This window comes from Castellaniella defragrans (assembly GCF_014203015.1).
GTDB lineage: Bacteria > Pseudomonadota > Gammaproteobacteria > Burkholderiales > Burkholderiaceae_B > Castellaniella > Castellaniella defragrans.
Genome location: NZ_JACHIB010000010.1, coordinates 1 through 56,757, shown reverse-complemented (window position 1 = coordinate 56,757; position 56,757 = coordinate 1). Strand labels below are relative to the sequence as shown.

Annotated in this window: 51 protein-coding genes and 1 pseudogene (1 of these 52 only partly in view); 46 read left to right on the top strand and 6 right to left on the bottom strand. The window is 69.9% G+C overall.

Translation table 11 applies throughout. The features are described 5' to 3' along the window. From ndk to rpoD, 19 genes are all read left to right on the top strand, one after another. Positions 1 to 9: the end of a nucleoside-diphosphate kinase gene (gene ndk / locus HNR28_RS09590; protein ID WP_151024696.1), read on the top strand. The gene continues 417 nt to the left of window position 1, outside the view; 9 of the gene's 426 nt are visible here — the last part of the coding sequence; its start codon lies off the left edge, out of view; it ends in the stop codon at positions 7 to 9. A gap of 71 nt (positions 10 to 80) precedes the next feature. Continuing rightward, a complete protein-coding gene (gene rlmN / locus HNR28_RS09585; RefSeq protein ID WP_043681911.1) occupies positions 81 to 1,232 on the top strand; it encodes a 23S rRNA (adenine(2503)-C(2))-methyltransferase RlmN in 1,152 nt (383 codons plus the stop codon). Beyond that, positions 1,229 to 1,732: a helix-turn-helix domain-containing protein gene (locus HNR28_RS09580; RefSeq protein WP_043681913.1), complete on the top strand. Its 504-nt coding sequence runs from the start codon at positions 1,229 to 1,231 to the stop codon at positions 1,730 to 1,732. Before rlmN ends, HNR28_RS09580 begins: the two co-directional genes overlap by 4 nt. Further along, the gene (ispG, locus tag HNR28_RS09575; protein ID WP_151024695.1) at positions 1,729 to 3,039 is read left to right on the top strand and encodes a flavodoxin-dependent (E)-4-hydroxy-3-methylbut-2-enyl-diphosphate synthase; all 1,311 of its coding nucleotides are present in this window, start codon (positions 1,729 to 1,731) and stop codon (positions 3,037 to 3,039) included. The genes HNR28_RS09580 and ispG overlap by 4 nt, the downstream gene beginning before the upstream one ends. A gap of 4 nt (positions 3,040 to 3,043) precedes the next feature. Continuing rightward, the gene (gene hisS, locus HNR28_RS09570) at positions 3,044 to 4,327 is read left to right on the top strand and encodes a histidine--tRNA ligase (protein WP_043681916.1); all 1,284 of its coding nucleotides are present in this window, start codon (positions 3,044 to 3,046) and stop codon (positions 4,325 to 4,327) included. A gap of 8 nt (positions 4,328 to 4,335) precedes the next feature. Beyond that, positions 4,336 to 4,974: a YfgM family protein gene (locus HNR28_RS09565; RefSeq protein ID WP_043681918.1), complete on the top strand. Its 639-nt coding sequence runs from the start codon at positions 4,336 to 4,338 to the stop codon at positions 4,972 to 4,974. Positions 4,975 to 4,978: 4 nt separating this feature from the next. Continuing rightward, complete coding sequence (gene bamB / locus HNR28_RS09560) at positions 4,979 to 6,130, top strand: outer membrane protein assembly factor BamB (protein WP_043681920.1); 1,152 nt, start codon at positions 4,979 to 4,981, stop codon at positions 6,128 to 6,130. Further along, complete coding sequence (gene der, locus HNR28_RS09555) at positions 6,123 to 7,529, top strand: ribosome biogenesis GTPase Der (protein ID WP_043686398.1); 1,407 nt, start codon at positions 6,123 to 6,125, stop codon at positions 7,527 to 7,529. The genes bamB and der overlap by 8 nt, the downstream gene beginning before the upstream one ends. After that, on the top strand, positions 7,526 to 8,608 hold the full coding sequence (hisC, locus tag HNR28_RS09550; RefSeq protein WP_043681923.1) for a histidinol-phosphate transaminase: 1,083 nt from the start codon (positions 7,526 to 7,528) through the stop codon (positions 8,606 to 8,608). Before der ends, hisC begins: the two co-directional genes overlap by 4 nt. 90 nt (positions 8,609 to 8,698) lie before the next feature. Next, positions 8,699 to 8,935: an RNA chaperone Hfq gene (gene hfq, locus HNR28_RS09545; RefSeq protein ID WP_043681925.1), complete on the top strand. Its 237-nt coding sequence runs from the start codon at positions 8,699 to 8,701 to the stop codon at positions 8,933 to 8,935. A 72-nt stretch (positions 8,936 to 9,007) separates the two neighbouring features. Next, positions 9,008 to 10,114, top strand: a complete 1,107-nt coding sequence (gene hflX, locus HNR28_RS09540) for a GTPase HflX (protein ID WP_043681928.1) — start codon at positions 9,008 to 9,010, stop codon at positions 10,112 to 10,114. Continuing rightward, positions 10,083 to 11,399, top strand: coding sequence for an FtsH protease activity modulator HflK (hflK, locus tag HNR28_RS09535; RefSeq protein WP_043681931.1), 1,317 nt, complete (start codon positions 10,083 to 10,085; stop codon positions 11,397 to 11,399). The genes hflX and hflK overlap by 32 nt, the downstream gene beginning before the upstream one ends. Before the next feature lie 9 nt (positions 11,400 to 11,408). Beyond that, positions 11,409 to 12,308, top strand: a complete 900-nt coding sequence (gene hflC / locus HNR28_RS09530; protein ID WP_151024694.1) for a protease modulator HflC — start codon at positions 11,409 to 11,411, stop codon at positions 12,306 to 12,308. 20 nt (positions 12,309 to 12,328) lie between these two features. After that, a complete protein-coding gene (locus HNR28_RS09525) occupies positions 12,329 to 13,498 on the top strand; it encodes an ATP phosphoribosyltransferase regulatory subunit (protein WP_151024700.1) in 1,170 nt (389 codons plus the stop codon). An 85-nt stretch (positions 13,499 to 13,583) separates the two neighbouring features. After that, on the top strand, positions 13,584 to 14,879 hold the full coding sequence (locus HNR28_RS09520; RefSeq protein WP_151024693.1) for an adenylosuccinate synthase: 1,296 nt from the start codon (positions 13,584 to 13,586) through the stop codon (positions 14,877 to 14,879). An 89-nt stretch (positions 14,880 to 14,968) separates the two neighbouring features. After that, entirely contained in the window at positions 14,969 to 15,532 is a 564-nt protein-coding gene (locus tag HNR28_RS09515; protein ID WP_043681940.1) for a phosphoribosyltransferase, read from the top strand. Positions 15,533 to 15,921: 389 nt separating this feature from the next. Further along, positions 15,922 to 16,134, top strand: a complete 213-nt coding sequence (gene rpsU / locus HNR28_RS09510) for a 30S ribosomal protein S21 (RefSeq protein ID WP_043681943.1) — start codon at positions 15,922 to 15,924, stop codon at positions 16,132 to 16,134. After that, positions 16,135 to 18,135: a DNA primase gene (dnaG, locus tag HNR28_RS09505; protein ID WP_184142807.1), complete on the top strand. Its 2,001-nt coding sequence runs from the start codon at positions 16,135 to 16,137 to the stop codon at positions 18,133 to 18,135. Between the two features lie 256 nt (positions 18,136 to 18,391). Then, entirely contained in the window at positions 18,392 to 20,587 is a 2,196-nt protein-coding gene (gene rpoD / locus HNR28_RS09500; protein WP_043681948.1) for an RNA polymerase sigma factor RpoD, read from the top strand. Positions 20,588 to 20,738: 151 nt separating this feature from the next. On the opposite strand, the gene HNR28_RS09495 is transcribed toward rpoD, so the two are convergent. Continuing rightward, complete coding sequence (locus tag HNR28_RS09495) at positions 20,739 to 22,727, bottom strand: sigma-54-dependent Fis family transcriptional regulator (protein WP_184142804.1); 1,989 nt, start codon at positions 22,725 to 22,727, stop codon at positions 20,739 to 20,741. 361 nt (positions 22,728 to 23,088) lie between these two features. Here HNR28_RS09495 and exaC point away from each other — a divergent pair, with 361 nt between their 5' ends. Both exaC and adhP read left to right on the top strand, forming a co-directional pair. After that, entirely contained in the window at positions 23,089 to 24,615 is a 1,527-nt protein-coding gene (exaC, locus tag HNR28_RS09490) for an acetaldehyde dehydrogenase ExaC (RefSeq protein WP_151025365.1), read from the top strand. 141 nt (positions 24,616 to 24,756) lie between these two features. After that, on the top strand, positions 24,757 to 25,785 hold the full coding sequence (gene adhP / locus HNR28_RS09485; protein WP_151025366.1) for an alcohol dehydrogenase AdhP: 1,029 nt from the start codon (positions 24,757 to 24,759) through the stop codon (positions 25,783 to 25,785). Positions 25,786 to 25,896: 111 nt separating this feature from the next. On the opposite strand, the gene HNR28_RS09480 is transcribed toward adhP, so the two are convergent. Further along, complete coding sequence (locus HNR28_RS09480) at positions 25,897 to 27,273, bottom strand: dicarboxylate/amino acid:cation symporter (RefSeq protein WP_151025367.1); 1,377 nt, start codon at positions 27,271 to 27,273, stop codon at positions 25,897 to 25,899. A 287-nt stretch (positions 27,274 to 27,560) separates the two neighbouring features. On the opposite strand from HNR28_RS09480, the gene HNR28_RS09475 reads away from it, so the two are divergent. Beyond that, positions 27,561 to 29,432 carry an ATP-binding protein gene (locus tag HNR28_RS09475; protein WP_151025368.1) on the top strand — a complete coding sequence of 624 codons (1,872 nt, stop codon included), beginning with the start codon at positions 27,561 to 27,563 and terminating at the stop codon, positions 29,430 to 29,432. Then, entirely contained in the window at positions 29,429 to 30,826 is a 1,398-nt protein-coding gene (locus HNR28_RS09470; RefSeq protein WP_151025369.1) for a sigma-54-dependent transcriptional regulator, read from the top strand. The genes HNR28_RS09475 and HNR28_RS09470 overlap by 4 nt, the downstream gene beginning before the upstream one ends. Here the strand turns inward: HNR28_RS09470 and HNR28_RS09465 are convergent. Continuing rightward, on the bottom strand, positions 30,763 to 31,725 hold the full coding sequence (locus HNR28_RS09465; RefSeq protein WP_184142801.1) for a helix-turn-helix domain-containing protein: 963 nt from the start codon (positions 31,723 to 31,725) through the stop codon (positions 30,763 to 30,765). The genes HNR28_RS09470 and HNR28_RS09465 overlap by 64 nt on opposite strands. 191 nt (positions 31,726 to 31,916) lie before the next feature. On the opposite strand from HNR28_RS09465, the gene pobA reads away from it, so the two are divergent. Continuing rightward, positions 31,917 to 33,095: a 4-hydroxybenzoate 3-monooxygenase gene (pobA, locus tag HNR28_RS09460; RefSeq protein WP_151025220.1), complete on the top strand. Its 1,179-nt coding sequence runs from the start codon at positions 31,917 to 31,919 to the stop codon at positions 33,093 to 33,095. On the opposite strand, the gene HNR28_RS09455 is transcribed toward pobA, so the two are convergent. Further along, the gene (locus tag HNR28_RS09455; protein WP_170288510.1) at positions 33,077 to 34,036 is read right to left on the bottom strand and encodes a helix-turn-helix domain-containing protein; all 960 of its coding nucleotides are present in this window, start codon (positions 34,034 to 34,036) and stop codon (positions 33,077 to 33,079) included. The two genes, pobA and HNR28_RS09455, sit on opposite strands and share 19 nt — an antisense overlap. Before the next feature lie 160 nt (positions 34,037 to 34,196). On the opposite strand from HNR28_RS09455, the gene HNR28_RS09450 reads away from it, so the two are divergent. Together HNR28_RS09450 and HNR28_RS09445 are read left to right on the top strand one after the other, a co-directional pair. Continuing rightward, on the top strand, positions 34,197 to 34,556 hold the full coding sequence (locus HNR28_RS09450) for a protocatechuate 4,5-dioxygenase subunit alpha (protein WP_043681960.1): 360 nt from the start codon (positions 34,197 to 34,199) through the stop codon (positions 34,554 to 34,556). Between the two features lie 2 nt (positions 34,557 to 34,558). Continuing rightward, positions 34,559 to 35,410 (top strand): class III extradiol dioxygenase family protein, encoded by an 852-nt coding sequence (locus HNR28_RS09445; protein WP_043681963.1) that lies wholly within the window; start codon positions 34,559 to 34,561, stop codon positions 35,408 to 35,410. A gap of 107 nt (positions 35,411 to 35,517) precedes the next feature. On the opposite strand, the gene HNR28_RS09440 is transcribed toward HNR28_RS09445, so the two are convergent. Then, complete coding sequence (locus tag HNR28_RS09440) at positions 35,518 to 36,237, bottom strand: alpha/beta fold hydrolase (protein WP_151025218.1); 720 nt, start codon at positions 36,235 to 36,237, stop codon at positions 35,518 to 35,520. A 215-nt stretch (positions 36,238 to 36,452) separates the two neighbouring features. Between HNR28_RS09440 and HNR28_RS09435 the strand changes: the two genes are divergently transcribed. The 7 genes from HNR28_RS09435 (at position 36,453) to HNR28_RS09405 (ending at position 44,259) form a co-directional block, all read left to right on the top strand. Then, on the top strand, positions 36,453 to 36,971 hold the full coding sequence (locus tag HNR28_RS09435) for a MarR family winged helix-turn-helix transcriptional regulator (protein ID WP_043681971.1): 519 nt from the start codon (positions 36,453 to 36,455) through the stop codon (positions 36,969 to 36,971). Between the two features lie 128 nt (positions 36,972 to 37,099). Next, on the top strand, positions 37,100 to 38,143 hold the full coding sequence (locus HNR28_RS09430; RefSeq protein WP_043681974.1) for an aromatic ring-hydroxylating dioxygenase subunit alpha: 1,044 nt from the start codon (positions 37,100 to 37,102) through the stop codon (positions 38,141 to 38,143). A gap of 73 nt (positions 38,144 to 38,216) precedes the next feature. Next, positions 38,217 to 39,191 (top strand): PDR/VanB family oxidoreductase, encoded by a 975-nt coding sequence (locus HNR28_RS09425; RefSeq protein WP_043681977.1) that lies wholly within the window; start codon positions 38,217 to 38,219, stop codon positions 39,189 to 39,191. A 171-nt stretch (positions 39,192 to 39,362) separates the two neighbouring features. Further along, positions 39,363 to 40,508 (top strand): ABC transporter substrate-binding protein, encoded by a 1,146-nt coding sequence (locus HNR28_RS09420; protein ID WP_151025222.1) that lies wholly within the window; start codon positions 39,363 to 39,365, stop codon positions 40,506 to 40,508. Between the two features lie 99 nt (positions 40,509 to 40,607). Next, on the top strand, positions 40,608 to 41,606 hold the full coding sequence (locus HNR28_RS09415; protein WP_151025217.1) for an aldo/keto reductase: 999 nt from the start codon (positions 40,608 to 40,610) through the stop codon (positions 41,604 to 41,606). A gap of 85 nt (positions 41,607 to 41,691) precedes the next feature. Continuing rightward, positions 41,692 to 42,585, top strand: a complete 894-nt coding sequence (locus HNR28_RS09410; RefSeq protein WP_151025216.1) for an NAD(P)-dependent oxidoreductase — start codon at positions 41,692 to 41,694, stop codon at positions 42,583 to 42,585. Positions 42,586 to 42,648: 63 nt separating this feature from the next. After that, positions 42,649 to 44,259: a methyl-accepting chemotaxis protein gene (locus HNR28_RS09405; protein WP_184142797.1), complete on the top strand. Its 1,611-nt coding sequence runs from the start codon at positions 42,649 to 42,651 to the stop codon at positions 44,257 to 44,259. Here the strand turns inward: HNR28_RS09405 and HNR28_RS09400 are convergent. Continuing rightward, positions 44,171 to 45,085, bottom strand: coding sequence for a LysR family transcriptional regulator (locus HNR28_RS09400; RefSeq protein WP_043681992.1), 915 nt, complete (start codon positions 45,083 to 45,085; stop codon positions 44,171 to 44,173). The genes HNR28_RS09405 and HNR28_RS09400 overlap by 89 nt on opposite strands. A 162-nt stretch (positions 45,086 to 45,247) precedes the next feature. Between HNR28_RS09400 and HNR28_RS09395 the strand changes: the two genes are divergently transcribed. The 13 genes and pseudogenes from HNR28_RS09395 (at position 45,248) to HNR28_RS18445 (ending at position 56,666) form a co-directional block, all read left to right on the top strand. Beyond that, positions 45,248 to 46,384, top strand: a complete 1,137-nt coding sequence (locus HNR28_RS09395) for a 4-oxalomesaconate tautomerase (protein ID WP_151025139.1) — start codon at positions 45,248 to 45,250, stop codon at positions 46,382 to 46,384. Between the two features lie 58 nt (positions 46,385 to 46,442). Beyond that, complete coding sequence (locus tag HNR28_RS09390) at positions 46,443 to 47,471, top strand: amidohydrolase family protein (protein WP_151025143.1); 1,029 nt, start codon at positions 46,443 to 46,445, stop codon at positions 47,469 to 47,471. 21 nt (positions 47,472 to 47,492) lie between these two features. Beyond that, the gene (gene ligK, locus HNR28_RS09385) at positions 47,493 to 48,188 is read left to right on the top strand and encodes a 4-carboxy-4-hydroxy-2-oxoadipate aldolase/oxaloacetate decarboxylase (RefSeq protein ID WP_151025138.1); all 696 of its coding nucleotides are present in this window, start codon (positions 47,493 to 47,495) and stop codon (positions 48,186 to 48,188) included. A 37-nt stretch (positions 48,189 to 48,225) separates the two neighbouring features. Continuing rightward, positions 48,226 to 49,143: an amidohydrolase family protein gene (locus HNR28_RS09380; RefSeq protein WP_151025136.1), complete on the top strand. Its 918-nt coding sequence runs from the start codon at positions 48,226 to 48,228 to the stop codon at positions 49,141 to 49,143. 3 nt (positions 49,144 to 49,146) lie between these two features. Next, the gene (gene ligA / locus HNR28_RS09375) at positions 49,147 to 49,536 is read left to right on the top strand and encodes a protocatechuate 4,5-dioxygenase subunit alpha (protein ID WP_043682003.1); all 390 of its coding nucleotides are present in this window, start codon (positions 49,147 to 49,149) and stop codon (positions 49,534 to 49,536) included. Further along, on the top strand, positions 49,533 to 50,402 hold the full coding sequence (locus tag HNR28_RS09370; RefSeq protein WP_151025134.1) for a class III extradiol dioxygenase subunit beta: 870 nt from the start codon (positions 49,533 to 49,535) through the stop codon (positions 50,400 to 50,402). Before ligA ends, HNR28_RS09370 begins: the two co-directional genes overlap by 4 nt. Further along, positions 50,399 to 51,373: a Gfo/Idh/MocA family oxidoreductase gene (locus HNR28_RS09365; protein ID WP_151025132.1), complete on the top strand. Its 975-nt coding sequence runs from the start codon at positions 50,399 to 50,401 to the stop codon at positions 51,371 to 51,373. The genes HNR28_RS09370 and HNR28_RS09365 overlap by 4 nt, the downstream gene beginning before the upstream one ends. Positions 51,374 to 51,416: 43 nt before the next feature. After that, the gene (locus HNR28_RS09360) at positions 51,417 to 52,592 is read left to right on the top strand and encodes an ABC transporter substrate-binding protein (RefSeq protein ID WP_151025130.1); all 1,176 of its coding nucleotides are present in this window, start codon (positions 51,417 to 51,419) and stop codon (positions 52,590 to 52,592) included. A gap of 94 nt (positions 52,593 to 52,686) precedes the next feature. Next, a complete protein-coding gene (locus HNR28_RS09355; protein ID WP_043682015.1) occupies positions 52,687 to 53,541 on the top strand; it encodes a branched-chain amino acid ABC transporter permease in 855 nt (284 codons plus the stop codon). A gap of 8 nt (positions 53,542 to 53,549) precedes the next feature. Beyond that, positions 53,550 to 54,602: a branched-chain amino acid ABC transporter permease gene (locus tag HNR28_RS09350; RefSeq protein ID WP_151025129.1), complete on the top strand. Its 1,053-nt coding sequence runs from the start codon at positions 53,550 to 53,552 to the stop codon at positions 54,600 to 54,602. Beyond that, on the top strand, positions 54,599 to 55,348 hold the full coding sequence (locus HNR28_RS09345) for an ABC transporter ATP-binding protein (RefSeq protein ID WP_151025128.1): 750 nt from the start codon (positions 54,599 to 54,601) through the stop codon (positions 55,346 to 55,348). Before HNR28_RS09350 ends, HNR28_RS09345 begins: the two co-directional genes overlap by 4 nt. Beyond that, positions 55,341 to 56,024 (top strand): annotated as a pseudogene (locus HNR28_RS18450) (ABC transporter ATP-binding protein); the annotation flags it as partial. The gene HNR28_RS09345 and the pseudogene HNR28_RS18450, both read left to right, overlap by 8 nt. After that, positions 55,998 to 56,666: a hemerythrin domain-containing protein gene (locus tag HNR28_RS18445; RefSeq protein WP_409360359.1), complete on the top strand. Its 669-nt coding sequence runs from the start codon at positions 55,998 to 56,000 to the stop codon at positions 56,664 to 56,666. The pseudogene HNR28_RS18450 and the gene HNR28_RS18445, both read left to right, overlap by 27 nt. Positions 56,667 to 56,757: the final 91 nt, after the last annotated feature.

The following is a 56,757-nucleotide window of genomic DNA, read 5'->3' as shown; positions in this document are numbered from 1 at the left end:
AGCCGCTGATCGCGGCGCGGTCCCCGGCGATGCCGGGGACCGGCCCGCTTCGCCGCAGCCTTTCCTCACAAGCCTTCCCCATGTCTGGCGCCGAAACCATCAACGTCCTGGGTCTGGACCCGGCCTCCCTCGAAGCCCTCGTGGCGCAGTGGGGCGGCAAGCCCTTTCGCGCGCGCCAGCTGTCGCAGTGGGTGCACCAGCGCGGCGTCGACCGCTTCCAGGACATGAGCGACCTGGCCAAGGATTTCCGCGCCCGCCTGGAAGCCCACTGCGTCGTGCAGGCGCCGCCGCTCAACCTGGAAAAGCGCTCCGCCGACGGCACCCGCAAGTGGCTGTTCGACATGGGGCTGGGCAACGCCATCGAGACCGTCTTCATCCCCGAGGACGACCGCGGCACGCTGTGCATCTCCAGCCAGGCCGGCTGCACCGTGGCCTGTCCGTTCTGCTCCACGGGCTACCAGGGCTTCAGCCGCAACCTGAGCACCGCCGAGATCGTCGGCCAGCTGTGGTACGCCAACCGCGCGCTGCGCGAAGACCCCGCGGCCGCGCGCCTGGGCGCCCCGCCCGAGGAATCCCACCGCGCCGTCAGCAACGTCGTCATGATGGGCATGGGCGAGCCCCTGCTGAACTACGACCAGGTCCTGGGCGCCCTGCGCCTGATGCTCGACGACCACGCCTACGGCCTGTCGCGCCGCCGCGTGACCGTATCCACCTCCGGCGTGGTTCCCATGATCGACCGCCTGGCGCGCGACTGTCCGGTGGCGCTGGCGGTGTCGCTGCACGCGCCCAACGACGAACTGCGCGACCGGCTGGTGCCGCTGAACCGCAAGCACCCGCTCGACGAGCTGCTCGACGCCTGCAACCGCTACCTGGAACACGCGCCGCGCGACTTCATCACCTTTGAATATATTATGCTCGACGGGGTGAACGACGCCGACGAGCACGCGCGCCAGCTGATCGAGGTGGCCAGGCGGGTGCGCTGCAAGTTCAACCTGATTCCCTTCAACCCCTTTCCGCAGTCCGGCCTGCGGCGTTCCCCGGCGGCGCGCATCCGCCTGTTCTCCCAGCGGCTCGTCGACGCCGGCCTGGTGGTGACGGTGCGCAAGACGCGCGGCGACGACATCGACGCCGCCTGCGGCCAGCTGGCGGGAGAAGTCCGCGACCGGACGCGCATCACCGAACGGCTGCCCGACCGGGCGAAGATCGTCATACGCAAAAAGGAGCATGGATGAGCGAAACCCCCCTCGACGGGCTGCCGCGCCAGGAGACCTCCCCGGGCCAGGAGGCGCTGACGCTGGGCGATGCGCTGAAGGCCATGCGCGAGGCGCGCGGCCTGTCGCTGTCCGAAGTCTCCGCGCGCATCAAGTATTCCTCCGTGCAGCTCGGCTACCTGGAAGCGGGCGACTGGCCGCGCCTGCCCGACGGCGTGCCCCTGCGCGGCCTGGTGCGCAACTACGCGCGCTTCCTGGGCACCGACGTCGATGCCGCCCTGAAGCTGCTCGACGACGCCGTCGGCCCGACCGGCCCGCGGCCCGCCGTCACGACCCTGGGCGCCCGGCGCGTCCTGCAGCAGGCCGACATGACGCCCAAGGGCGAGCCGGCCCACCGCACCTGGGCCTGGCTGCTGCTGATCCTGGTGCTGTTCTGCGTGGTCGGCGTGTACGCGGTCAACCGCGGCTGGGTGCCCGACGAATGGCTGGTGTTCGATTGGCTGAGGGCGTTGCGTCGATGACCGCCGATTCCGTGAATCCCGAACCGGCCGCCGCGCCCCGGCGGCCGACCCGCGCCGTCGCCGTGCGCTGGGGCGGCCACGTGGTCCAGGTGGGCGGCGACGCCCCGGTCGTGGTGCAGTCCATGACCAACACCGACACGGCCGATCCCCGGGCCACCGCGCAGCAGGTGCGCGAGCTCTGGCGGGCCGGCTCCGAACTGGTGCGCGTCACCGTCAACACCCCCGAGGCCGCCGCCCAGGTCGCCGCCCTGCGCGACGAGCTGGACCGCATGAACGTGCCGGTCCCCCTGGTGGGGGACTTCCACTACAACGGCCACAAGCTGCTGACCCAGTTTCCGGACTGCGCCCAGGCGCTGTCCAAGTACCGCATCAATCCGGGCAACATGGGCGGCGGCAAGCGCCGCGACGACAACTTCGCGCAGATGATCGAGGTCGCCTGCCGCCACGACAAGCCGATCCGCATCGGCGTGAACTGGGGCAGCCTGGACCACGAACTGCTGGCGCGGATGATGGACGAGAACGCCGCCCGGCCCGTGCCCTGGTCGGCCAACGCGGTGATGCGCGAGGCCCTGGTGGTCTCGGCCATCAGCAACGCCGGGCGCGCCCAGGAACTGGGCCTGCGCGGCGACGCCATCGTGCTGTCCTGCAAGGTCAGCCACGTCCAGGACCTGATCGCCGTCTACCGCGACCTCTCGCGCCGCTGCGACTACCCGCTGCACCTGGGCCTGACCGAGGCCGGCATGGGCTCCAAGGGCATCGTCGCCTCCACGGCGGCCCTGGCGGTGCTGCTGCAGGAAGGCATCGGCGACACGATCCGCATCTCGCTCACCCCCGAGCCCGGCGGCGACCGCAGCCGCGAAGTCGTCGTCGCCCAGGAAATCCTCCAGACCATGGGCCTGCGCGCCTTCACGCCCATGGTGGTGGCCTGCCCGGGCTGCGGGCGCACCAGCAGCACGGTGTTCCAGGAACTGGCCGCCAGCATCCAGGCCTTCCTGCGCGCGCAGATGCCGGTCTGGAAGACCCGGTACCCCGGCGTCGAGAACATGCACGTTGCCGTCATGGGCTGCGTCGTCAACGGCCCCGGCGAAAGCCGCCACGCCGACATCGGCATCAGCCTGCCCGGCACGGGCGAAGTCCCGTCCGCGCCGGTGTACGTGGACGGCGAGCGCACCGTGACGCTCAAGGGCGACCACATCGCCCAGGAATTCCAGGCCATCGTCGAAAATTACGTGGCCCGGCGCTACGGACGGGAGCAGGGCGCCGAGCCCGCGCGCCGCCCGGGCGTCGTGGCGCGGCATACGAACTGAATCCATGTCCGAATTCAAGAAAGTCGCCGGCCTGACCGGCATGAAGGATGCCCTGCCGCCGGAAACCGCGCGCTGGGAACGGCTCGAAGCGCTCGTGCGCGACTGGCTGGCCGCCTACGGCTACCAGAACCTGCGCACGCCGGTGCTGGAGCACACCCGCCTGTTCGCGCGCGGCATCGGCGAGGTCACCGACATCGTCGAAAAGGAAATGTATTCCTTCATCGATCCCCTGAACGACGAGCGCCTGACGATGCGGCCCGAATTCACCGCCGGCATCGTGCGCTCGGCGATCGAGCACAATTTCCTCTACGACCGTCCGCGCCGCGTCTACGCGATGGGGCCGGTGTTCCGGCACGAACGCCCGCAGCGCGGCCGCTACCGCCAGTTCCACCAGATCGACGTCGAGGCCCTGGGCTTTCCCGGGCCGGACGTGGACGCGGAGCTGATCGTGATGCTGGCGCGCCTGTGGCGCCTGCTGGGCCTGAAGGACATCCGCCTGGAGCTCAATTCCCTGGGCCAGGCGGCCGAGCGCGCCGCGCACCGCGCGGCCCTGGTCGCGCACCTGGAAAAGCACCTCGACGTGCTCGACGAGGAAGCCCGCCGCCGCATGCACAGCAACCCGCTGCGCGTGCTCGACACCAAGAATCCCGCCATGCAGGACATGGCCAACGCCGCGCCGCGCCTGTTCGACTTCCTGGGCGCCGAGTCCCTGGCGCACTACCGGGGCCTGTGCGACCGGCTCGACGACGCCGGCATCGCCTACACGCTCAACCCGCGCCTGGTGCGCGGGCTGGATTACTACAATCTGACCGTCTTCGAGTGGGTCACCGACCGCCTGGGCGCCCAGGGCACGGTCTGCGGCGGCGGCCGCTACGACGGCCTGATCGAACTGCTGGGCGGCAAGCCCGCGCCGGCGGTGGGTTTCGCCATCGGCATGGAACGCCTGCTCGACCTCTGGCAGCAGGACGCGCCCGACCAGGATCCGGCCGAATGCCAGGTCTACCTGGTCCACCAGGGCGAGGCCGCCCAGCGGCGCGCGGCGCGGCTCGCCGAGTCCTTGCGCGATGCCGGGCTGCGGGCACTTGTCCATGCCGGTTCGACTGGGTTTAAATCACAGTTTCGCCGGGCCGACGCCAGCGGCGCCGTGGCCGCCGTCGTCCTCGGCGAGGACGAGCTGGCCGCGGGCATGGCGAGCGTGAAATGGCTGCGTACCGGCGCCGCCGGCGACGGGCAGCAGGAATCGGTCGCCTTCGACCGGCTGGCCGCGCACCTCCAACAAAGGATCTGAACACAGGCATGGCATACGATCTCGAAGAACAGGAAAAACTCGACGCGCTGAAGGCCTGGTGGGAACGCTACGGCACGCTTTCCATGGCCCTGGTCTTCGCCGTGCTGGCCGTGTTCGCCGGCTGGCGCGGCTGGCAGTGGTACCAGTCGCACCAGGCCAACCAGGCCATGGGCTACTACGAGGCCCTCGAAGCCGCCGCGGCCCAGCCGGGCGACGACGCCGTGGCCCGCATCAAGGCGGCCAGCACCGCCCTGCGCGACGACTACGCCAAATCCGGCTACGCCGCGCGCGGCGTGCTGGTGGCGGCCTGGGCCCTGCAGGAACGCAAGGACCTGGACGGCGCCCGCGAGCAGCTCGAATGGCTGGCGCGCAACGACACCGTCCCGGCGCTGCGCGCCGTGGCCCGCCTGCGCCTGGCCGGCGTGCTGCTGGCGCAGAAGCAATACGAGCCCGCCCTGGCCCAGCTCCAGGGCACGCCGCCCGCCGGCTTCGCCGGCCTGTATGCCGACCGCCGCGGCGACATCCTGGCCGCGCAGGGCGAGCCCGCCCAGGCCGTCCAGGCCTGGAAGGAAGCCCTCAAGTCCCTGGGCGCGGATCCCGCCGCCCAGATCGTCCAGCTGAAAATCGATGCCCTGAACGGAGCCTGACCCCATGCGATCCTCTTCCCGCCTGTTTCGTGCGGCGCTCGTCGGCCTGGTCGCCGCCGGGCTGTCCGGCTGCGGCCTGTTTTCCCAGTCCGACGCCCGCTTCGATCCCGCGCCGCTGACCGACTACGCGCCTTCGCTGGCGGTGTCGGCGCGCTGGTCGACTTCCATCGGCAGCGGCGGCGGCTACGGCTTCTCCCCCGAACTGGTGGGCGACACCCTGTACGCCGCCACCCCCTCGGGCGCCGTGGCGGCGCTGGACGCCGCTTCCGGCGCGCTGCGCTGGCGCGTCGAGGCCGGCGCGCTGTCGGCCGGGGCCGGCAGCGACGGGCGCGTGATCGCGGTGGCCACCCAGTCGGGCATGGTCCTGGCCTACGACGCGCAGGGCAAGGAGCTCTGGCGCAGCCAGGCCGCCAGCGCCGTCAACGTGCCGCCCGCCGTGGGCAACGGCATCGTCGCGGTGCGCACCACCGACTACCGCATCCAGGCCTTCGACGCGGCCACCGGCAAGCTGCGCTGGAACGTGCAGCGCCCCGGCCCCGCGCTGGCGCTGCGCACCAGCTTCCGCATGCTGCCGGTGCCCAACCTGCTGATCGCCGGCATGCCCAACGGCCGCCTGATGGTGATCGACGCCGCCTCCGGCGCCGTGCGCTGGGAAGGCGCGGTCTCTGCCTCGCGCGGGGCGTCGGATCTGGAACGCATCTCCGACGTGGTCGGCGAGCCCGTCGTCGTCGGCCCGCTGCTGTGCGGCGTCAGCTACCAGGGCCGCACGACCTGCTTCGACGTGTCCCAGGGCGGGCGCCCCGTCTGGTCCCGGGAAGTCTCTTCCGCCACCGGCATGAACACCGACGGCCAGCGCCTGTATCTGGCCGACGCGAGCGACACGGTGCATGCGCTCGACCTGAAGGACGGCCACGAGCTCTGGAAACAGGCGGCGCTGCTCAACCGCCGCCTGAGCGCCCCCGTGCCGGCGGGCTCCGCCGTGGCCGTGGGCGACTACGAAGGCTACCTGCATTTCCTGTCGCGCGCCGACGGCGCCCCGATGGCCCGCCTGCAGGTGGGCGGCGGGCCGGTCGTCTCGGCCCTGGTGCCGACCCCGCATGGCGTGGTGGTCCAGACGGGCGACGGCAAGCTGATCCTGGTGGGCGTTGGTGGCTGATACGCGCTTCAAGCCGGTCGTCGCCCTGGTCGGGCGCACGAACGTCGGCAAATCGACCCTGTTCAACCGCCTGACGCGTTCGCGCGCGGCGCTGGTGGCGAACATCTCCGGGCTCACCCGCGACCGCCACTACGGCGAGGGGCGGGTGGGCGAGCATCCCTACATCGTGGTCGACACCGGCGGTTTCGAGCCGGTCGCCACGCGCGGCATCCTGGTCGAGATGGCGCGCCAGACGACCCAGGCCATCGCCGAATCCGACGTGGTGATCTTCCTGGTGGACGGGCGCGAAGGCATCAATGCGCACGACCACGAAATCGCCCGCCTGCTGCGCAAGTCCGGGCAGCGCGTGCTGCTGGCCGTGAACAAGGCCGAGGGCATGCGCCATCACGCCGATCTGGCCCAGTTCCACGAACTGGGCCTGGGCGAGCCGCACCCGATCTCGGCGGCGCACGGCGACGGCGTGTCGGCCCTGGCCGACGAGGCGCTCGCCCCGCTGCTGGCCGAGCGGGCGGCCGAGCAGGCCGCCGAGGATGCCGCGCACCCGGACGCGGCGGACGAAGGCGCGGCGGGCGAGGGCGGCGCGCCCGACCACCGCATCAAGCTCGCCATCGCCGGCCGGCCGAACGTCGGCAAGTCCACCCTCATCAACACCCTGGTGGGCGAGGACCGCGTCATCGCCTACGACCTGCCCGGCACCACGCGCGACGCCATCGAGATCGAGTTCGAGCGCGGCGGCCGCCGCTACACGCTGATCGACACCGCCGGCCTGCGCCGCCGCGGCAAGGTCTTCGAGACCGTGGAAAAGTTCTCGGTCATCAAGACGCTGCAGGCGATCGAGGCCGCCAACGTCGTGCTGCTGCTGATCGATGCGCGCGAAGGCATTTCCGACCAGGACGCCCACATCGCCGGCTTCATCACAGAAGCCGGCCGCGCCCTGGTGGTGGGCCTGAACAAATGGGATGCGGTGAACCGCGAACAGCGCGAATGGGTGCAGCGCGAATACGACCGCAAGCTGCGCTTCCTGTCCTTCGCCCGCGTACTGAACCTCTCGGCCCTGAAAGGGCAGGGGGTCGGCCCCGTGCTCAAGGCCGTCGAAGCCGCGCACGCCGCCGCCTTCGCCAAGCTGTCCACGCCGAAGCTCACCCGCGTGCTGCGGGCGGCCGTGGAACAGCAGCCGCCTCCGCGCAAGGGCATCTTCCGGCCCAAGATGCGCTACGCCCACCAGGGCGGGCAGAATCCGCCGCGCATCATCATCCACGGCAACGCCCTGGACGCGGTGCCGGATTCCTACCGCCGCTACCTCGAAGGCCAGTTCCGCGACGCCTTCAAGCTGGCCGGCACGCCGCTGTCGGTCGAATTCAAATCCTCGCACAATCCCTATCTGAAGGACGAGTCGTGAGCACGCTCTGGAGCGATCACATCGCCGGCCTGGTTCCCTACGTGCCGGGCGAGCAGGCCCGCATTCCGAACCTGCTGAAGCTGAACACCAACGAAAATCCATACGGGCCCTCGCCCCGGGCGATCGAGGCCATGCGCGCCGCCCTGTCCGACGACATGCGCCTGTACCCCGACTACCAGGCGCTGGACCTGCGCCGCACGATCGCGGACCGCTTCGGCCTGGCGCCCGACCAGGTGTTCCTGGGCAACGGCTCCGACGAGATCCTGGCGCACGTCTTCAACGCGCTGTTCCTGCGCGGCGGCCGGCCGCTGTGGCTGCCCGACGTGACCTACAGCTTCTACAAGACCTACTGCCGCCTGTACGCCGTGCCGCACCGGCTGATCCCGCTGGACGAGGATTTCGTCCTGCGGGCGGCGGACTACACCGGCGCGGCCGATCCCGAGCCCGCCGGCGTCATCTTCGCCAATCCGAACGCGCCCACCGGCCGCGCCCTGTCCCTGGACGAGATCGCCGCCATCGCGCGCGCGCGCCCCGACAGCGCCGTGGTGGTGGACGAGGCCTACGTGGACTTCGGCGCGGAATCGGCGGCCGCGCTGATCGGCGAGTGCCCCAACGTCCTGGCGGTCCACACCCTGTCCAAGTCCCGTTCGCTGGCGGGCCTGCGGGTGGGCTACGCGCTGGGCGGCGCCGACCTGATCGCCGGGCTGACGCGCGTGAAGGACAGCTTCAATTCCTACCCCCTGGACCGCGTGGCCCTCGCCGGCGCCCAGGCGGCGATCGAGGACGAGGCCTGGTTCGACCGCACCCGGCACGCCGTGATCGAGGCCCGCGAGCAACTGGCACGGGACTTGCGCACCCTGGGCTTCGAGGTGCTGCCTTCGCAGGCGAATTTCGTCTTCGCGCGCCATCCGCAGCGCGACGCCGCCGCGATCGCCGCCGGCCTGCGCGAGACCGGCATCCTGGTGCGGCATTTCCGCGTGCCGCGCATCGACCAGCACCTGCGCATCACCGTGGGTACGCCGGAACAGTGCGCCCGCCTGTGCGCTGCGCTGCGCGCATGGCTGTCCGTGCCGGCCTGAACCGGGCCGGCGGCGAGGCCGCAAAGCACCGATGGCGAAACGCATTAAAATAGAACCTCCACCATAACTTCAATAACCGGAGCCTCGTCCATGAGCAACAAAGGGCAAATTCTTCAAGACCCATTCCTGAACGCCTTGCGCAAGGACCACGTGCCCGTCTCGATCTACCTGGTCAACGGGATCAAGCTGCAGGGCCAGGTCGAATCCTTCGACCAGTACGTCGTGCTGCTGCGCAACACGGTCACCCAAATGGTCTACAAGCACGCCATCTCCACCGTCGTGCCTGCCCGCCCCGTTTCCTTCCAGGTGGACGACTCTGCCGAATAATCCGCCGTCATCCACCCTTTCGCCCGCCGCGCGCCCCGGCCCGGCGGGCATTCGTTTTGTGATGGGCTGCACATGAAGTCGCTCGTCATTAGCGTCGACCTGGGCGAGCCCGACTACGCGGCCCATGCCGAGGAATTCCTCATGCTCGCCAGCGGGGCGGGGGCCGACATCGTCGAAGTCCTCACCGCGCGGCGCAGCCGGCCGGACGCCGCCGGCTTCATCGGCTCGGGCAAGATCGAGGAAGCCACCGCCCTGGTCAAGGCCACGAGGGCCGAGGTCGTGCTCTTCGACCAGGCCCTCACGCCCGCCCAGCAGCGCAACCTGGAACGCCACTTCGAGGTCCGCGTCGTCGATCGGGTGGCGCTCATCCTGGACATCTTCGCCCTGCGCGCCAAGAGCCACGAAGGCAAGCTCCAGGTCGAACTCGCCCAGCTGCAGCACCTGTCCACCCGGCTGACCCGGATGTGGACCCACCTGGAACGCCAGCGCGGCGGCATCGGCGTGCGCGGCCCCGGCGAATCGCAGCTGGAAACCGACCGACGCCTGATCGGCGTGCGCGTGCGCGCCCTGAAGGAACGCCTGGAGCGCGTCCAGCGCCAGCGGCTCACCCAGCGGCGCGCCCGGGTGCGCGGCAAGACCCTGTCGGTGTCCCTGGTCGGCTACACCAACGCCGGCAAGTCCACCCTGTTCAACGCCCTGACGCGGGCCGACGCCTACGCCGCCGACCAGCTCTTCGCCACCCTGGACACCACCACGCGCCGCGTCTGGATCGAAGGCGCCGGCCAGGTCGTCGTGTCCGACACCGTGGGCTTCATCCGGTCGCTGCCGCCGATGCTGATCGCCGCCTTCCGGGCGACCCTGGAAGAAACCGTCCATGCCGACCTGCTGCTGCACGTGATCGACGCGGCCAGCCCGCAGCGCGACGAGCAGGCCGCGGCGGTCAACCAGGTCCTGCGCGACATCGACGCCCACGAAATCCCGCAGATCCTGGTCTACAACAAAATCGACGTGGCGGGATACGAGCCGCGGGTCGAGCGAAACGAACATGGTACGATTGCGCGAGTCTTCGTCAGCGCCCTGCAGCGCAGCGGGCTGGACGGCTTGCGGCAGTCGATCGTTGAATTTGGTGGGGAGCCTACGGGAAACAATGCGTTTGATGAAACTGTTCAACCTGAATGATCCGGGCTGGGGGCGGGGCGGCCAGAACCAGAACGACGACTCCCGCGGCAAGCCCGACCCATCCTCCGGCCCGCCCGACCTCGACGAGGTCTGGCGCGATTTCAGCCGGCGCCTGAACAGCCTGTTCGGCCGCCGCGGCGGCGGACGCGGTCCCCGTCCGCCCTCGGGCGGCGGCCTGCCGTCCCTGCCCGGGCCCTCGCCCCGCTTCGTGCTGCTGCTGGTCGTCGCGGCCGTGCTGCTGTGGCTGGCGAGCGGCTTCATGATCGTCCAGGAAGGCCAGGTGTCCGTCGTCACCCGCTTCGGGCAGTATGTCAAGACGCTCAATCCAGGCCTGCAGTGGCGCCTGCCGTACCCCATCGAGGCCGCCCAGCCGGTCAACATCGCCCAGCTGCGCACCTTCGAGGTCGGCTTCCGCGGCTCGTCGCGCAACAAGGTCCTGTCCGAATCGCTGATGCTCACCAACGACGAGAACATCGTCGACGTGCAGTTCGTGGTGCAGTACCGGCTGCTGCCCGACGGCGCCCCGGCCTACCTGTTCAACACCAGCCAGCCCGACGAGTCCGTGCGCCAGGCGGCCGAGACCGCCATGCGCGAGATCGTCGGCCGCAAGCCCATGGACTTCGTCCTGTATTCGGGCCGCACCGAGGTCGCTTCCGAGGTCCAGGCCCTGGCGCAGTCCATCCTGGACCGCTACAAGACCGGCATCCAGATCTCCACCGTGGCCATCCAGAACGTCCAGCCGCCCGAGCAGGTCCAGGCCGCGTTCGACGACGCCGTCAAGGCCGGCCAGGACCGCGAGCGCCAGATCAACGAAGGCAACGCCTACGCCAGCAAGGTCATTCCCGAGTCCGAGGGCCAGGCGGCCCGCATGATCCAGGAATCCGAAGGCTACAGCGCCAAGGTCATCGGCCAGGCCCAGGGCGACACCTCGCGCTTCGACAGCATCGCCGCCGAATATGCCAAGGCGCCCGGCGTCACGCGCGAGCGCCTGTACCTGGAAACCATGCAGGACATCCTGAGCGACAGCGCCAAGATCATGATCGACGCGCCGGTGGGCAACAACATGCTCTACCTGCCGCTCGACAAGATCATGGGCCAGGCCGCGCGCACGGCCGGGGGCTCCTCCTCATCGGGTTCGCGCGACGCCGGCTCGTCCGGCGGATCGGCGCCGGCCGCCGCCGGCGGCGCCCAGGCCGCCCAGGGGCAGTCCGGCTCCGGCCGTGCGTCGCAGCGGGGCGTGCCCTCCGGCCTGGACGGCCTGATGACCAGCCCGTATTCCAACTAGGAGCCCAAGATGCAACGCTTTTTTCCCGCCCTGGTCGGTCTGGTCGTGCTGGTCGCGGTGCTGTCCTCGTGCATGTTCGTCGTGCGCGAGCGCGATTCCGCGCTGCTGTTCGCCCTGGGCGAAGTCCGCGAAACCATCACCAAGCCGGGGCTGTACTTCAAGTTCCCGCCGCCCTTCGAGAACGTCGTCTACCTGGACAAGCGCCTGCAGACCATCGAGACGCGCGATCCCGAACGCATCCAGACCGCCGAAAAGAAAAACCTGCTGATCGACTCCTTCGTCAAGTGGCGCATCGCCGATCCGCGCCAGTACTACGTCACCTTCGGCGCCAACAGCAATGCCGCGGTCGAACGCCTCCAGGCGCAGATCCGCGACGCCCTGAATGCCGCCGTCAACGTGCGCACCGTCAAGCAGGTCGTCTCCAGCGACCGCGACACCATCATGAAGGAAATCCAGACCGCCGTGGCGCGCCGCGCCCAGCCGCTGGGCGTGGACGTGGTCGACGTGCGCCTGCGGCGCATCGATTTCGCGCCGGAGATCTCCGAATCCGTCTACCGCCGCATGGAAGCCGAACGCAAGCAGGAAGCCAACCGCCTGCGCGCCAGCGGCGCGGCCGACAGCGAACGCATCCGCGCCGAGGCCGACCGCAAGCGCCAGGAAATCCTGGCCAGGGCCTACGCCGAAGCCCAGGCCAAGCGCGGCGAGGGCGATGCCACCGCGGCCGCCATCTACGCCAAGTCCTACGGCCAGGACCCCGAGTTCTACAGCTTCTACAAAAGCCTCGACGCGTACCGCTCGGCCTTCGCCGACCAGAACGGCACTCTGGTCCTGAGCCCGGATTCGGACTTCTTCCGCTTCTGGGACCGCGCCGCGGGCGGCCAGTCCGCCGCGCAGCCCGCCGTACGCTGAACGAGGACCGACCGACCATGATGTCAAGCTGGCTGCTGCCGGAAAACCTGTCGGACGTCCTGCCCGCCGAGGCGCGCCGCATCGAGGAATTGCGCCGCGAACTGCTGGACCTCTACCGCACCTACGGCTTCGAGCTCGTCGCCCCGCCGATGGTGGAATACCTCGACTCCCTGATGCCGGCCAACGACGAGGCCCTGCGCCTGCGCACCTGCAAGCTGGTGGACCAGCTCTCGGGCCTGACCATGGGCGTGCGCGCCGACATGACCATCCAGGTCTCGCGCATCGACGCCCATCTGCTCAACCGCGAGGGCGTCACCCGGCTGTGCTATTGCGGGCCGGTGGTGCATGCGCGCGCGGCCGGCCTGATGGCCGACCGCGAGCTGCTGCAGATCGGCGCCGAGATCTTCGGCCACGCCGGCGTGCAGGCCGACATCGAATCGATCCGCCTGGCGCTGGAATCCGTGCGCCGCGCCGGCGTGCGCCAGCCGCGCCTGGACCTGAACCATCCCGGCGTCGGACGCGCCCTGGTGGACGCCGATCCGGCCCTGGCCGAGGCCGGGGACGCGGTCTTCGACCTGCTCAGCGCCAAGGACGCGCCCGGCCTGGAAGCCCTGTGCGCCGAATGCGGCGCGCGCGCCGACAGCCTGGCCGCGCTGCGCACCCTGACCACCCTGTACGGCGGCCTGCCGGTGCTGGACCGCGCCCGCGAATGCCTGCCGGCCCTGCCGGCCCTGCGGGCCGCGCTGGACGACCTGCGGACCCTGTGCGCGGCCCTGCCGGACGCGCCCATCGCGCTGGACCTGGCGGACATGGGGGGGGGCTACGGCTACCACTCCGGCGTCATGTTCGCCATCTACGCGGCGGGCTGGCACGACGCCCTGGTGCGCGGCGGCCGCTACGACGGCATCGGCCGCAAGTTCGGCCGCGCCCGGCCGGCCACCGGTTTCAGCCTGGACCTGCGCAAGCTCTCCGCGGGCCTGCCCGACGCGCGGCCCATCCAGGCCATCCGCGCGCCCTGGTCCGACGATCCCGCCCTGACGGATGCCATCCGCGCGCTGCGCGCCCAGGGGCGCGTGGTGATCCAGGCGCTGCCGGGCGAATCCCAGCGTCCGGACGAATTCTTCGTCGATCAGGAATTGGCCGCCACCGGCGACGGCTGGGCGCTGCGCCCCCTGGACGGCGCCGCCTGAGCGGCGGCATCCGCCGGACATCGTCACCGATGGTATAAACTAACCCGTTTCCCATGGCGGCATTCCGTCGCCTTTTGAAAGACCTATGAGCAAGAACATCGTCGTGATCGGCACCCAGTGGGGTGACGAAGGCAAGGGCAAGATCGTCGACTGGCTGGCCGAGTCGGCTCAGGGCGTCGTGCGCTTCCAGGGCGGCCACAACGCCGGCCATACCCTGTGGATCAACGGCCGCAAGACCATCCTGCGCCTGATCCCCTCGGGCATCATGCATCCGCACGTCACCTGCTACATCGGCAACGGCGTGGTGCTCTCGCCCGAGGCCCTGCTGGCCGAGATCGGCGAACTCGAAGCCGCCGGCCTGGACGTGCGTTCGCGCCTGCAGATCTCCGCCGCCTGCCCGCTGATCCTGCCCTACCACGTGGCGCTGGACCAGGCCCGCGAGGCGCGCAAGGGCGAAGGCAAGATCGGCACCACGGGCCGCGGCATCGGCCCCGCGTACGAGGACAAGGTCGCGCGCCGCGCGCTGCGCGTGCAGGACCTGTACGATCCGGCCGTGTTCGACGAAAAGCTCGCCGAGGTCCTCGACTATCACAATTTCGTGCTGACCCGCTACCTGGACGCCAAGCCGGTAGACGCCGGCGAGGTGCGCGACCTGGTCATGGGCCTGGCGCCGCGGCTCGAGCCCATGGTGGCCGACGTCTCCAGCAACCTGCACATCGCGCGCCGCGCCGGGCACAACCTGCTCTTCGAGGGCGCGCAGGGCACGCTGCTGGACATCGACCACGGCACCTATCCCTTCGTCACCAGCAGCAACTGTGTGGCGGGCGCCGCGGCGGCCGGCGCGGGCGTCGGCCCGCAGGTCCTGGACTACGTCCTGGGCATCGCCAAGGCCTATACCACGCGCGTCGGCTCGGGCCCGTTCCCCACCGAGCTGCTGGACGACACCGGCCTGCGCCTGGCCACGGTGGGCAAGGAATTCGGCTCGGTCACGGGGCGTCCGCGCCGCTGCGGCTGGTTCGACGGCGCGGCCATGAAGCGCTCGGTCATGATCAATGGCCTGACGGGCCTGTGCATCACCAAGCTGGACGTGCTCGACGGCGTCGAGCAGCTCAAGATCGGCGTGGGCTACCGCTACAAGGGCAAGTTCCTCGACGTGCTGCCCTACGGCGCCCATGCCGCCGCCGAGGCCGAGCCCGTGCTGGAAGAAATGGCCGGCTGGTCCGAGTCCACGGTGGGCATCACCGAATACGACAAGCTGCCGGTCAACGCGCGCCGCTACCTCGAACGCATCGCCGAAGTCTGCGACGTGCCGATCGACATGGTCTCGACCGGCCCCGACCGGCTGGAAACCATCGTCCTGCGCAATCCCCTGCAGGGCTGACGCGCCGGAACACCCCGAAACCGCAAGCCTGCTTGCGGTTTTTTCATTCTTCTTTTTTTCATTCTTCTTCACTCGAACGGGAAACACCGATGAGCATGCCACCGAGCACGGAGCGCGACCTCTGGGTCAGCTGGGAACAGTACCATGGCCTGATCGAGCGCCTGGCGCTGCAGGTCCACGAATCGGGCTGGGCCTTCGACAAGATCCTCTGCCTGGCGCGCGGCGGCGTGCGGGTGGGCGACGTGCTGTCGCGCATCTTCGACCTGCCGCTGGGCATCCTGGCGACCAGCAGCTACCGCGAGGCGGCCGGCACGGTCCAGGGCCAGCTCGACATCGCCCAGTTCATCACCATCACGCGCGGCACGCTGGACGGCCGGGTGTTGCTGGTGGACGACATGGTGGATACCGGCCTGACCTTCACCCGGGTGCGCGACCACCTGGTCAGGCAGTTTCCCGGCATCACCGAACTGCGCACCGCCGTGCTGTGGCAAAAAGGCCATGCCAAGGTCCAGCCCGACTACTTCGTCGAGCACCTGCCGACCAACCCCTGGATCCACCAGCCTTTCGAGGACTACGACAGCCTGCGTCCGCACCAGCTGGAATCCTGGATCCGCAAGGGCGTGCGCACGGCGTATCCGGATTCGTCGAAGTAATCCTGTTTTTGGGCTCGGGCCCTGTTTTCCGGCTCGGGTCCCGTTTTCCGGGGGGCGCGCCGGTTTTCACTTGCGGCTGGACTCTTTCGCGGATTTTTCTGCATGCGCCCGGCCCGCCGGCCCCCGGGTTCCGGGACAGGCTGCGAACAGTCCCTCCGCCCAGAGGCCATCGGGCCTGGGGTCGGTGGCGTGCGGGGACTGGCGGGGGTTTGGTGTGCGGGGTGGGCCAATCGGCCGAGGTGCACCCTGGAAGAACGCGAACCATGGTTTCCCGCCTGGATTCGTGCTAGAATCTTTCGTCTAACCAGGAATTTTCCTTTAACTTCACCGTGGGCGCACCGGGATCGAATTTCCGACGTCCATGAATTTACAGGCTTTCAAGGATTTACATGCCGATTGTCCGCCTCAAAGAAAACGAGCCCTTCGAGGCTGCCCTGCGGCGCTTCAAGCGCACCATCGAAAAGACGGGGCTTCTCACCGAGCTGCGCTCGCGCGAGTTTTATGAAAAGCCCACGGCCGAGCGCAAGCGCAAGCGTGCCGCCGCCGTCAAGCGTCACTACAAGCGCATCCGCAGCCAACAACTGCCGCCGCGACTCTATTGATTGATTCCTGAATCCTTCATTCAGGAACTGCTTGCGCGCGTCGATATCGTCGACGTCGTCGGCCGGTACGTCAAGCTGCGCAAAGGGGGCGCAAACCTGCTGGGTTTGTGCCCTTTTCACAATGAAAAGACGCCCTCGTTCACCGTCAGCCCGACCAAGCAGTTCTACCATTGCTTCGGCTGCGGCGCGCACGGCACCGCGCTGCGGTTCCTGAGCGAGCACACCGGGGCGCCGTTCCCGGAGGCCGTGCGCAGCCTCGCGGCCAGCGTGGGCATGACCGTGCCCGAAGAACCCCGCAGCCCCCGCCAGCGCGCCGCCGACCGCGAACGCCGCGAGGAAGGCTCGCGCCAGCAGCACATCCTGGAGCAGGCCCAGGCGCATTACCGCGCCGCCCTGAAGCAGGCGCCCGAGGCCGTCGAATACCTGAAGCGCCGCGGCCTGAGCGGCGAGATCGCCGCGCGCTTCGGCCTGGGCTGGGCCAGCCGCGACCGGCGCGGGCTGGCGGCGGTCTTCACGCACTACGAGGACCCGGCCCTGCTGGAATCGGGACTGGTGATCGAAGCCGAGGACGGCCGGCGCCACGACCGCTTCCGCGGCCGGATTATGTTCCCCATCCACAACCAGCGCGGCCAGCTGATCGGCTTCGGCGGCCGGCTGATCGAGCCGGGCGAACCCAAGTACCTGAATTCCCCCGAGACCAGCCTGTTTTCCAAGGGCAACGAGCTCTACGGCCTGCACGAGGCGCGCGCCGGCATCCGCGCCGAGGGCTGCGTGCTGGTGGTCGAGGGCTACATGGACGTGGTGGCCCTGGCCCAGTACGGGCTGAACAACGCCGTGGCGACGCTGGGCACGTCCACCACGCCCGAGCACCTGCGCAAGCTGCGCCGCGCCAGCGACCGCATCGTCTTCAGCTTCGACGGCGACGGCGCCGGGCGCAAGGCCGCCTGGCGGGCCCTGCAGGCCTGCCTGCCCTGGGTGGCCGAAGACCTCTCCATGCGTTTCCTGTTCCTGCCGGAAGGCCACGATCCGGACTCCTACGTGCGGGCCTACGGCGTCCAGGCCCTGCGCGCCCATCTGGACGAGGCCGTGCCCCTGTCGCGCTTCATGCTCGACGAGCTGGCCGGGCGCCACGACCTGGACGAGGCCGAGGGCCGGGCCGCCTGCGTGCACGAGGCCCGGCCGCTGTTCGCGCAGATGCCCGAAGGCGGATTCCGCCTGCAGCTGGAGCGCGAATTCGCCCGCCAGGTCCGCCTGACGCCCGAGGAACTGGCGCAGCTCCTGGCCGCCGCGCCGGCGGCCGGCGCCCCTGGACCGCTTCCCGGGACGGGGCGGCGGCCGGCCGGGCAGGGGCAGGGGCAGGGGCAGGGGCAGGGCGGCGCGGCCCCCGCTTCGGGCGGCGCCGCGCGGTTCGCCCGGGGGCAGGGCGGCCATGCGCCGGAGCCGGAAGACGGCCCCTGGCCGGGCGCCGGGGACCTCGGCGCGGGCCTGGCGCCGGACGCCGTGCCGCCGTGGCTGGACGACGCGCCGCCGCAGGCGCCGCGCGCGCCGGGCCGCCCGCCGCGCCGGGGCGGGGGATCGCGCCAGGTCACGCCCATGGCGCGCCGGCTGCTGCGGCTGCTGCTGGCGCATCCCGCCCTGGTGGCGGGGCTGGGCGACCACCAGCTTGAATTACTCGCCCATCATCCCCATCTGGGTCTGGTGAGGCAGCTCATCGGCCTGGCCAGCACCTGCGGCGCCGCGCATGCCGGGGCGCTGCTGCAGGCCGCCGATCCCGAATCGGACCTCGCGCGGGCGATCCAGGACCTGTCCACCGAACTGATGGCCCAGGACCTGCCCGATCCGCAGGCCGAATGGGACGACGCCCTGCGGGCCATCGAGCGCCAGACGGTGCAGGACCAGTGCGACCGGCTGATCGAATCGGGGCTGGAGACGGCGGAAGACCGCCGCCGCTACCAGGAGCTCAGCCGCCGCCTGGCCCGCCTCAAGGCGGGAGGTGGATGAGGCCGGACACAGGACAGTCCCTGCGGACTGTCCTGTGCCGGCCGAATCCGACCGGCCTGCAGGCCGGGAGGTGGAGAGATGCCACAATTTGGAGATGGCTCCGCCGGCCGAATCCGACCGGCCTGCAGGCCGGGAGGTGGAGAGATGTCACGGTTTGAAAATGTCACTGTCTGCCGGATGCAGTAAACTATATGGTTTTCAATAAGTTGTCGCATATCGTGGTACAACCCGCGGTGCACCCCTACGGAACCCACACATGACCCAAGGAACTGGCAAGGCCCCCGAGGCCGCCAAAAAAACGGCTGCCAAGAAAACCAAGGCGGCGGGCGTCGCGCCCGAAGCCGAGGTGAAGTCGGCCGGGGTGGCAGCTGCGGAGTCCGCAGCGCCCGTGGCCAAGAAGGCCGCCCGCAAGGCCGCGGCTGAAAAGCCCGCGGCTGTGAAAAAGGCCGCCAAGGCCGTGCCCTCGGGGCGCAAGCCCGGCCGTCCGGCCAAGAACGCCGGCGGCGACGGGGCCGACTACGTGGACGACGACGTCGAGGACGGCGAGGTCATTCCCGACCTCAAGCCGCTGCCCAAGCGCGGCGGCAAGCGCGCCAAGGGCGAGAAGGACAGCCCCTCGCGCAGCCAGATGACGCCCGAGGAACAGGAAGCCCGGCGCAACCGCCTGAAGATCCTGATCAAGCTCGGCAAGGACCGCGGCTACCTCACCTACGGCGAGATCAACGACCACCTGCCCGACGACCTGGTGGACGCCGAGGCCATCGACGGCATCATCAGCACCTTCAGCGACATGGGGATCTCGGTCTACGACCAGGCGCCGGACGCCGAGACCCTGCTGATGAGCGACAACGTGCCCACGGCCGCCAGCGACGACGACGTCGAGGACGAGGCCGAGGCCGCCCTGACCACCGTGGATTCGGACTTCGGCCGCACCACCGACCCGGTGCGCATGTACATGCGCGAAATGGGCACGGTCGAGCTCCTCACCCGCGAAGGCGAAATCGAGATCGCCAAGCGCATCGAGGACGGCCTCAAGCACATGGTCATGGCCATCGCGGCCTGCCCGACCACGGTCAACGAGATCCTGGAACACGTGCGCCGCGTGCGCGAGGGCTCGGCCCAGATCGACGAGGTCGTGGACGGCCTGATCGACGAGGAAGGCGAGGACTACGCCGGCTCCGGCGTGGCCTCGGACGAGGACGACGGCCCGGCCGGCGGCATGAGCAGCAAGCAGTTGGAATACCTGCGCACCAAGGCCCTCAAGATCTTCGACGAAGTCGAAGTCTGGTTCGACAGGATGCGCCAGGCCTTCGAGGCCGAAGGCTACCGTTCCGCCGCCTACGTCCAGGCGCGCGAGGCCATCCACGCCCAGCTGATGGGCGTGCGCTTCACCGCCAAGATGGTCGAGCGCCTGGCCGACGCCCTGCGCGCCCAGGTCGCCGAAGTCCGCGCCCAGGAGCGCGCCGCCATGGCGATCTGCGTCACCCGCGCCGGCATGCCGCGCAACCACTTCATCAAGGCCTTCCCCGGCAACGAGACCAATCTCGGCTGGGTGGACGAGGAAGTCGCCGCCGGCCACGACTACTCCGAGACCCTGGCGCGCCACGCCCCGGCGATCCAGGAAATCCAGCAGAAGCTGATCGAACTGCAGCGCAACGTGGTGCTGCCCCTGAAGGACCTGAAGGACGTCAACAAGCGCATGGCCACCGGCGAAGCCAAGGCCCGCAAGGCCAAGCGCGAAATGACCGAGGCCAACCTGCGCCTGGTGATTTCCATCGCCAAGAAATACACCAATCGCGGCCTGCAGTTCCTCGACCTGATCCAGGAAGGCAACATCGGCCTGATGAAGGCCGTGGACAAGTTCGAGTACCGGCGCGGCTACAAGTTCTCCACCTACGCCACGTGGTGGATCCGCCAGGCCATCACCCGTTCGATCGCCGACCAGGCGCGCACCATCCGCATCCCGGTGCACATGATCGAGACGATCAACAAGATGAACCGGATCAACCGCCAGATCCTGCAGGAGACCGGCGCCGAGCCGGATCCCGCCACGCTGGCGCAGAAGATGGACATGCCGGAAGACAAGGTCCGCAAGATCCTCAAGATCGCCAAGGAACCGATCTCGATGGAAACCCCCATCGGCGACGACGACGATTCCCACCTGGGCGATTTCATCGAGGACACCGGCACCGTCTCGCCGTCCGATTCGGCGCTGCACGGCTCCATGCGCGACGTCGTCAAGGAAGTCCTGGATTCGCTCACCCCGCGCGAAGCCAAGGTCCTGCGCATGCGCTTCGGCATCGAGATGAGCACCGACCAGACCCTGGAAGAAGTCGGCAAGCAGTTCGACGTCACGCGCGAGCGCATCCGCCAGATCGAGGCCAAGGCCCTGCGCAAGCTGCGCCACCCCAGCCGCGCGGACAAGCTCAAGTCCTTCCTCGAAGGGCAGTGACCAGGGCCTTTCCGGGCCGTTGCCGGATCGACGGGGCCGCCTTCGGGCGGCCCCGTTTCAATTTCGGCGCTTCAGTCTTTCAGCGTCCCGGTCTTCCGGTTCGTTGAACCGCCGGTGTCCCGGCCTTTCAGCATCCCATCCTCCCGGCGCCTCAGCCTTTCAGCTTGCGGTACAGCGTGCTGCGGTGGATGCCCAGGCGGCGCGCGGCGCGGCTGACGTTGCCCTGGCAGGCGCGCAGGGCCTGTTCGATGGCCTGGCGTTCCAGCGCGCGCAGGCCCGCGGCCGGCGGGGTCGCACCCGTGTCCGTGTCCGACAGGCCGGTGCCGATGCCGATGCCGGCACCGGTCCGGGCCGCCGGCGCCCCGCCGCGGAACGCATCGGCGAGGGCGATCGGACCGATGCCGTCCGGGCCGATGCCGTCCGCACCGATGCCGTCCGCACCGATGCCGCCTGGGCCGATGCCGTCTGGACCGGCGGGCGCGCAGGCCGGCGGCGCGATGTCTCCGGGCAGGTCGCGGGCCGCGACGGGCGCGGGCCCCGGGTGCTGGCAGCGCAGCCGGCGCAGCACGCTGAACAGTTCCCGGTAATTGCCCGGCCAGTCGTGGCGGGCCAGCGCGGCCAGCGCATCGCCGGCCAGGTGGCCCTCCAGGGCCCGGTAGGCGTCGCCGATGAAGGCCGCCAGGTCGGGCCGCGCGCGCAGCGGCGGCAGCTGCAGCGGCATGTCCTGCAGGCGGTAGTACAGGTCGGCGCGGAACCGGCCCTGCGCCACCAGTGACTTCAAGTCCTGGTGGCTGGCGCTGATCAGGCCGAATTCCAGGGGCACGCGCTTGTCCGAGCCCAGGGGCTGGACCTCGCGCTCCTGCAGGACCCGCAGCAGCCGGGTCTGCAGCGCCAGCGGCATGTCGCCGATCTCGTCCAGGAACAGCACACCGCCCTGCGCCTGCCGCAGCAGGCCGCGCGCGCCTTCGCGCCGCGCGCCGGTGAAGGCGCCCGGCTCGTAGCCGAAGAGTTCGGATTCGACCAGGTGCTCAGGCAGGGCGGCGCAGTTGATGGCGACGAAGGGCCCGGTGCGCCAGACGCTGCGGGCGTGGATGTGGCGCGACAGGACTTCCTTGCCCGTGCCGGTCTCGCCGCACAGCAGGACCGCCAGGCCCGTGTCCAGGGCGCGCACGGCCTGGTCCAGCAGGGGGCTGCTGACCGCGTCGGGCTCGGGCAGGGGACGGGCCGTGGGGCGGACGGGCGCCGGGGCCGGGGGTCGCGCCGTTGCCGGCGGCGCGGGCGCGGGGCGTGCCGGCGCGGGCGGCGGCCCGATCAGGCGGCCGGTCAGGGGCTGGCCGTCGTGGCGGTGCAGCGGCGCGTCGCGGCTGCGCAGCGGCCCGTCGATCCATTGCGCGCAGGGCGTGCCGATCAGGCGGCCCCAGTCGGCGTCCAGCGCGCGCAGGGCGGCCTCGTTGGCGCCGGCGATGCGGGCATCGTCGTCCAGCAGCAGCAGGGCGTGGCCGTCGTCCTCCGGCCCCCGGCCGAGGCGGAAATCCAGCCGGCGCAGCGGGCTTTCGCCCAGGATCTGGTCGGCGATGCCCCGCGCCATGCGCTGCACCAGGGCCAGCATGGTGTCGCGCATGTCGTCGGCCGGGCCGGACAGGTCGAGGATGCCGAGGATCTCGCCGGTGGCCGAGAAGATGGGCGCGGCGTGGCAGCTGAGGATGCTGTTGCAGGCGAGGAAATGCTCCGCGCCGTGGATGCGCACGGCGCGGCCGTCGTGCAGGGCCGTGCCGATGGCGTTGGTGCCGCGCAGGGGCTCGGCCCAGCTGACGCCGGGCTGCAGCGCCACGCGGCGCGCCTTGTCCTGGAAGCTGCGGCTGCCGCGTTCGTGCAGGATCAGGCCGCTGGGGTCGGCCAGCAGCACGACGCTGTGCGCCGAATCCGCCAGCGTGCCCAGCGCCCCCAGGCTGGGCTCGGCGGCGCGCAACAGGTGCCGGTGGGCCTCGCGGCGCAGGTCCAGGTCGGCGCGGGGCAGGGGATTGGGATCGGCCAGCAATGCGGGATCGAGGTCGGCGCAGCGCGCCCAGGACTGGTGGATGCGCGTCGCCGCCTGCGGGCGGGCGCCCGGCGCCAGGTGGATCGTGGGCGGTGTCTGCATGGAGTCCTCCGTGCGGGGTGTCGCGGATGCTGTCGCAATCCGCGCCGAAGACTGTCGCCGCTTGCGGCGCGGCTTGTCGCAAAATGCGACAAGTCCCTGTTTTGAAAGCCGAATCGGATCCAGTATGCCACCGTGGCCCGGTCTTTGAAAGCCGCGTCCGGAGAACCGCGCGGCGCCTGCCGCCGCTCCGGTCCGCGGCCCGGCATGGCGGCGCGCGCCGATTCCGCCGGGGACCGCGGGCAGTGCCGGGCAATAGTTGGCACGGTCCTTGCTTTGACGGAAGGGAGCACCGCCGCGCAGCGCGGCGGCGCGTCCGGGGTCCCGCCCGCGCAGGGTCCGGCCCCCTACCAAGGAGACAGACATGGACATGACCGACCTGAAGCACTTTGGCATCGATATCGGCTTTCCCTACAAGAAGCACTACGAGAACTACATCGGCGGACGCTGGGTGGCGCCGGCCGCGGGGCAGTATTTCGACAACCTTTCGCCGATCACCGGGCAGGTGTTCTGCGAGGTTCCGCGTTCGGACGCCGCCGACGTCGAAGCCGCGCTGGATGCCGCCCACGCCGCGCGCAAGGCCTGGGGCGAGACCTCGGTGACGGAGCGCGCCGGCGTGCTGCTGCGCATCGCCGACCGCATGGAACAGAACCTGCGCCTGCTGGCGGTGGCCGAGACCATCGACAACGGCAAGCCGCTGCGCGAGACCATGGCGGCGGACCTGCCCCTGGCCGTCGACCACCTGCGCTATTTCGCCGGCTGCATCCGCGCCCAGGAAGGCGGCATCTCGGAAATCGACAAGACCACGGTGGCCTACCATTTCCACGAGCCCATGGGCGTCGTGGGGCAGATCATCCCCTGGAACTTTCCCCTGCTGATGGCCGCCTGGAAGCTCGGCCCGGCCCTGGCGGCGGGCAACTGCGTGGTGCTCAAGCCCGCCGAGCAGACGCCGGCCTCGATCCTGGTGCTGATGGAACTGATCGGCGACCTGCTGCCGCCCGGCGTGCTCAACATCGTCAACGGCTTCGGCAAGGAAGCCGGCGCGGCGCTCGCCTCCAGCAAGCGCATCGCCAAGATCGCCTTCACCGGCTCGACGCCGACCGGCAAGCACATCCTGCGCGCGGCCGCCGACAACCTGATCCCCAGCACGGTGGAGCTGGGCGGCAAGAGCCCCAACATCTTCTTCGCCAACGTGATGGACCAGGAAGACGCCTTCTTCGACAAGGCGCTGGAAGGCCTGAGCATGTTCGCCCTGAACCAGGGCGAGGTCTGCACCTGCCCCTCGCGCATCCTGATCCAGGAATCCATCTACGAGCGCTTCATCGAGCGCGCCATCAAGCGGGTCGAATCCATGAAGACCGGCCACCCCCTGGACGCCTCCACCATGCTGGGCGCCCAGGTATCCAAGGCGCAGATGGACAAGATCCTGGGCTACATCGACATCGGCCGCGAGGAAGGCGCCCGCTGCCTGACGGGCGGGGCGCGCAACGTGCCCGGCGCCGGCCTGGACCAGGGCTTCTACGTCAAGCCCACGCTGCTGTTCGGCGAGAACGACATGCGCGTCTTCCAGGAGGAAATCTTCGGCCCCGTGGCCTCCGTCATGACCTTCCGGGACGAGGACGAGGCCATCGCCATCGCCAACGACACCGACTACGGCCTGGGGGCCGGGGTGTGGACGCGCGACGGCTCGCAGGCCTACCGCGTCGGGCGCCAGATCCAGGCCGGCCGGGTCTGGACCAACTGCTACCACCTCTACCCGGCGCACGCCGCCTTCGGCGGCTACAAGCAGTCCGGCATCGGCCGCGAGAACCACAAGATGGCGCTGAACGCCTACCAGCAGACCAAGTGCCTGCTGGTCAGCTACAGCCCGGACGCGCTCGGGTTCTTCTGACGCAGTCGTGACGCCGGCCCGATGGCCGGCGTCCTTCATTCAGCTCTTCCCAGTCTTTCAAATCAGAGCCGGGCTCCGAAAAGAAGGGCGCTCCGCCGGAGCGCCGGGGGAGCCTTTGGCCGGAAAAAGGAGAACACATCGATGGAAACCACCATGAAAGCCGCCGTCGTGCGCGAATTCGGCAAGCCGCTGGCGATCGAGGAAGTCGCCGTGCCCCGGCCCGGTCCGGGCCAGATCCTGGTGCAGATCGAGGCATCCGGAGTCTGCCATACCGACCTGCACGCCGCGCACGGCGACTGGCCGGTCAAGCCCAAGCCGCCCTTCATCCCGGGCCACGAGGGCGTGGGCTACGTGGTCGGCCTGGGAGCCGGCGTGCGCCACGTCAAGGAGGGCGACCGCGTGGGCATCCCCTGGCTGTATTCGGCCTGCGGGCATTGCGCGCATTGCCTGGGCGGCTGGGAAACCCTGTGCGAGAGCCAGCAGAACACCGGCTATTCGGTCAATGGCGGCTTTGCCCGCTACACCGTCGCCGAGGCCGACTACGTCGGCCGCCTGCCCGATGGCGTCGGCTTCGTCGAGATCGCGCCGGTCCTGTGCGCGGGCGTCACCGTGTACAAGGGCCTGAAGGTCACCGACACCAAGCCGGGCGACTGGGTGGTGATCTCCGGGATCGGCGGCCTGGGCCACATGGCGGTCCAGTACGCCCGGGCCATGGGCCTGAACGTCGCGGCGGTGGACATCGACGACAGCAAGCTCGCGCTGGCGCGCCGGCTGGGCGCGGAGGTGACGGTGAACGCCCGGGAAACCGATCCCGCGGCGTACCTGCGGCGCGAGATCGGCGGCGCCCACGGCGTGCTGGTGACCGCCGTGTCTCCCAAGGCCTTCGAGCAGGCCCTGGGCATGGCGCGGCGCGGCGGCACGATCGCCCTGAACGGCCTGCCGCCGGGCGACTTCCCCCTGCCGATCTTCGACATGGTGCTCAACGGCATCACCGTGCGCGGCTCCATCGTCGGGACCCGCCTGGATCTCCAGGAGGCGCTGGACTTCGCCGGCGCCGGGAAGGTCGCGGCCACCGTCTCCACCGAGAAGCTGGAGAACGTCAACCAGGTCTTCGAGCGCATGCTGCAGGGCCGCATCGACGGCCGCGTCGTGCTCGACATGGCGGCCTAGGACTGGAGCCGGACCTGATCCCGGACCTGATCCCGGTCCCGGAGCCGGCCGGGCGGGATTGCGCCGCGGCCGGCCCGCGCAGGCGGGCGCGGCCGGGCTGCGTATCCGGCCTCAGGCCGCCTGGCCGACCCGCAGGGCGGCCTGGCCCTGGGACTCGACCAGGCCGAGCGGCTGGGTCTGGGCGGCGGTGTCCGTCGGCATCTCGCCCGAGGACAGGGCCGCGTCCAGGCGGCGCGTGTCCAGCTCGCCTTCCCAGCGGGCCACCACCACGGTGGCGGTGGCGTTGCCCACCAGGTTGGTGAGCGCACGGCATTCGGACATGAAGCGGTCCACGCCCAGGATCAGGGCCATGCCGGCCACCGGCACCGAGGGGATGACCGACAGCGTGGCCGCCAGCGTGATGAAGCCGGCGCCGGTGACGCCGGCGGCGCCCTTGGAGCTGAGCATGGCCACCAGCAGGAGCAGGATCTGGTCGCCCAGGCTCAGGGGAATGTCGCAGGCCTGCGCGATGAACAGGGCCGCCATGGTCATGTAGATGTTGGTGCCGTCCAGGTTGAAGGAATAGCCCGTGGGGATCACCAGGCCCACGACCGACTTGGAACAGCCGGCGCCTTCCATCTTCTGCATCAGGGTGGGCAGGGCGGCTTCCGAGGAACTGGTGCCCAGCACCAGCAGCAGCTCCTCGCGGATGTAGCGCACCAGCTTCAGGATCGAGAAGCCGTTGTAGCGGGCCACCGCGCCCAGCACGAGCAGCACGAACAGCACGGCGGTGGCGTAGAAGGTGCCCACCAGCATCGCCAGGTTCAGCACCGAGCCGATGCCGTACTTGCCGATGGTGAAGGCCATGGCGCCGAAGGCCCCGACGGGCGCGGCCTTCATCAGGATCTCCACGATCTTGAAGACCGGCGCGGCCAGGGCGGTGAGCAGGTCCAGCACCGGCTTGGCGCGTTCGCCGATGATGGCCAGGGCGATGCCCGCGAGCACGGCGACGAACAGGACCTGGAGGATGTCGCCGCTGACGAAGGGGCTGAACATCGTGGCCGGGATGATGTTCATCAGGAAGCCGCTGATGGTGGAATCGTGCGCCTTGGACACGTAGGTGGCCACCGCGCCCTGGTCCAGGGACGCCGGATCGATGTGCATGCCGGCGCCGGGCTGCACGACGTGGCTGACGATCATGCCGATCACCAGCGCCAGGGTCGAGAAGGTCAGGAAATACAGCATGGCCTTGCCCGTGACGCGGCCGACCTTCTTCAGGTCGCTCATGGCGGCGATGCCGGTCGTCACGGTCAGGAAGATCACCGGGGCGATGATCATCTTGACGAGCTTGATGAAGCCGTCGCCCAGGGGCTTCATGGCTTCGCCCAGCGCGGGCGCGTAGTGCCCGAGCAGGATGCCCACGGCGATGGCGAACAGCACCTGGACGTAGAGGATCCGGTAGAACGGCAGTTTGCGCGCGGGGAGGGCGCGGGTCGGGATATCGAGCATGGTCTGTGTCTCCAGACAGGGCCGGGCGGGGCGGGTCCGCCGCATCGGCCCCGGCATCTTTTTCAAGGGAAGGCGGCATCCTCGCAAGACCCGCCGCAGAAGGACAAAGCAATCTCCATGCCAGTTTTTCCAGACGCTCCGGAATGGACAGTATCCGATTGATTGGAAAGAATTTTCCCGCGCCTGCGGCGGCATGCCGGCCGCCGGGCCGCCACCCTCCGGATCGGGGTTTGGCGGAATTCCGCACACCCATGCGGTAGAATGTCCGAAATTCCGCCAGGACGAGCATGCCTCTTCCCCCACCCTCCGCCGCCGCGCGCGCCTCCCGGCGCCGGCCATCCGTCTGGCTGGTGCGCTGGCTGCTGGCCGTCGCGGGGGCCGCCCTGCTGGCGGGCGCGCTCTGGGGCGCCGGCGCCTGGGCGCGGGAGCGCGCCCTGCGCGATCTGGAATCCCAGGCGCGCGTCTCGGCGCAGTTGAGCCTCACCGCGCTGGGCCACAAGCTCGACAAATTCCGCGCCATTCCGCGCGTGCTGGCGCAGGACACGGCGCTGGAGGCCGCGCTGGAATCCCCCGCCCCGGTCGCGCTGGAGGCGCTGAACCGCCGCCTGGAGACGCTGAGCCGGGAACTGGGGCCTTCCGTCCTGTACGTGCTGGACGCGAGCGGCTGGACCGTGGCGGCGAGCAACTGGCGCGAGCCGGATTCCTTCGTCGGCCACGACTACCGCTTCCGGCCGTATTTCAGGGACGCCATGGCCGCCCGCGACGCCGCGCATTTCGCGCTCGGAGTGGTGAGCCACGAGGCGGGCCTGTACCTGTCGCGCCGGATCGACGGCGCGCACGGCCCGCTGGGCGTGGTGGTGCTCAAGATCGGCTTCCGCGACCTGGAATCCGCCTGGGCCCGCAGCGGCATGCCGCAGTTCGTCACCGACGGGCGCCAGGTGGTGCTGCTGGGCTATCCGGAGGACTGGCATTACCGGGTGGCGCGGCCCATGTCGCCGGTCGAGGCGGTGCAGGTCCGCGCCAGCCTGCAGTTCGGCGCGGCGCCCCTGGATCCGCTGCCCCTGGAGCCGTTCCTGGTGGACGAGGACCTGTCCCCGGCGCCCCTGCTGCGCCTGACGCGCGCGGCGGCCGGCCTGGACAGGGGCGCGCGCGTGCTGCACGTCGAGCAGGCCGTGGCGCACATGGACGGCTGGCGCCTGCATCTGCTCAAGCCCGTGTCGGCCGCCCTGGCCCAGGCCGCGCTCGCCGCCCAGGCGCTGACCCTGCTGGCCCTGACCGCCCTGGGCATGGCGGGGTGGTGGGCCGCGCAGCGGCGGCGGCGGGCGCGCGCGCTGCAGGCGGCGCGCGACGCGCTCGAAGCCGAGGTGCGCGTGCGCACGGGCGAGCTGCGGCACGCCAACGAGCGGCTGCGCGCCGAGATCGACGAGCGCCGCCGCGCCGAGGCGCGCCTGCACGAGATGCAGGACGAACTGGTCCAGGCCAACAAGCTGTCGCTGCTGGGGCAGGTCGTGGCGGGCGTGGCGCACGAGATCAACCAGCCGGTCGGCGCGATCCGGACCTATGCCGACAATGCCGGCGAATTCCTGCGGCGCGGCCAGCCCGACCGCGCGCACGAGAACCTGTCCACCATCGCCCGCCTGACCGAGCGCATCGGCGGCATCACCCAGGAGCTGCGGGCTTTCTCGCGCAAGCGGGTGGCCTGCGTGGAGGCGGTCGAGCTCGACGCGGCGCTGGATGGCGCGCTGATGCTGGTCGGGCCGCGCCTGGGCCGGCAGGGCGTGCGCCTGGAGGACGGGCGCGCCGGGCCGTCGCCCCGGGTGCGGGCCGACGCCATGCGCCTGGAGCAGGTCTTCGTCAACCTGCTGCACAACGCGCTGGAGGCCCTCGCGCAGGCCGAACGCCCCTGCGTGCGCCTGAGCGTCGCGCGCGCCGGCGGGCGGGTGCGGGTGCGCATCGAGGACAACGGGCCGGGCATCGATCCGGCCGCGCGCGAGCACCTGTTCACGCCCTTCTTCACCACCCGGGCGCAGGGCGTGGGGCTGGGCCTGGTGATCTCGCGCGACATCCTGGCCGAGTTCGGCGGCACGCTCGAAGCGCTCGACGCCGCGCGGGGCGCGGCATTCGAGGTGGCACTGGAACCGATGGAGGAGGGAGCATGAATCCCGTGGAAGTGCTGTTCGTGGACGACGACGCGGACGTGCGCGACGCCAATGCGCAGGCGCTCGACCTGCAGGGCGTGTCCGTGCGCGCCTGCGCGAGCGCGCTGGAGGCCCTGGACCTGCTCACGGACACGTTCCCCGGCGTCCTGGTCACCGACGTGCGCATGGCCGAGATGGACGGCCTGACGCTGTTCCGGCACGTGCGGCGCCTGGACCCGGAGATCCCCGTGATCCTCATCACCGGGCACGGGGACATCGAGATGGCGGTGGGCGCCATGCGCGAGGGCGCCTACGATTTCCTCTCCAAGCCCTACGCGCCCGAGCGGCTGCTGGCCGCCATCCGCCACGGCGCGGCGCAGCGGCGGCTGGTGCTGGAAAACCGCCGGCTGCGGGCGCAGGCCGAGCGCGAGGGCGATGCCGCGGAATCGATGCTGATCGGCAACGCGCCGGCCATCGTGCGGATCCGCGAGCTGCTGCGGCACGTGGCCGACGCCGACGTGGACGTGCTGGTGCACGGCGAGACCGGCAGCGGCAAGGAGGTCGTCGCCCAGGTCCTGCACCGGCTCAGCCGCCGGCGGGACGCGCCCTTCGTCGCCATCAACTGCGGCGCGCTGCCCGAGTCCGTGATCGAGAGCGAGCTGTTCGGCCACGAGGCCGGCGCCTTCACCGGCGCGCAGAAGCGCCGCGTGGGCCGCATCGAGCATGCCGACGGGGGCACGCTGTTCCTCGACGAGATCGAGAGCATGTCGCCGGCGATGCAGGTGCGCCTGCTGCGCGTGCTGGAAACGCGCCAGGTCGCGCCGCTGGGCACCAACGAGCAGCGCGCCGTGGACCTGCGGGTGGTGGCCGCCACCAAGGCCGACCTGGGCGATCCGGCCCTGCGCGCGCGCTTCCGCGAGGACCTGTACTACCGGCTCAACGTCGTGACGGTGAACATCCCGCCGCTGCGCGAGCGGCGCGAGGACATCCCGCTGCTGTTCGCTCATTTCGCGGGCCTGGCCGCGCGCCGCTTCGGCTGCCCGGCGCCGCAGGTGGATCCCGCGCTGTGGCGCCACCTGATGCGCCACGACTGGCCCGGCAACGTGCGCGAGCTGGCGCACTTCGCGGACCGCTGCGTGCTGGGCGTGCAGCAGGTCCCGGCGGCGGACCCGGCCGCGCCGGCGGGAGACGCCGGCAGCCTGCCCGAGCGCGTCGAGCGCTACGAGGCCGAACTGATCCGCGAGGCCCTGGCCGCCCACGGCGGCGACATCCGCGGCACGCTGGCGGCGCTGGGGCTGCCGCGCAAGACGCTCTACGACAAGCTGCGCCGCTACGGCATCGACCGGCAGGCCTATGCGCGCCCGGGCGCCGCGGACGAGGCCCGCGCCGCGCCGGCGGAAGAGCCCGGCGCCTGAGCCGGGGCGGCCGCCGCGCGGCCCTGCTCCCAGGCGCGCCGGCGGAACGCGCGCGGCGACTCCCCGGCCGCCTTGCGGAAGAAGCGCGTGAAATGCGCGGGCTCCGAGAATCCCAGGGCGTCGGAGATCTCGCCGATGGTCATCGAGGTGTAGATCAGGCTGCGTCCGGCCTCCAGCGCCAGCCGCTCGTGGATCAGCTGCAGCGGGGATTTGCCGGCATGGGCGCGGGTGATCACGTTCAGGTGCGCGGCGGTCATGCCCAGCCGCGCCGCGTACCAGGCCACGTCGTGGTGCGCGGCGTACGAGGCTTCCAGCAGTTCGCCGAAGCGCGTGTGGTGTTCCAGGCCCCGCGGGCGGGGCGGGGCGTCGGGTTCCGTGCCCGGGCGGCGGCTGCGCAGCCGCGCGTAGATCAGCGTCAGCCAGGCCTCGATGCGCGCGTCGCGGAACTCCTCCTGGGTCAGGTAGCGGGCGTTCAGCTGCGCGAAGGCCTCGCTCAGGTTCGCGCCGTCCTCGTCCGCGAGGGCGTGCAGGACCGGCTGCGGCGGCGGGGCGGCACGCGGCCCGAGCAGGCGGACCAGGCGCATCAGCAGGGGATAGGCGATCGTCACGACGTGGCCGGCGCAGTCCTCGTCGAACTCGAATCCGTGCACGAAGGCCTGCGGCACCTCGATGACCGCGGGCCCGTCCACGGCGTGCCGCGCCTCGTCCAGGCAGACGACGGCCCGGCCCCGCTGCAGGTGGAGGATCTGGTAGAGCCCCGAATGCCGGTGGGGCCGGATATGCCAATTGTGCAAGCGGCTGCGCGAGGCGATGGTTTCGCAATGCACCCGCTCCGCTCCGGACCATTCTTCCCGCCCGCCGTAGAGCTTGAAGATCGGCGCATGATCGAAATATTTCATCCTGGCAAGTTTAATCCTCAAAAGTCCATTCCAAAAGGGCTTGGGCGGGCGCACTATCTGTTCCACGCCCGGTGCCCGGCAAAGGCACGGACCGGACCCGGGCGATCGTCCGCCGCCCCGCCCGCCGGGGAGACGGCCCCTGGAAAAAGCCACCTGCAAAGATTTCACCTGGAAAGAGAATGGAGGAACATATGAAGACGCAAGTCGCCATCATCGGCGCGGGCCCCTCGGGGCTGCTGCTGGGCCAGCTGCTGCACCGCTGCGGCATCGACAATGTCATCCTGGAGCGCCACACGCCCGACTACGTGCTGGGCCGCATCCGCGCCGGCGTGCTGGAGTACGGCTTCGTCGACCTGATGCGCGAGGCCGGCGTGTCCGAGCGCATGGACCGCGAGGGCCTGGTGCACCACGGCATCACCCTGTCCTTCCAGGGGCGGCGCGAGCACGTCGACCTGAAGGCGCTGACCGGCCAGTCGGTGCTGGTCTACGGCCAGACGGAAGTCACGCGCGACCTGATGGCCGCCCGCCAGGCGAGCGGCGCGCCCATCTGCTACGAAGCCGAGGACGTGCAGCTGCACGATTTCCTGGACGGCAGGCCGCGCGTCACCTTCATCCACCAGGGCCGGAAGAAGACGCTGGAATGCGACTACATCGCCGGCTGCGACGGCTTCCACGGCGTCTCGCGCAAGTCGGCGCCCAAGGACAGGATCAAGGAATTCGAGCGCGTGTATCCCTTCGGCTGGCTGGGCCTGATGTCCGACACGCCGCCCGTCGAGGACGAGCTGATCTACGTCCACAACCCGCGCGGCTTCGCGCTGTGCAGCATGCGCTCGCGCACGCGCAGCCGCTACTACATCCAGTGCAGCCTGGCCGAGCACGTCGAGGAATGGTCCGACGACCGCTTCTGGACGGAACTGTCGGCCCGGCTGCCCGAGGACGTCGCGGCCAAGCTGGTGACCGGCCCCTCCATCGAGAAGAGCATCGCGCCGCTGCGCAGCTTCGTGGCCGAGCCGATGAAATTCGGCAAGCTGTTCCTGGTGGGCGATGCCGCGCACATCGTGCCGCCCACCGGCGCCAAGGGCCTGAACCTGGCCTCCAGCGACGTCTACACGCTCTACCACGCGCTGCGCGGCGCCTGCCTGGAGGGGCGCCCCGAGCTGCTGGACCGCTACTCGGAAATCGCCCTGCGCCGGGTCTGGAAGGCCGAGCGTTTTTCCTGGTGGATGAGCATGCTGCTGCACACCTTCGACGACGACGCCTTCAGCCAGCGCATCCAGAAGGCCGAGCAGGACTACTACACCAGCACCCGGGCCGGCCTGACCACCATCGCGGAAAACTACGTCGGCCTGCCCTACGAGCCGGTGGTCTGATCGGTGGCCTGATCGGTGGCCTGGTCCGCGCCGGGCGCCAGCGCCCGGCGGCGGAAGTCCTTGGGCGAGACGCCCGCCAGCCGCTTGAAGAAGCGCGTGAAATAGCCCGGGTCGGCGAAGCCGAGCGAATCGGAGATCGCGCCGATGGGGCGCGGCGTGTAGATGAGCTCGCGGCGGGCCTCCAGCAGCAGCCGCTCGTGGATCAGTTCCAGGGCGGACTTGCCCGTCAGGGCCTGGACGATGGCGTTCAGGTGGGCGGGCGTCACGCCGATGCGCTGCGCGTACCAGCCCACCCGGTGCTGGCGGGCGTGGTGGTCCTCGATCATCCGGGCGTAGCGCGTCAGGTGCTGGCTGCCTGGATCGGCGCCGGCGGCGGCCGGGTTGGCCGGGTAGCCCTGGCGATGGATCCAGACCAGGATGGCCGACAGCAGCGATTCCAGCAGCGGCCCGCGCTGCGGGCTGTGCAGGCCGCGGTATTCGCGGTCCAGCTGGCGGAAGCTCAGGGCCACGTGCCGGCCGGCCTCGTCCGTGCCCATCACCAGCACGGCCGGATCGGTGGCGGCGGTCAGCGCCAGCCCGAAGCGCGCGCACAGCCCGTGCAGCAGCGCGTAGGTCAGCGTCAGGATGTAGCCGTTCGAGCCCGGGCGGAAGATGAATTCGTGCACCACCCGCTGCGGCACCAGCACCAGCCGCCCCGGGCGCAGCGTGCGCTCGCGCCCGTCCAGCACCACCGTGACCTCGCCCGACTCCAGGAACAGCACCTGGAACAGGTCCGTGTGCTTGTGGGCCGTCACATGCCAATTGTGCAATTTTTCCTGGGCCGCGATGGTTTCGCAGTAGAGCGGGTCCGATGCGGTCCAGACGTTGCCGTAGCCATACAGCTTATAGATGGGGATGGCAGTGTGGTCATGGGCCGGCGGCGCCGGCGTCAGGGACTCCATGGGGTCCTCCCGGGAGTGGGGGCATGCATCCACGAAATGTACATTTTTAAAAATCAAAAGTCCATTCTCCAAAGATCCGTCCTGCGTCACCATGGGCCTGTCCGTACCCGCCGCGACATCGGCGCGGCGGCCGACCTCTCTCAACCACAAGGAGACATCAATGACAGCAGCGACACGCAAGCGCCGGCGGGAGATCCCCGGCACCATGATCTTCGATGGCGACCTGGCCCGCATCGGCTACGCCCTGAACCGCATGTGCTTCAGCTTCAACGCGGCCGAGTGCCGCGAAGCCTTCCTGCGGGACGAGGAAGCCTACATGACGCGCTACAACCTGACGGAAGCGCAGAAGGAGGCCGTCCGCAGCCGCCAGGTCCTGAAGATGATCGCCGCCGGGGGCCACCCCTACTACCTGGCCAAGCTGGCGGGCATCTTCGGTCTGGACATGCAGGACATCGGCGCCCAGCAGACCGGCGTCACCAAAGAGGCCTTCCAGGCCAAACTCGTTGCGGCAGGAGCATGACCATGGCACATCTCATCGGCAGCATCAGCACGTCCCACGTCCCCGCCATCGGCGGCGCCCTGGCCCACCAGAAGCAGCAGGATCCGTACTGGAAGCCCTTCTTCGACGCCTACGGCAAGGCGCGCGAATGGCTGGCGCGCGAGCGTCCCGACGTGGTGGTCATCGTGCACAACGACCACGGCCTGAATTTCTTCCTCGACAAGATGCCGACCTTCGCCGTGGGCGCGGCGGACGTCTACCGCAACGCCGACGAGGGCTGGGGCATTCCGCCGCTGGCGGCGGCGCGCGGCTGCGTGGACCTGTCCTGGCACATCGTCGAGACCCTGGTCGCGGACGAGTTCGACATCACCACCTGCCAGGAAGCCCTGGTCGATCACTCCGTGTCGCTGCCCTTGGCGCTGCTCTGGCCGGAAGGCAAGGAAGCCGGCGAATGGCCGGTGGAGATCGTGCCGGTGTGCATCAACACCGTCCTGGCGCCGTATCCCTCGGCCGCGCGCTGCTACCGCATGGGCCAGTCGCTGCGCCGCGCGATCGAGTCCTGGGACGACGACCGGCGCGTGCTCGTCATCGCCAGCGGCGGCCTGTCGCACCAGCTCGACGGCGAGCGCGCCGGCTTCATCAACAAGTCCTTCGACCAGCAGTTCATGGAAAGCCTGGTGGACGATCCGAAATGGATCACCCGGTACTCCAACGAAGAACTGGTGGAGCTCACCGGCACGCAGGGCATCGAACTGCTGATGTGGGTGGCGGCGCGCGGCGCACTGGACGACATCCCGGTCAAGCAGCACCACGCGCACTACCACGTGCCGATCTCCAACACGGCCACCGGGCTGCTGGTGCTGGAACCGGCCTGATCCGGCTGGGCCTTCGGCCGTATCGCGCCGTCGGTTCGCCTCGCCGGGCAGCAGCACCGTCTCCGGCTGCCCGCCCCGCGCCCCGGCTGAATGCGGACCCGGCGGGGTCAGCCGGAAAGCCCCCGCCGCGCCAGCCAGCCGGTGATCGCCGACAGGCAGGCCGCGGGGGCCTCGAACGGCGCCATGTGGCCGGCGCCCCCGATGGCCTCCAGGGTCGCGTCCGGCACCCTGGAGGCCATGTCCGCATGGCGCTCCAGCGGACTCCAGCGGTCCTCGGTGCCGCTCATGAGCAGCACGGGGCAGGCGAGCCGGCCCAGCAGGCCGGTCGCGTCCGGCCGGCCGATCAGGGCCTGGATCTGGCCGGCGAAGGAATCCGGCGTCGAGCGCAGGACCATGGCGCGCATCCTGGCCATCAGGGCGGCGTCGCCGCGGGTCGCGGACGCGATCATGCCGTCGAGCCAGTCGTCGGCGATGGCCTGGATGCCGCCGGCCCGGGCGGCGCGCACCAGGGCCATGCGCTTTTCGCTCTCGCCTTCGCCCAGCCCCCGGTAGCCGGTGTTCATGAGGATCAGGGCGCGGCAGCGCCGCGGCGCCCGGCGCGCCATTTCCAGGGCGACGCGCCCGCCCATCGAATGCCCCGCCACGATCAGCGGCCCGGTCGTGCGCGCCAGGATCTCGCGCGCCGCCTCGGGCAGGGAATCGATGCCGCTCAGGTCCGCGGCCAGGACGTGGCCCAGGCGCGAAAGCGGGCCGATGAAGTCGGCCCAGGTGTCCGCGTCGCACAGCAGGCCGTGCAGCAGGACGAAGGTGGGGCGCGTATCGTTCATGAAGTCTCCTGGAAATGACGGTGGGGGATGGATGCGTGCGCGGGCCGCGCCGGCCGGCCGGCTCGCGCGCCGGCCCCGGTCTGGACGATAATCGAATGCGGGACGGCCGGGACGGGGTTTGAGCTCCGGTCCGCGCCGTCCGCCGGGCGCGGGGGCGGCGCCCGCCCGTCTGTCCTTCCGGCCGCGCGCCCGGCGGTTTCCGGTGAAACGTCCGCATGTCCGATCCGATCCTGCGAGAACCCCTCTATACCCAGCCCGGCCACCTGCTGCGACGCGCGCAGCAGATTTCGGCCTCGATCTTCCACGACGAGATCGGCAACCAGGTCACGCCCATGCAGTATGCCGTGCTGTGCGTGCTGCTGGACCATCCCGGCATCGACCAGGTGTCCGTGGCGGGCCTGGCGGCCATCGACACGTCCACCGCGGCCAGCGTGGCGACGCGGCTGGAGGAAAAAGGCCTGCTGTCGCGGCGGGTGGACCCGGCCAACCGCCGCCAGCGGATCCTGACGCTGACCGACGAGGGCCGCGACCTGCTGTGGCGGCTCAACGACGCCATCGGCCGGCTGCACCGGCGCATCTTCGAGAAATTCTCGCCCCGGGAAGAGGCCCGCTTCATGGCGCTGCTGCAGAAGCTGGTGGACGTGAACAACCACCAGAGCCGGGCCCCGCTGACGGCGGCGCGGCCGGGCGCCGCCGCGGAGGCGGGAGGAAACCCTGTCGCTGGCAGGGTCTAAGGGTAAGCACCGATATGGCATCGTCGTCCGGGGAAATAGGATACGTTTAAATGTTCAGTGTACTGAATATTCCTCTCAACCATGAACACGAGCCGCGCGTCCGCGTGCGGCCCGCCAGGAGACCGACGATGTTTCCCAAGAATGCCTGGTATGTGGCCTGCATGCCCGACGAAGTCACGGACAAGCCCCTGGGGCGCACGATCTGCGGCCAACCCGTGGTGCTCTACCGCGGCGCGCAGGGCCGGGTCGCGGCGCTGGAGGATTTCTGTCCCCACCGGGGCGCCGCGCTGTCGCTGGGCGCGGTGGTGGACGGCAACCTGATGTGCGGCTATCACGGCCTGGTCATGGGCTGCGACGGCAAGGCCGTCTCCATGCCCAAGCAGCGCGTGGGCGGCTTTCCCTGTATCCACAGCTATCCGGTGGTGGAGCGGCACGGCTTCGTCTGGATCTGGCCCGGCGACCCCGCCCGCGCCGACGAGGCGGCCATTCCCGACCTGTTCTGGGCCGGCCATCCGGAATGGGCCTACGGCGGGGGGCTTTATCATATCGGCTGCGACTACCGGCTGATGATCGACAATCTGATGGACCTGACCCACGAGGCCTACGTGCACGCCGACAGCATCGGCCAGGGCGAGATCGACGAGGCGCCGGTCCAGACCCGCATGGAAGGCGACCAGGTCGTCACCAGCCGCGTCATGCACGGCGTCGTCGCGCCGCCCTTCTGGCAGGCGGCCATGCGGGCGCACGGCCTGGACGACCAGGCGCGCGTGGACCGCTGGCAGATGTCGCGCTTCACCGCGCCGGGCCGCGTGCTGATCGACGTGGGCGTGGCGCTGGCGGGCAAGGGCGGCTTCGAGGCCGATCCGCGCGACAAGGTCTCGGCCGTCGTGGTGGATTTCATGACGCCCGAGACCGAATCCTCGCACTGGTATTTCTGGGGCATGGCGCGCCATTTCCAGCCGGACGACGCCGCGCTGACCGACTCCATCCGCGCGGGGCAGGGCAGGATCTTCAGCCAGGACCTGGCCGTGCTGGAGGCGCAGCAGCGCAATCTGCGGGATTTCCCCGGCCGCCGGCTGCTGGCCCTGAACATCGACGCCGGCGGCGTGCGGGCGCGGCGCATCCTCGACGACCTAGTCCAGGCCGAGGCCGAAGCCGCGGTCGCCGGCTGAAGGACCGCGCAAGAGCCAGACGGATCGAAACAGGGCCCGGCATGCCGGCCGGGCCGATTGGAAAGAGAAAGACATGATCACCGAATCCCTGTCCGTACGGGTCGCCGGCAAGCATCAGGCCGCCCGGGACGTCGTCAGCCTCGAACTGGTGGACCCCGACGGCGGCCTGCTGCCGGAGTTCTCGCCCGGGGCGCACATCGACGTGCACCTGCCCGGCGGCTACATCCGCCAGTATTCCCTGCTCAACGACTGCCTGCAGCGGTCCCGCTTCCTGATCGGGGTGCTGCGCGAGCCGCGGTCGCGCGGCGGCTCGGCGGCGGTGCACGACCTCGTGCAGGTCGGCGACCTGCTGCGCATCAGCGCGCCGCGCAACCGCTTCCCGCTGGTGGCCGCCGAGCGCAGCCTGCTGTTCGCCGGCGGCATCGGCATCACGCCGCTGCTGTGCATGGCGCGCCGCCTCCAGGCGACGGGCGCGGCCTTCGAGCTGCATTACAGCTGCCGCAGCCGCGACCGCGCCGCGTTCCTGGACGAGATCCTGGATTCGGCGCTGGCCGGGCACGCCCGCGCGCATTTCGACGACGAGCCGGACACCGCCCTGGACGCGCGCGCCGTGCTGGCGGCGGCCGATGCGCGCACCCACGTCTACGTCTGCGGGCCGTCGGGCTACATCGACTTCGTCCGCGATCAGGCGCGCGACGCCGGCGTGGACGAGGCGCGCGTCCACTTCGAGCGCTTCGCCCTGGACGAGGACCAGTGCCCCGCGGCCCCGGCCGAAGGGGACACGGCCTTCCAGGTCCAGCTGGCCAGCACCGGCGAGGTCTTCGACATTCCCGCCGACGAGACCATCACCTCGGCGCTGGACCGGCAGGGCGTGTTCATTCCCGTGTCCTGCGAGGAAGGCATCTGCGGCACCTGCCTGACGGGCGTGCGCGCGGGCATTCCGGACCACCGGGACAGCTATCTCACCGAGGCCGAGCACGCGGCCAACGACCAGTTCACGCCGTGCTGCTCGCGCGCGCGGACCCCGCTGCTGGTGCTGGACCTGTAGGGCCGGATCCGGAGACCCGGAATCGGTGCGCCCGCCCGGGGGGACATGCCCACAGGGGCGCACCTGCATGTACGCACCCGCGTACACACGCATTTCACGATGACGATTCACCATGGCAATTCACGATGACAAGACAAGGAGACAGCCGTGAAGCATACGATCGGTAAATTGATGGCCGCCTGCGTCCTCGCGGCGGGGGGGCTGGGCGCGGCCCAGGCCCAGGACCTGAAGGTCGGCATGATCCTGCCGCTGTCGGGGCCGTTCGCCTCGACCGGGCAGCAGATGGTCAACGGCGCCAGGCTCTATCTGAAGGAGCACGGCGACACGGTGGCGGGCCGGCGGATCGTGCTGATCGACAAGGACGACACCGGCGTGTCGCCCTCGATCAGCAAGCGCCAGGCGCAGACCCTGCTGATCCAGGACAAGGCCGAGATCCTGGCCGGCTTCGGCCTGACGCCGGGCGCGTTCTCCGTGGCGCCCCTGGCGACCGAGGCCAAGGTGCCGATGGTGGTGCTGAACGCCGCCACCTCCTCGATCACCGAGAAGTCGCCCTACATCGTGCGCACGTCCATGACCCTGCCTCAGGTGGCCGCGCCGATGGCGAGCTGGGCGGCGGCCAACGGCATCCGCAAGGTCTACGTCGCCGTGGCCGACTACGGTCCGGGCCACGACGCGGCGGCCCAGTTCAAGAAGACCTTCGCCCAGGCCGGCGGCGAGGTGGTGGGCGAGGTCCACACGCCGCTCACCAGCCCCGATTTCGCGCCCTTCCTGCAGAAGATCAAGGACGCGAAGCCGGACGCGATCTTCCTGTTCGTGCCCAACGGCGAACAAGGCGTCGCCTTCGCCAAGAGCTACAAGGAACGCGCCCTGGCCGACGCCGGCATCCGGCTGCTGGCCACCGGCGACGTGGTCACCGAGGACGTGCTCGAAGCCATGGGCGACAACGCCCTGGGCATGATCACCTCCTTCCATTATTCCCAGGCGCATGCCTCGCCGGAGAACAAGGCTTTCGTCGAAGCCTACGCCCGGGCCTATCCCGGCACGCGGCCCAACATGGTGGCCGTGGCGGCCTACGACGGCATGCGCCTGATCCGCGAGGCCCTGGAAAAGACCAAGGGCGACGCCAGCGGCGACGCCTTCATGGCGGCGGTCAAGGGCATGAAGTGGACCAGCCCGCGCGGCCCGGTGGAAATCGACCCGCAGACGCGCGACATCGTCCAGAACGTCTACATCCGCAAGGTCGAACGCGTCGACGGCGTGCTGCAGAACGTGGAGTTCGCCACGGTCGAAGCCGTCAAGGATCCGGGGAAGATGTAGCCTGACGGGCGTGTCCGTCCCCCATAGCAATCCGGCATAGCTGCTAGTGACGCGCCCGGTCTTACCGGGCCGTCCGGATGCAGGGATAATCGGGAGGCTATGAAGACGACACGCACACTTGCCGGGTTCGATGTGTTTCCCATCGGCCTGGGCTGCATGAGCCTCAGCCACGGTTACGGTCCGGCCGCTTCGCCGGACGCCGCCGAAGCCCTGCTGCTGGGGGCGCTGGACCGGGGGGTGACGCTGTTCGACACGGCGGCGCTCTACGGCTTCGGCCACAACGAGGAAATCCTGGGCCGGGTGCTGGCCCCGCATCGCAGCCGCTTCATGCTGGCCAGCAAATGCGGCATCTTCCGCGAAGACGGCCGGCGCCGCATCGACGGCCGGCCCGAGACGCTGCGCCGCACCTGCGAGGATTCGCTGCGCCGCCTGCGCACCGACGTGATTGACCTGTACTACCTGCACCGCTGGGACAAGTCCGTGCCCATCGAGGACAGCGTGGGCGCCCTGGCGGACTTGGTCCGCGCGGGCAAGATCCGCGCCATCGGCCTGTCCGAAGTCTCGGCCGACACGCTGCGGCGGGCGCACGCCGTGCACCCGGTCGCCGCCGTCCAGAGCGAATATTCCCTGTGGTCGCGCGAGGTCGAGATCGCCGTCCTGGGGGCCTGCCGCGAGCTGGGCGCGGCGCTGGTGGCCTTCAGCCCGCTGGGGCGGGCATTCCTGGCCGACGGCCTGCCCGACGTGGCGCGGCTGCACGACACGGACCTGCGGCGGCGCATGCCGCGCTTCCAGCCCGAGGCCTACGCGCGCAACCTGGCGCTGCTGGAGCCGCTGCGGCGCATGGCCCGGGACCACGGCTGCACGCCCGGCCAGCTGGCGCTGGCCTGGCTGCTGCACCAGGGCGAGGACGTCATCCCCATTCCCGGCACGACGCGGCTGGCGCACCTGGAGGAAAACCTCGGGGCGGCCGGCGTGCGGCTGGATGCCGAAGCCCGCGACGAACTGGCGCGGCTGTTCGCCCGCGACCGGGTGGCGGGCGAGCGCTACGGGCCCGCCACGCAGGCGGAAGTCGATACGGAACGGTTTCCGGCGTCCTGAGGACGCCTTGCGGCCCGCCGTCCGCGCCGGGCCGCGTGCGCGGTCCGCGCTTGGATCGGAATCATTGAAGGGAGCTACGAAAGCCATGCAAGGAACTCGATTGGGCCTGATCGGCTACGGTGAAGTGGGCGGCATCTTCTGCGCCGGCCTGAAACCGCAGGTGGACGGCGTCCATGCCTGGGACGTCAAGCTGGCCGACGCGGCCGCGGCGGCGCCGCTGCGCGAGCGCGCGGCGCGCGAAGGCGTCGTCCTGTGCGATTCGGCGGCGGCGCTGTGCGCGGCGAGCGACCTGGTGATTTCCGCCGTCACCGCCTCGAACACCGTGGCGGTGGCGCGCGAGGCGGCCGCGCACCTGCGGCCGGGCACCGTCTTCCTGGACCTGAATTCCGCTTCGCCGGGGGCCAAGCGCCAGGCCGCCGGACTGGTCGAGGCCGCGGGCGGGCGCTACGTCGAGGCGGGGGTGATGACCTCGGTCCCGCCCTACGGCATCCGGGTGCCGATGCTGCTCGGCGGCCCGCACGCCGAGGCCCTGGCCGAGCGGCTGCGCGCCTTCGGCATGGACGCCACCGCCGTGTCGGCGGAACTGGGCGTGGCCTCGGCCATCAAGATGTGCCGCAGCGTCATGATCAAGGGCCTGGAGGCCCTGGTGATCGAAAGCTACACCGCCGCGCGCGCCTACGGCGTCGAGGACTACGTGCTGCCCACGCTGCAGGAAACCTTCCCCTCCATCGACTGGACGGAGCAGGGCCGCTATTTCTACAGCCGCGTCGTGCAGCACGGCCGCCGCCGCGCCGAGGAAATGCGCGAGGTCGCCAACACCGTGCGCGAAGCCGGCTTCGAGCCCTGGATGGCCGCCGCGACCGCCGAGAAGCAGGACTGGGTCGCCGGGCTGGCGGCGCAAGGCCTGTTCGCGGACGTCGAGGCGGCGGGCGGCTGGCAGGCGTACGCCGATCGCCTGATCGCCCAGGCGCGCGACTGACGCACCCCGGGGCGGGCGCCAGAGCAGCGCCGCGCCCGGAGGCGGAAGAGGAGGCCGCCATCCATGACAGAACAGATCCACGTCACGGGACGCGAGCGCGTCCTGTCCGAAACCGACCGCATCGTCCTGGCGACCGACCTGGAAGGCCGCATCAAGTACGTCAACCGGGATTTCCTGCGGATCAGCGGCCATGAGCCGCACGAGGTCCTGGGCGCGTCCCAGGCCATTCTGCGCCACCCCGACATGCCGCGCGAGCCGTTCGCGGACCTGATGCGGACGGTGCGCGCCGGGCGCACCTGGTCGGGCCTGATGAAGAACCGCTGCCGGAACGGCGACCACTACTGGGTGCACATCGACGCGGCGCCCGTGGTGCGCGACGGCCGGGTCGCGGGCTTCACGTCGATCCGCACCCGGCCCGCGCGCGCCGAGGTCGAGCGGGCCGACCGCGCCTATCAGGCCATGGCCCGGGGCGCCGGCGGGGTGCGCATCCGCGAAGGCCGCATCATCGAGGGCGCCGCCCGCCTGTGGCGGTCCTGGCCGCTGCGCGTGCGCCTGGCGCTCTATGCCGCCGGCGTGCTGGCGGCGCTGGCCGCCCAGGCCGGGCTCGCCCAGGCCGGCGGCCCGGCGGTCTGGCTGCCCGCGGCGGCCGGCGGACTCTGGACGGTGCTGGGCGGCCTGAAGCTCTGGACCGACATCACCGCCCCGCTGCGCGCCATGCGCGCCGAGATCGAGCACATCAGCGCGGGCGACCTGTCCCGCCGCCTGCCGGTGGACCAGCCGGGCGAGCTCGCCGAACTGGCGCACGGCCTGCGCATCCTGCAGATCAACATCAAGCTCCTGCTGGTGCGCATCCTGGAATCCACCGAGGTCGTGGTGGCGGGCGTGCGCGACATCGCGGGCGGCAACGACGATCTGGCCGGCCGCACCGAGGCCCAGGCCAGCTCCCTGGAGGAGACCGCCGCCTCGATCGAGGAACTGGCCGGCACGGTGCGGCAGAACGCCGCCAATGCGCGCCAGGCGGCGGAGCTGGCCGACGGCCTGGAAGGGCTGGTGGGCCAGGGCGAGGCCTCCATGGGCGGCGTGGCGCGCACCATGGAAGGCATCCAGAACGAGGCCCGGCGGATCGCGGACATCTCCGGCGTCATCAACGGCATCGCCTTCCAGACCAACATCCTGGCGCTGAACGCCTCGGTCGAGGCGGCGCGCGCGGGCGAGCAGGGCCGCGGCTTCGCCGTGGTGGCCGACGAGGTGCGCAACCTGGCGCAGCGCACCGGCGAGGCCGCGCGCGAGATCGAGGCGCTGGTGGCCGCCTCGGTGCGGGCCATCGGCGACGGCAGCGAGCAGGTGGCGCAGGCCGGGCGCATGTCGGCGGGCATCCGCGAATCGGCCGGGCAGTTCGCCGCGCTGGTGCGCGAGATCGCGCACGCCAGCCAGGAGCAGGAACTGGGCATCGGCCAGGCCAGCCAGGCGGTGGGGCTGATCGACCAGGCCACCCGCGCCAACGCGGCGCTGGTGACGCAGGCCGCGCAGGCGGCCGACCACATCCGCGGGCAGGCCGAGGCCCTGGGCGCGCTGGTGGATTCCTTCAGGCTGTTTGAATCATCGAGGCGGGATACACCTCGCGCACCGTCTCGCGGATCAGGTCGAGCATCGCTTTCTGCGTCAGCGTCGTGATCCGGCCCGAGGCCGTGGCCAGGTACAGCCGGCTGGGCAGTTCGGGCTGGACGATGGGGCGGATGTGGTAGCGGTCCGGCTGGGCCGAGGTCAGCACGGCGTGCTCCGTCAGGATGGCGTAGCCCTCGCCGTCGGCCACCAGGTCCAGGATGGCCTGCACGCCGTCGATCTCCAGGCGGATGTTCGGCTTGCAGCCGATCAGGGCCATCTGCGATTCCAGCAGCATGCGCACCGTGTGCGGGCGGTTGGGGATCACCAGCGGGATGTTCACCAGCGCGCGCAGCGGCATCGCCTGCTGCGAGGGATGCGGCCCGCGCGGGCCGACCAGGTACAGCAGCTCGCTGGTCAGCGGGCTGAGCTCCAGGTCGGCGGAGGGCGAGGGGTTGTAGAGCAGGGCGATGTCCAGGCGCCCGGCGAGCAGCCATTCCTGCATCACCAGCGACAGGCCCTCGCCGATCGACAGCGTGGCGTTGGGCAGCCGCTTGCGGAACTGCCGCGTGAGCCGCACGGTCATCATCTTCGACGCGCTGGGCGCGATGCCCAGCGCCACCCGGCCGGCCAGCGCGCCCTGCACCCGGCCCATGTCCTCCTTGGCGCGATCGACCTGGTGCAGGATGCCGCGGCAGTGCTCCAGCAGCAGCTTGCCGGCCTCGGTGGTGGTGACGCCGCGGCCGTTGCGGTTCAGCAGGTTCTGGCGCAGTTCGACCTCCAGCATGCGGACCTGCCGGCTGAGGGCCGGCTGGGCGATGTTCAGCGCGTGCGAGGCCTGGGTGAAGCTGCCCAGCTCGGCCACGCGCATGAAGTATTCCAATTGCTTCAGATCCATGGCATCGGTGTCGTATCGAGAGGAATCAGGGTTTACCCTTAAATTCGGTATTGCATTGTATAGATCATATCATTTCGGCATAGCTGATAGTGGACGTATGCCCTTATGCATTGCAGGGCGCACGTCCATAATGGGCTCCATCGAACACAATGTGGTGATGTGATGCAGAAATCCATTCCTGCCCTGTTCATGCGCGGCGGCACGTCGCGCGGGCCCTTCTTCCTGGAATCCGACCTGCCCGCCGACACGGCGGCGCGCGACCGGGTGCTGCTGGCGGTGATGGGCTCGCCGGACCGGCGCCAGATCGACGGCCTGGGCGGCGCCCATCCCCTCACCAGCAAGGTCGGCATCGTGCGGCCCGGCACCACGCCGGGCGTGGACCTCGAATTCCTGTTCGCGCAGCTGCAGCCCGACCGCGACACCGTGGACACGACGGCCAACTGCGGCAACATGCTGGCGGCGGTCGTGCCCTTCGCGCTGGAGCGCGGCCTGATCCAGGCCCAGGGCGACGAGACCACCGTCCGCGTGCTGACCCGCAATACCGGCATGCAGTGCGACATCACCGTCCTCACCCCGATGACGCCGGAAGGCCGCCAGGTGTCCTACGAGGGCGATGCGCGCATCGACGGCGTGCCCGGCCGCTCGGCGCCGATCACGATCAATTTCCTCGACACCGCCGGCTCGGTGTGTTCGGGCCTGCTGCCCACCGGCCGGGTGCGCGACCGCGTGCGCGTCGAGCCGCCGGCCGGCGCGGATTTCGAGGCCTTCGAGATCGACGTCACCTGCATCGACAACGGCATGCCGCTGGTGCTGTTCCGCGCCGGCGACGTGGGCTGCACGGGGCACGAGACCCCGGCCGAGCTGAACGCCGACGAGGCGCTCAAGGCCCGCATCGAGGCCCTGCGGCTGCGCACGGGCGAGCTGATGGGCCTGGGCGACGTGTCCTCGCGCAACTATCCCAAGATGACCCTGGTGTCCGAGCCCCGCGAGGGCGGGGCGATCAGCACCCGCAGCTTCATCCCGCACGTCTGCCACGAGGCCATCGGCGTGCTGGCGGCGGTGACGGTGGGCACGGCCTGCGTCCTGGAAGGCTCGGTGCCGCACGACCTGGCGCGCCTGCCCGAAGGCGCGCGCAAGGCGGTGTCGATCGAGCACCCCAGCGGCGAATTCACGGTCGAGCTGGAGCTCGACCCCCAGGATCCCCAGAAGGTCGCGCGCGCGGCGCTGCTGCGCACCGCGCGGCTCATCATGCGCGGCGAAGTCATGGTGCCGGCCGCGGTCTGGCCCCAGGCGCGCTGATCCTCCCCGGACACGGCGATACACAGAAAAGGAATCGTACGACATGAGCAGAAAACCCCTGATCATCGACTGCCACGGCCACTACACGACGGCGCCGCAGGCGCTGGCCGACTGGCGCGACCGGCAGATCGCCGGCATCCAGGATCCGGCGCAACGGCCCAGCCCTTCCGACCTGCGCATCAGCGACGACGATCTGCGCGAGAGCATCGAGAAGAACCAGCTGCGCCTGATGCGCGAGCGCGGCTCCGACCTGACGATCTTCTCGCCGCGCGCCAGCTTCATGGCGCACCACATCGGCGATTTCCAGGTGTCCAGCACCTGGTCGGCCATCTGCAACGAACTCTGCCATCGGGTCGCCACGCTGTTCCCCGACGAATTCGTCATGGCCGCCATGCTGCCCCAGTCGCCGGGCGTGGATCCGGCCACCTGCATTCCGGAACTCGAAAAGTGCGTCGAGGAATACGGCGCGGTCGGGATCAACCTGAATCCGGATCCCTCGGGCGGCCACTGGACCGCGCCGCCGCTGTCGGACCGCTCCTGGTATCCCATCTACGAGAAGATGGTGGAATACGACATCCCGGCGATGATCCACGTATCCACCAGCTGCAATGCCTGCTTCCATACCACGGGCGCCCACTACCTGAACGCCGACACCACGGCCTTCATGCAGTGCCTGACCTCGGACCTGTTCAAGGACTTCCCGACGCTGCGCTTCGTGATCCCGCACGGCGGCGGCGCCGCGCCCTACCACTGGGGCCGCTTCCGCGGCCTGGCCCAGGCGCTGAACAAGCCCCTGCTCGACGAGCACCTGCTCAACAACGTGTTCTTCGACACCTGCGTCTACCACCAGCCGGGCATCGACCTGCTGACCCGCGTGATCCCGGTGAAGAACGTGCTGTTCGCCTCCGAGATGATCGGCGCGGTGCGCGGCATCGACCCCGAGACCGGGCACCATTTCGACGACACCAAACGCTACATCGAAGCCGCCGCGACGCTCAGCGACGCCGACCGCTTCCAGATCTACGAGGGCAACGCGCGCCGCGTGTATCCGCGCCTGGACGCCGCCCTGAAGGCCAAGGGCCTGTAACCCCTGAGGAGGAATACGGACATGAGCACCCCCCTGAACCAGCTCGGCGTCGTTCACCGCACCATCCAGCGCGCCGATCCGGCCGCCGTCGAACGGCTCGCGCGCTTCGGCGTGGCGACCATCCACGAGGCCATGGGCCGCGTGGGCCTGATGAAGCCCGTCATGCGCCCCATCTGGCGCGGCGCGCGCATGTGCGGCACGGCCGTCACGGTGCTGCTGCAGCCCGGCGACAACTGGATGCTGCACGTGGCTGCCGAGCAGATCCAGCCCGGCGACGTGGTGGTGGCCGGCTGCACCACCGACAGCACCGACGGCTTCTTCGGCGATCTGCTGGCCACCTCGTTCAAGGCGCGCGGCGCGCGCGGCCTGGTGATCGACGGCGGCGTGCGCGACGTCGATACGCTGGAATCCATGGATTTTCCGGTATTCAGCCGCGCCATCAGCGCCAAGGGCACCGTCAAGGGCACCCTGGGCTCGGTCAACATCCCCGTGGTGTGCGCCGGCGCGCTGGTGAACCCGGGCGACGTGGTGGTGGCCGACACCGACGGCGTGGTGGTGGTGCCCGCCGCCATCGCCGGCGAAGTCGCCGCCAAGGCCCAGGCCCGCGAGGACAACGAAGGCGCCAAGCGCGACATCTTCGCCTCGGGCGTGCTGGGCCTGGACTACTACAAGATGCGCGAAGGCCTGGAAAAGGCCGGCCTGAAATACATCGATTGAGACCCATCGACCGAGACACATCGACAGAGGATTTGCGATGACCACCGCCGAAACTTTCACCAAGACCCCGGGCTGGCTGGATTACTACGACGGCCCCAGCCGTCCGCGCTTCCGCCTGCCCGCCGGGGCGGTGGACGCGCATTGCCACGTGTTCGGCCCCGGCGCGGTGTTCCCCTACGCGCCGGAGCGCAAGTACACGCCCTGCGACGCGCCCAAGGAAGCCCTGTTCGCCCTGCGCGACCACCTGGGCTTCGAGAAGAACGTGATCGTGCAGGCGACCTGCCATGGCACCGACAACCGTGCCCTGGTCGATGCGCTGCGCGCCTCCGGCGGCCGCGCGCGCGGCGTGGCGACCGTCTCGCGCGAGGTCACCGACGCCGAGCTGCGGGCCATGCACGAGGCCGGCGTGCGCGGCACGCGCTTCAATTTCGTCAAGCGCCTGGCCGATTTCACGCCGCGCGAAGTGCTCGCCGAGATCGCCGCGCGCATCGCGCCGCTGGGCTGGCACGTCGTGGTTTATTTCGAGGCGCAGGATCTCCCGGAACTGTATGATTTCTTCACCACGCTGCCGACGACGGTGGTGGTCGATCACATGGGCCGGCCCGACGTGACCAAGCCCGTGGACGGCCCGGAATTCGGCCTGTTCGTGAGGATGATGCAGGACCATGGGAACATCTGGAGCAAGGTCAGCTGCCCGGAACGCCTGAGCCAGTCGGGCCCGCCGGCCCTGAACGGCGAGCAGCACGCCTACCGCGACGTCGTGCCCTTCGCGCGCCGGCTGGTGGAAACCTTCCCCGACCGCGTGCTGTGGGGCACCGACTGGCCCCATCCGAATCTCAAGTCCCACATGCCCGACGACGGCCTGCTGGTGGATTACATCCCCCAGATCGCGCCGACGGCCGAGTTGCAGCGCAAGCTGCTGGTGGACAATCCGAACCGCTTGTACTGGAGTTGAGCCATGTCCCTGAACAAGCCTTATACCGACGTGCCCGGCACGACCATCTTCGACGCCGACCAGTCCCGCAAGGGCTACCACCTGAACCAGTTCTGTATGTCGCTGATGAAGGCGGAGAACCGCGAACGGTTCCGCGCCGACGAACGCGCCTACCTGGACGAGTGGCCCATGACCGAGGAGCAGAAGCAGGCCGTGCTGGCGCGCGACCTGAACCGCTGCCTGGAGCTGGGCGGCAACATCTATTTCCTCGCCAAGATCGGCGCCACCGACGGACGTTCCTTCCAGTACATGGCCGCCAGCATGACCGGCATGACGCAGGAAGAATACGCCGCGATGATGCTGGCCGGCGGCCGCAGCATCGAAGGCAACCGCCGCACCGGAGAAAAGCAATGAACCAGACGCATGCCCGCATCGGCGCGAGTGTCTACACCTCGCACGTGCCCGCGATCGGCGCCGCCATCGACCTGGGCAAGACCGGCAACGACTACTGGGCGCCGCTGTTCAAGGGCTACGAGCCGTCCAAGCAGTGGATGAAGGACCATCGTCCCGACGTCATCTTCCTGGTCTACAACGACCACGCCACGGCGTTCAGCCTGGACATGATCCCGACCTTCGCGATCGGCTGCGCGGCGCAGTTCAATCCGGCCGACGAAGGCTGGGGCGCGCGTCCGGTGCCGACCGTCATCGGCCATCCGGCCCTGGCCGCGCACATCGCCCAGTCGGTGATCCAGCAGGACTTCGACCTCACCATCGTCAACAAGATGGACGTGGACCACGGCCTGACGGTGCCGCTGTCGCTGATGTGCGGCCAGCCCGAGGCCTGGCCCTGCCCGGTGATCCCCTTCGCCGTCAACGTGGTGCAGTATCCCGTGCCCTCGGGCCGCCGCTGCTTCGAGCTGGGCCGCGCCATCCGCCGCGCCATCGAAAGCTACGACGAGCCCCTGAACGTGCACATCTGGGGCACGGGCGGCATGAGCCACCAGCTGCAGGGGCCGCGCGCCGGCCTGATCAACCGCGAGTTCGACAACGCCTTCATGGACCGGCTGATCGCCGATCCGGCCGGCCTGGCCGGCGTGCCGCACATCGACTACGTGCGCGAGGCGGGCTCGGAAGGCATCGAGCTGGTGATGTGGCTGATCGCCCGCGGCGCCATGGCCGATGCGGCGGGCGGCCCGGCGCCGCGCGTCGCGCACCGCTTCTACCACGTGCCGGCCTCGAACACGGCCGTGGGCCATCTGATCCTGGAGGAACAACAATGACCGAACGCACCCTGAAGGTCGCGCTGGCCGGCGCCGGCGCCTTCGGCATCAAGCACCTGGACGGCATCGCCCGCATCGACGGCGTGGAAGTCGTTTCCCTGGTCAGCCGCGACATCGAAAAGACCCGCGAGACGGCGCGGAAATACGGCATCGGCCATGCCGCCACCGAGCTGGACGAAGCCCTGGCGCTGCCCGAGGTCGATGCCGTGATCCTGTGCACGCCGACGCAGATGCACGCGTCCCAGGCCATGGCCTGCCTGCGCGCCGGCAAGCACGTGCAGGTCGAGATCCCCATGGCCGACCGCCTGGCCGACGCCGAGGCCCTGGTCGCCCTGGCGCGCGAGACCGGCAAGGTCGCCATGTGCGGCCACACGCGGCGCTTCAACCCCAGCCACCAGTACGTGCACCAGCGCATCGAGCGCGACGAATTCCACATCCAGCAGATGGACGTGCAGACGTACTTCTTCCGCCGCACCAACATGAACGCGCTGGGCCAGCCGCGCAGCTGGACCGACCACCTGCTGTGGCACCACGCGGCGCACACGGTGGACCTGTTCGCCTACCAGTGCGGCAGCCCCATCGTGCGGGCCAACGCGCTGCAGGGGCCGATCCACCCCGAGCTGGGCATCGCCATGGACATGTCCATCCAGCTCCTGGCGGCCAACGGCGCGCTCTGCACGCTGTCGCTGAGCTTCAACAACGACGGCCCGCTGGGGACCTTCTTCCGCTACATCGGCGACACGGCGACCTACATCGCCCGCTACGACGATCTGTACACCGGCCGCGAGGAGCCCATCGACGTCAGCCAGGTGGACGTGTCGATGAACGGCATCGAACTGCAGGACCGCGAATTCTTCGCAGCCATCCGCGAAGGGCGGGAACCGAACGCCAGCGTGGCGCAGGTTCTGCCGTGCTACCGGGTGCTGCACGACCTCGAGCAGCAACTGTCCGGCCAGACGGGCCGGACGTGATCCATCCTTTCCTCCCTACGAACCCACAAGCAGGAGCGAGACCATGAAACTCAGCAAAACCCTGGTGGCGGCGGCCCTGGCCTTCGGCCTGGCCCCGGCATTCGGCACGGCCCAGGCCGCCGACCTGAAGATCGGCGTGGTGATGCCGATGTCCGGGCCGTTCGCCGCCCACGGCAAGCAGATCAAGCACGGCATCGACGTGTTCCTGGCCGAGCACGGCGACACCGTCGCCGGCCGCAAGGTCAAGATCATCATCAAGGACGACACCGGCATCGCCCCGGCGGTGGCCAAGCGCCAGGCCCAGGAACTGCTCATCAAGGACAAGGTCGACATCCTGGCCGGCTTCACCCTGACGCCCAACGCCTTCTCCGTCGCGCCCCTGGCCACGGAAGCCAAGGTGCCGATGGTGGTGCTGAACGCCGCCACCTCCTCGATCACCGAGAAGTCGCCCAACATCGTGCGGGTATCCATGACCCTGCCGCAGGTCACCGCGCCGATGGCGCAGTGGGCCTATGCCAACAGCATCAAATCGGTCTACACCCTGGTGTCCGACTATGGTCCGGGCCACGACGCCGAGCAGCAGTTCCAGAAGACCTTCACCAGCCTGGGCGGCAAGATCACGGGCGAGGTCCGCACGCCGGTCAACACGCCGGACTACGCGCCGTTCCTGCAGCGCGTGAAGGACGCCAAGCCCGACGCCGTGTTCTTCTTCGTGCCCAACGGCGAGCAGGGCGTGGCCCTGGCCAAGGGCTACAAGGAACGCGGCCTGGACCAGGCCGGGATCAAGGAACTGGCCACGGGCGACGTGACCGACGAGGACGTGCTCGACGCCATGGGCGACGCGGCCATCGGCATGATCACCTCATTCCACTACTCGGCCGTGCACGATTCGCCGGAAAACAAGGCCTTCGTGGCCGCCTACCACAAGGCCTTCCCCAATGACCGCCCCAACTTCGTGGCGGTGGCGGGCTACGACGGCATGGCGCTCATCTACAAGGCCCTGGAAAAGACCCAGGGCGACGCCGGCGCCGACGCCTTCATGGCGGCGGTCAAGGGCATGAAGTGGACCAGTCCGCGCGGCCCGGTGGAAATCGACCCGGAAACGCGCGACATCGTCCAGAATGTCTACATCCGCAAGGTCGAGAAGGTGGACGGCGTGCTGCAGAACGTGGAATTCGACAAGATCGAGGCCGTCAAGGACCCCGGCAAGCAGAAGTGATCGCCGCTCCGGGCGCGCGGCCCCCGCTCTCGCGGGCGGGGCCCGCCGCGCCCGGACGGTCCGGAACCGGATCTTTCCCAGTCCTGGAATCAATATGACCATACTCTTCGACGGCATTGCCGCGGGCATGCTGCTGTTCCTGATCAGTGTCGGCCTGTCGGTGACGCTGGGCCTGATGAATTTCGTCAACCTGGCCCATGGCGCGTTCGCCATGCTGGGCGGCTATGCCTGCGTCGTGCTGCTCAACAGCTATGGCGTCCCGTTCCTGGCGACGCTGCCGGCGGCCATCCTCGTGCCCGCCCTGGCCGGCATCGTGCTCGAACGCACCCTCTACCGCCGCCTGTACGCGGCCTCCGACCTGGACCAGGTGCTGTTCTCCATCGGCCTGGTGTTCATGTCCGTGGCCGCCGCCCATTATTTCTTTGGCGCGCAGCAGCAGCCGCTGCACCTGCCCGCCTTCCTGACCGGACAGATCCACCTGCCCGGCGTGGACGTCGGCGTCTACCGCCTGTTCCTGATCGCCGCCGGCCTGGTGGTGGCCCTGCTGCTGCAGTGGTCCGTGATCCGCACCTCCTTCGGCGCCCGCCTGCGGGCCGCCGTGGACAACCAGCGCGTCGCGCGCGGCATGGGCATCGACGTCAACCGCGTCTTCAGCCTGACCTTCGCCCTGGGCTCGGCCCTGGCGGGCCTGGGCGGGGCGCTGGGGGTCGAGATGCTGGGGCTGGATCCCGAATTCCCCGTGAAGTACATGGTGTACTTCCTCATCGTGGTGTCGGTGGGGGGCAGCGGCAACATTCTCGGCTCGCTGTATGCCGCCATCCTGCTCGGCGTGGCCGACGTGGCCGGCAAATACTACGTGCCGCAGATCGGCGCCTTCATCATCTATGCCGTCATGGTGGCGACCCTGATCTTCCGCCCCCATGGCCTGTTCGGCCGTTCCCACAAATAGGCCCCGACATGACGACCTCTACCTCGATCGGGACGCCGTCCCATCCGCAGTCCGGCACGGCGGACGCCCTCGGCCGCTACCGCCGCTCGGCCCGCTGGAAGCCGCTGGAATACCTGTTCTGGTGCCTGCCGATCCTGGCGTACTTCGCTTTTCCGGGCAACTACCTGCTGCTGAGCCAGATCGCCATCACCAGCCTGTTCGCCCTGTCGCTGGACCTGATCTTCGGCTACGCCGGGATCATTTCCCTGGGCCACGCCGCCTTCTTCGGCGTGGGCGCCTACACCGTGGGCCTGCTGGGCTCCAACGGCTTCGGGGATCCGCTGCTGGGCCTGCTCCTGGCCGCCGCGATCGCCGCCCTGCTGGGCTTTCTCAGCAGCTTCCTGCTGCTGCGCGGCAGCGACCTGTCGCGCCTGATGGTCACGCTGGGCGTCGCCCTGATGCTCTACGAGCTGGCCAACAAGTTCACCTCCATCACCGGCGGGGTGGACGGCATGCCGGGCGTCGAAGTCGGGCCGATCCTGGGCATGTTCGATTTCGACATGTTTGGCCGCGTCGGCTACATCTATTCGGTCATCGTGCTGTTCGTGCTGTTCTGGTTCGCCCGCCGCCTGGTGCATTCGCCCTTCGGCCAGAGCCTGCGCGGCATCCGCATGAACACCCTGCGCATGCCGGCGCTGGGCGTGCCCGTGAACCGCCGCCTGATCACGGTCTACACCATCGGCGCGGGCTATGCCGGGGTGGCCGGCGCCCTGCTGGCGCAGACGAATTCCTTCGTCTCGCTGGACGTGCTCAGCTTCCAGCGCTCGGCCGACCTGCTGCTGATCCTGATCCTGGGCGGGGCGGGGCACCTGTACGGCGGGCTGCTGGGCGCCATCGTCTTCGTGATCGCCAACTATCTCCTGTCCGACATGAATCCCCAGTACTGGCAGTTCTGGCTGGGCCTGATCCTGGTGCTGGTGGTGCTGTTCGCCCGGGGCGGCATCCTGGGGACGGCCCGCCAGTGGATCGAATCTTCCCGCCACCGCGCCCAGTCGCGCGCCCGCACGGAGTCCCCTTCATGAGCCCCGTTCTGCAGACCCACGGCCTGGTGCGCCGCTTCGGCGGCTTCGTGGCCACCGACAACGTCGATCTCTCGGTCGCGCCCGGCGCCCGGCACGCCCTGATCGGCCCCAACGGCGCCGGCAAGACCACGCTGATCAACCTGCTGACCGGCTACCTGGAGCCCAGCGCCGGCCGCGTCGAGCTGATGGGCCGCGACGTCACGCGCATGCCGCAGCACGAGCGCGTGCGCCTGGGGCTGGTGCGCACCTTCCAGATCAACCAGCTGTTCATGGACATGACGGTGCTCGAATCCGTCGTCCTGGCCGTCAGCGAACGCAGGGGCCTGGGCACGCGCTGGTGGCAGCCGCTGTCCGCCCGCGGCGAGGTCATCGACGAGGCCGCCTCCATCCTGGAACGCCTCAAGCTGCTGTCCGACGCCCTCGAGACCACGCGCAACCTGGCCTACGGCCGCCAGCGCCTGATCGAGATCGCCCTGGCCCTGGCGCTGCAGCCCAAGGTGCTGCTGCTCGACGAGCCGGCGGCCGGCGTGCCCACCGGCGAGAGCCAGGAGCTGTTCGAGACCATCGCCCAGCTGCCGCGCGACGTCACCATCCTGCTGATCGAACACGACATGAATCTGGTTTTCCGTTTCGCCGAACGCATTTCCGTCCTGGTGTCGGGCGCCTTGCTGATCGAGGACACCCCCGAGGTGATCGCGCACCATCCGCGCGTCAAGGAAGTCTACCTGGGAGAAGCCCATGTCTGAGCTGCTGCGCCTGGAAAACGTCTGGGCGGGCTACGGCGACGCCGTCGTCCTGGAAGACCTGTCCCTGTCCCTGGCGGCCGGCGAAAGCCTGGCGCTGCTGGGCCGCAACGGCATGGGCAAGACCACGCTGCTGGCCACCCTGATGGGGGTCACCCGGCTGCGCCGCGGCCGCATCTTCTTCCAGGGCCAGGACATCGCCCAGGTGCCCAGCCACCGCCGCGCCCAGGCCGGCCTGGGCTGGGTGCCGCAGGAACGCGACATCTTCCGTTCCCTGACCGTCGAGGAAAACCTCACCGTGGTCGCCCGGCCGGGCGAATGGACCCTGGAGCGGGTCTACGCCATGTTCCCCCGGCTGCAGGAGCGCCGCGCGAACCTCGGCAGCCAGCTCTCGGGCGGTGAGCAGCAGATGCTCGCCATGGGGCGGGCGCTGATGCTCAACCCCAAGGTGCTGCTGCTGGACGAGCCCCTCGAAGGCCTGGCGCCGCTGATCGCCCAGGAACTGCTGCACATCATCGACCGCATGGTCTCGGAAGGCCGCATGGCCGTGATCCTGGTGGAGCAGCACGCGCGCCAGATCCTGCCGATCACGCGCCGGGCGGTGGTGCTGGAGCGCGGCCGGGTGGTCTATGCCGGCGACAGCGCGGAGCTGCTGCGCGACGGCACGGCGCTGGACCGCTGGCTGGGCGCGGGCGCCACCCAGGAGGGCGGGGAGGCCGCGCCGGCCCGCGCGCCGGCCGAGCGCATTCCCGCCATCGAGGCCATCCAGGAAGAGCACCGCGCCATCGCGGCGATCCTCAACGGCCTTTCGCGCGTGGTGCAGGACATCGAGGACGGCCGGCTGGAGCCGGACTACACCCTGCTGGCAAGCATGATCGAATACATCGCCGAGATGCCCGACAAGCTGCACCATCCCAAGGAAGACCAGATCTTCGCCTTGCTGCGCACCAAGACGCACGACGTGGACGAGCACCTGGACCGGCTGGAGGCCGAGCACCGCGACGCGATCCACGCCACCAGCCGGCTCGACCGCGCCCTGGTCAGCTACGTGCAGGGCGGCGCGGCGAGCTTCCCCGGCTTCCGCGACGCGGTGCGCAGCTACATCGCCGACGAATGGGTGCACCTCAACACCGAGGAGCGCCACATCCTGCCGGCGGCCCGCCGCCTGTTCGCCGCGAACGAATGGGACGCGATCAACGCCGACTTCATCCGCAACGGCGACCCCTGGTCCGGCCCGGACAACCGCTATGCCGAGCTGTTCCGGCGGATCACCCTGCTGGCCCCGGCGCCCATCGGGGTGGGCGCGGCGCCGGCGCACTAGCCCGGAAATTTCGTCAGGCGGGTAAAAAGGAATAGGCGATTCTTGCCCGAGGGCTTATGGTTATTGGTTCTCACGCCAAACAACCAAAAAG

Bases quoted from the DNA above. Each gene is read 5' to 3' on its own strand.
- rlmN (WP_043681911.1), top strand. From the start codon at position 81: ATGTCTGGCGCCGAAACCATCAACGTCCTGGGTCTGGACCCGGCCTCC.
- HNR28_RS09580 (WP_043681913.1), top strand. From the start codon at position 1,229: ATGAGCGAAACCCCCCTCGACGGGCTGCCGCGCCAGGAGACCTCCCCG.
- ispG (WP_151024695.1), top strand. From the start codon at position 1,729: ATGACCGCCGATTCCGTGAATCCCGAACCGGCCGCCGCGCCCCGGCGG.
- hisS (WP_043681916.1), top strand. From the start codon at position 3,044: ATGTCCGAATTCAAGAAAGTCGCCGGCCTGACCGGCATGAAGGATGCC.
- HNR28_RS09565 (WP_043681918.1), top strand. From the start codon at position 4,336: ATGGCATACGATCTCGAAGAACAGGAAAAACTCGACGCGCTGAAGGCC.
- bamB (WP_043681920.1), top strand. From the start codon at position 4,979: ATGCGATCCTCTTCCCGCCTGTTTCGTGCGGCGCTCGTCGGCCTGGTC.
- hfq (WP_043681925.1), top strand. From the start codon at position 8,699: ATGAGCAACAAAGGGCAAATTCTTCAAGACCCATTCCTGAACGCCTTG.
- hflX (WP_043681928.1), top strand. From the start codon at position 9,008: ATGAAGTCGCTCGTCATTAGCGTCGACCTGGGCGAGCCCGACTACGCG.
- hflK (WP_043681931.1), top strand. From the start codon at position 10,083: ATGCGTTTGATGAAACTGTTCAACCTGAATGATCCGGGCTGGGGGCGG.
- hflC (WP_151024694.1), top strand. From the start codon at position 11,409: ATGCAACGCTTTTTTCCCGCCCTGGTCGGTCTGGTCGTGCTGGTCGCG.
- HNR28_RS09525 (WP_151024700.1), top strand. From the start codon at position 12,329: ATGTCAAGCTGGCTGCTGCCGGAAAACCTGTCGGACGTCCTGCCCGCC.
- HNR28_RS09520 (WP_151024693.1), top strand. From the start codon at position 13,584: ATGAGCAAGAACATCGTCGTGATCGGCACCCAGTGGGGTGACGAAGGC.
- HNR28_RS09515 (WP_043681940.1), top strand. From the start codon at position 14,969: ATGAGCATGCCACCGAGCACGGAGCGCGACCTCTGGGTCAGCTGGGAA.
- rpsU (WP_043681943.1), top strand. From the start codon at position 15,922: ATGCCGATTGTCCGCCTCAAAGAAAACGAGCCCTTCGAGGCTGCCCTG.
- rpoD (WP_043681948.1), top strand. From the start codon at position 18,392: ATGACCCAAGGAACTGGCAAGGCCCCCGAGGCCGCCAAAAAAACGGCT.
- HNR28_RS09495 (WP_184142804.1), bottom strand. From the start codon at position 22,727: ATGCAGACACCGCCCACGATCCACCTGGCGCCGGGCGCCCGCCCGCAG.
- exaC (WP_151025365.1), top strand. From the start codon at position 23,089: ATGGACATGACCGACCTGAAGCACTTTGGCATCGATATCGGCTTTCCC.
- adhP (WP_151025366.1), top strand. From the start codon at position 24,757: ATGGAAACCACCATGAAAGCCGCCGTCGTGCGCGAATTCGGCAAGCCG.
- HNR28_RS09480 (WP_151025367.1), bottom strand. From the start codon at position 27,273: ATGCTCGATATCCCGACCCGCGCCCTCCCCGCGCGCAAACTGCCGTTC.
- HNR28_RS09475 (WP_151025368.1), top strand. From the start codon at position 27,561: ATGCCTCTTCCCCCACCCTCCGCCGCCGCGCGCGCCTCCCGGCGCCGG.
- HNR28_RS09470 (WP_151025369.1), top strand. From the start codon at position 29,429: ATGAATCCCGTGGAAGTGCTGTTCGTGGACGACGACGCGGACGTGCGC.
- HNR28_RS09465 (WP_184142801.1), bottom strand. From the start codon at position 31,725: ATGAAATATTTCGATCATGCGCCGATCTTCAAGCTCTACGGCGGGCGG.
- pobA (WP_151025220.1), top strand. From the start codon at position 31,917: ATGAAGACGCAAGTCGCCATCATCGGCGCGGGCCCCTCGGGGCTGCTG.
- HNR28_RS09455 (WP_170288510.1), bottom strand. From the start codon at position 34,036: ATGGAGTCCCTGACGCCGGCGCCGCCGGCCCATGACCACACTGCCATC.
- HNR28_RS09450 (WP_043681960.1), top strand. From the start codon at position 34,197: ATGACAGCAGCGACACGCAAGCGCCGGCGGGAGATCCCCGGCACCATG.
- HNR28_RS09445 (WP_043681963.1), top strand. From the start codon at position 34,559: ATGGCACATCTCATCGGCAGCATCAGCACGTCCCACGTCCCCGCCATC.
- HNR28_RS09440 (WP_151025218.1), bottom strand. From the start codon at position 36,237: ATGAACGATACGCGCCCCACCTTCGTCCTGCTGCACGGCCTGCTGTGC.
- HNR28_RS09435 (WP_043681971.1), top strand. From the start codon at position 36,453: ATGTCCGATCCGATCCTGCGAGAACCCCTCTATACCCAGCCCGGCCAC.
- HNR28_RS09430 (WP_043681974.1), top strand. From the start codon at position 37,100: ATGTTTCCCAAGAATGCCTGGTATGTGGCCTGCATGCCCGACGAAGTC.
- HNR28_RS09425 (WP_043681977.1), top strand. From the start codon at position 38,217: ATGATCACCGAATCCCTGTCCGTACGGGTCGCCGGCAAGCATCAGGCC.
- HNR28_RS09420 (WP_151025222.1), top strand. From the start codon at position 39,363: ATGGCCGCCTGCGTCCTCGCGGCGGGGGGGCTGGGCGCGGCCCAGGCC.
- HNR28_RS09415 (WP_151025217.1), top strand. From the start codon at position 40,608: ATGAAGACGACACGCACACTTGCCGGGTTCGATGTGTTTCCCATCGGC.
- HNR28_RS09410 (WP_151025216.1), top strand. From the start codon at position 41,692: ATGCAAGGAACTCGATTGGGCCTGATCGGCTACGGTGAAGTGGGCGGC.
- HNR28_RS09405 (WP_184142797.1), top strand. From the start codon at position 42,649: ATGACAGAACAGATCCACGTCACGGGACGCGAGCGCGTCCTGTCCGAA.
- HNR28_RS09400 (WP_043681992.1), bottom strand. From the start codon at position 45,085: ATGGATCTGAAGCAATTGGAATACTTCATGCGCGTGGCCGAGCTGGGC.
- HNR28_RS09395 (WP_151025139.1), top strand. From the start codon at position 45,248: ATGCAGAAATCCATTCCTGCCCTGTTCATGCGCGGCGGCACGTCGCGC.
- ligK (WP_151025138.1), top strand. From the start codon at position 47,493: ATGAGCACCCCCCTGAACCAGCTCGGCGTCGTTCACCGCACCATCCAG.
- HNR28_RS09380 (WP_151025136.1), top strand. From the start codon at position 48,226: ATGACCACCGCCGAAACTTTCACCAAGACCCCGGGCTGGCTGGATTAC.
- ligA (WP_043682003.1), top strand. From the start codon at position 49,147: ATGTCCCTGAACAAGCCTTATACCGACGTGCCCGGCACGACCATCTTC.
- HNR28_RS09370 (WP_151025134.1), top strand. From the start codon at position 49,533: ATGAACCAGACGCATGCCCGCATCGGCGCGAGTGTCTACACCTCGCAC.
- HNR28_RS09365 (WP_151025132.1), top strand. From the start codon at position 50,399: ATGACCGAACGCACCCTGAAGGTCGCGCTGGCCGGCGCCGGCGCCTTC.
- HNR28_RS09360 (WP_151025130.1), top strand. From the start codon at position 51,417: ATGAAACTCAGCAAAACCCTGGTGGCGGCGGCCCTGGCCTTCGGCCTG.
- HNR28_RS09355 (WP_043682015.1), top strand. From the start codon at position 52,687: ATGACCATACTCTTCGACGGCATTGCCGCGGGCATGCTGCTGTTCCTG.
- HNR28_RS09350 (WP_151025129.1), top strand. From the start codon at position 53,550: ATGACGACCTCTACCTCGATCGGGACGCCGTCCCATCCGCAGTCCGGC.
- HNR28_RS09345 (WP_151025128.1), top strand. From the start codon at position 54,599: ATGAGCCCCGTTCTGCAGACCCACGGCCTGGTGCGCCGCTTCGGCGGC.